The sequence below is a fragment of the Mycobacterium helveticum genome (assembly GCF_007714205.1).
GTDB lineage: Bacteria > Actinomycetota > Actinomycetes > Mycobacteriales > Mycobacteriaceae > Mycobacterium > Mycobacterium helveticum.
Map to the genome: position 1 here is coordinate 1 of NZ_VMQU01000036.1, position 44,312 is coordinate 44,312.

Sequence of the window (44,312 nt, forward strand, 5' to 3'; positions counted from 1 at the left end):
GGCAACGCCGCAGCTGGTGCACTCATCACACCAGAATACCGAACGACACGCTATCTATTTGCGAGACACACCACTAGGATTCCGCGGGTCTAGGACTCCGCCGGCTGCCGGACCACGCGTGCGGCCGCGGCGTGGGCGGCGATCCAGCACCGCAGCTCGTCGGCCGGCAGGGGCCGACTGTGCACGAAGCCCTGCGTGATCGTGCAGCCGTAGCGCCGCAGCGCGCCCAGCGTGATCTCGTCTTCGACTCCCTCGGCGACGAGGTCGGCGCCCAGGCTGTCGGCCAGGGCCACCGTGGACCGCACGATCGCCACCGATCGCGGGTCGTGGGCGAGGCGCGCCACGAACACCCGGTCGAGTTTGAGCTCGTCGACCGAGACGTCCTGCAGGCGCGCCAGCGACGACCATCCGGTGCCGTAGTCGTCCAGCGAGATGCGAATGCCCAGGCGTTGCAGCGAGGCGACGGTGTGGCGCGATCGCACGGAGTCGATCAGGGTGCTCTCGGTGATCTCGATGATCAGGGCCTCGGCGGGCACGCCGTGGGTGCGCAGCAGCCGTTCGATCGTGCCGAACAGGTCCAGGTCGAGCAGGTTCGTGGTGGACAGATTGACCGCGACCGTCAGCGCGAGGCCCTGCGCGCGCCAGGACCGCATCTGGTCGAGGACGAGGTTCAGCGTGCGGTCGGCGACCTTGCGCATCAGCCCGGCGCGTTCGGCCGCCGGTACGAATTCGGCCGGCAGCAGCAGACCGCGGTTGGGATGCTGCCAGCGCAGCAGCGCCTCGACGCTGTGAACGTTGCCGTCGAGGTTGATCTTGGGCTGGTAGTGACACGACAGTTCGTCACCGTCGTTCAGCGCGGCGCGCAGTTCCTCGATGAGGTTGGGGTCGTTGTCGCGATACAGCTCGAAGGCCGATTCGTAGACGGCGATCTTGCTGACAGCCGACCTGGCGTGGGGGATCGCCGCCTCGGCGAGGTTGAGGAGCTCCTGGGGACGCTCGCAGTGGTCGGGGCACAGCGCGATGGCGATGCGGGCGTCGACCCGCACGGTGATCGGGTCCAGCGCGAACGGCTCGCTCAAAGACTCGAGCAGGCGGCCGGACTGGGCGCGCGCGGCGATGAGGTCGGTGCCCTCGGCCAGCAGGATCGCGAATCGGCTGTCACCCACGCGCGCGAAAAGGTCGTCACGGCGGATGGTCTTCCCCAGTCGATTCGCGATGCGGCACAACAGCTCGTCGACGAACGCGGCGCCGATCGAGCCGTTGATCTCGTGAAACTCGTACAGTTCCAACAGCAGCAGCGCGCGACGCGATACGACCCGGGTCGCCGGCGCGGGCTGCGGGGCCGGTATCTCGGTCAGGACCGTGACCAGGGAGCGGCGATTGGGCAGCCCGGTCAGCCTGTCAGTCATGGCGCGATTGTGGTTCTCGGCCAGCACGCTGACGTCCCGGAATGTCACCGCGAAGCGGGCGGCGACCACCACCAGGCTCGACGCGGCCAGCGCCGTGGCCAGTTGTGACGCGTGACCCAACACGGCCACCGCCAGCGCCACGACGGTGCACGAGACGGGCACGGCGTAGGGGCCCAGCCCGCGCTTCCCGGCGGGGGCCTCCTTCGACGATCGCGCCCAGGCCGCCGCCGCCACCAGCAGCGACGACGCGGGCCAGCACGCATCGAGCGCCGTCCCGACGCGGTACGCCCGCGCGGAGGTCTCGAACAGATACACCGTGTCCGCCGCCGCGAACAGGACGACGCCGGCGACCAGCAGAGCCCAGCGGAACGCGTTTTTCCGGCCCAGGATCGGCAGCATGCTCGCCGCCAGCGCCAACAGCAGCAGATCGCCCCACGGATAGAGCAGGCCGACCAGCACGGTCGACGGTGCGCGGGCGGCGGCGGTGTGGACGGGGCCCGCCAGCAGCGCGGCGGCCACCGCGGCCATCGCCAATCCGCAGATCACGGCGTCGAGCCGGACCGCGACGGGCACCCGCTTGAGGCGCGCCCGCATGAGCAGCAGCAGCCCGGCGTAGACCAGCGGGTAGAACGCCAGGTATTCGGGGTCCGCCACCGACGGTGACTGGCCGTCGGGGACCCATGCCGAGTAGACGATGTCACCGATCGCCGACACCGCCATGCCCGCCGCGATCAACGTCCAGGCAAAACGGTTTGCCGTCACGCGAAAAGCGCGGGCGGCCACCAGCGCGGCCGCCGACAGGTTCAGCGCCGCGTAGAGGCCCGCGACGAAGGCGGCGTCGGGGCGGCCCGCGCGGTTGAGAGCGCTCAACGCGGTGAAGGCGACGACGCCGATCGCCAGGGCCCCGATGGCGATCCGGACCGCCGTCGGTGGCCACCGGATACCCTCGGGGGGGTCGTTCGGCTCTTCACGCGCCGACGCTGCCGCGGCTCCCGGGTCGGGGGTTGCTTCCGACAGCTCACGGGCCTGGCGGGGCCGGGGGACCTCGACGGCCGACACCATCGGTCCGACGGCCGCCGGCGATGCGGCCGTGAGGGGCAGATCGGGCACGAAGCTGTGGACGCGCTGGCCGCCTTGACGTTTGGCGGCGTACATGGCCAGGTCCGCGTGGCGGAGCAGGTCGTCGACGGTGCAACCCGACGAGGCGGGAGCCACGGTGAAGCCGATGCTCGGCCGAACGTCCAACGGAACCCCGTCGATGAGAATCTCGCGGCGGAAGGCGTCCAGGACCCGGTGCGCCGCGGCCTGCGACTCCTCGACGGACGCTTCGATGAGCACCGCGAATTCGTCACCGCCGAGCCGGGCAACGGTGGCCGATTCGTCCACCGCCGAGGTGAGCCGCTCGGCGACCCGGACGAGCAGCTCGTCGCCGGCCGGATGCCCCAAGGCGTCGTTGACCTGCTTGAAGTTGTCGAGGTCGAGGCACAGCACCGCGATCGGCGTCTCACCCGGCGCGCCGCGGGCGATGGCCTCGTCGAGTCGCTGGACGAACCGGGCGCGATTGGCCAGGCCGGTCAGGCTGTCCCGGAACGCTTCCCGGGCGACCTCGGCCAGCAGGCGCTGGTTCTCGACGAGCACCACGAACTGCCGCGCCAGCACGGCGGTGACGAGGATCGCCAGTGCGGCGAGCAGCGGTCCGTGTTCCATCTGGCCCAGGGCGCGACCCAGCTCGACCGCGGCGGCCAGCAGCAGCGGCAGGTACGGCAGCCACAACCGGGTGCGATAGACGGCGTCGTCCGGCGAGGGCGGCGCCGGGGCGTTGCGGACAGCGGCCAGCGCCGCCCACGTCAACAGACCCAGTCCGGCGACGCGCGCCACATCACCCACGTCGCCGGTGTGATAGGAGCCGGTCCCGGTGCCGAACATCACGGCGATGTCGGCGAGGCCGACCGTCCCGATACCGGCGGGGACCAGGATGCGCCGGGGCCCGTCGGTCGCGGTGACCCGCGACAAGGTCAAGATCGCGATCGTCACGAGGATGATGTCGCTGAACACCTCCGCGAGCGTGGCGAGCCGCGAGACCCGTTCCTCGCGGAGCTGTTGCTCGACGACGAACACCCAGGAGATCACGAACAGCGACGTCGCCAGGATGAGGCCGTCCAGCACGAGCCGTGGGGGCGTTTTGCGCGACAAGCGAGAGAACGCCAGCAGCGCCGCCGTGGCCCCGATCGGATACACCAGGAGCACCGCTTCGGCTGCCGCGGGGTGAGTGGCGTGGTCGAGATCCGGCCGCACGTCAAACGCTGGCCGCAGGACTTCCTCCGCCGCCCTGCCCAGCAGGGCCGCGACCAGGGCCAGCCACCCGAATCGGTTACGGCCCGTCGCGCGGCGGGCCGCGTTGGCGGCGCAGGCCACCGTGCACAACCGGCACGCCATCGTGACCATCTCGTCGACCGGCCGGGTCCCGTACGGGCCCCGCCATCCCCAGATCCACGAGGCCGCGATCAGCGCCTCGGCGCCGCCGTAGGCGGCCACGAGCAGCCAACCGACCCGCGCAGGCAGGACCAAACGCTCCCACGGCCTGCCGGTCCCCGGCTGCATCAGCTACGTCACCCCACTTCGTACCGCGAGGAAGCCCTGGCGGCGCTTGGCCGCGCGCTACACGACAATAGAACGTCGCGGCGGCTCACCGGGCGTTTCCGCAGTTATCGACCGGAGTTATCGACCGGTCAGAACGACGATCGGGATGGGCCCGGGGCCTTTGTTATCGGGCTGTCAGTTATAGGGCTCTCAGTCCTGCCGGCTCGCCTCGATGCGGGCCAGGGACTCCCGCAGGATCCGGCCGGTGGCTTCCCGGTCGGGATCGCGGCGCAGCAGCATCCCCCTGGCGACCGAGAACTTGTCGCCGTCGCGGCGGGGCAGGACGTGCAGGTGGATGTGGAACACGGTCTGGAAAGCGGCGCGCCCGTCGTTGATCGCCATGTTGGTCGCGTCCGCCAATGCGGTGGCGCGGGCCGCGCGCGCGATCCGCTGGCCCAGGGTGGCCATGCCGGCCAGGGTTTCCGGCGGCGTGTCGGTGAGGTCGACGCTGTGGCGTTTGGGCAGCACCAGCGTGTGGCCCCGGGTGAACGGGCGGATGTCGAGGATCGCCAGGTAGTCGTCGTCTTCGTGGATTCGGATGGCCGGGGATTCGCCGGCGACGATGGCACAGAACACGCAGGACATCTCGCCCACGCTACCGGCCGGCTCAGGCGCGCAGCGCGCCGGCGATGGCGTCGATGGCCCGGTCCAGGAGCGCGCGGGTGGTCGCGAAGTTCAGCCGGGCGAACCCGGAGCCCACCGAGGCGCCGAACGGGATGCCGGGGGACAGCGCCACTTTGGCCTCGGCGAGTAGGTATTCCGCCGGTTCCGACGGCAGGCCCAGCGCGCGGAAGTCCACCCACGAGAGGTAAGTGCCCTCCGGGGCGGTGACCGTCACCCCGGGAACCCGCTCCGGCAGCGTCTGAGCCAGATGGTCGCGGTTGGCGCGCAGGTAGGGCAGCAGGTCGTCCAGCCACGGCGCGCCGTCCCGGTATGCGGCGATGTTCGCGCGGATGCCGACGGTCGAGGCGCCCATCCGGTGCAGCATGTTGACCCGGTCCCAGTCGTCGGCGTCGCGGGGATCGGACAGGATCGCCTGCGCGCACATCAGGCCGGGCAGGTTCCATCCCTTGGAGGCCGACACCAGCGTGACCACGGTCCGCGCGGCCGCCTCCGACACCGAGGCCGCGGGAACGTGGCGCCGGCCGTAGACGAGGGGCCCCCAGATCTCGTCCGCGATCACCCGGGCGCCGTGCGCCGCCGCGATGTCGACGACCGCACGCAGCTCGTCTCCGGTGAAGGCGGTGCCGAGCGGGTTGTTCGGATTGCACAGGATCACCGATCCGGCACCGCGGACGAACGCGGCGTCGAGCGCCTCCAGGTCCGGCAGGTACCGTCCGGAATCCTGGCGCACCATGGGGATTTCGATCCGCTGGCGGCCGGTGACCTGCAGGACGTCGAAGAACGGCATGTAGGCCGGCACGGGCAGCACCACCGGGCTCTCGGGCCGGGTGAGGAAGTTGACGACGACCTCCATCCCCTTGAGGACATCGGGGACGACGCGCACCCAGTCGGGCCGCACCTGCCAGCCGTAACGCTGCCGGCACCAGTCGGCGGTCGCCCTCGGCAGTGTGTCCTCGGTGAACGGGGGGTAGCCGAACTCCTCGTTCTCCACACACCGCCGCACCCCGTCGCGCACCGCGGGTGCCGTGGGGTAGTCCATCTCGGCCACCCACAGCGGCAGCACGTCCGGCGCGAAATAGTTCCACTTGATCGTGTTGCGGCTCCGGAGTTGTTCCTCGGTCAACGAGTCGAAGAGTTGATCCTGCATGGGCCGAATATGCACCACGCCGCCGCGCCCGGCGCCGCGGGTCTCTCGGATCGGCCCGATATGCTGCCGCAATGGACGCTCGCGAGCTCGCCTTCGCCGGCGCGGCCGCTCAGGCGCGGATGCTGGCCGATGGCGACCTGACCGCCCCGGAGCTGCTCGAGGTCTACCTCGACCGGATCGCACGCCTGGACAGCGAGCTGCGCTGCTACCGCGTGGTGCTGGCCGACAGCGCGCGTGACGAGGCGGCCGTCGCGCAGGAGCGGCTCGACGCGGGCGAGCGGCTGCCGCTGCTGGGCGTGCCGATCGCGGTCAAGGACGACGTGGACGTCGCCGGGGAGGTGACGGCGTACGGCAGCGGCGGCCACGGCCCGGCCGTGACGAGCGACGCCGAGATGGTCCGTCGCCTGCGCGCCGCGGGCGCGGTCATCCTCGGCAAGACCAACGTGCCCGAGCTGATGATGTTTCCCTATACCGAGTCGCTGACCTTCGGGGCCACGCGGAACCCCTGGAACCTCATGCGCACGCCGGGGGGCAGCAGCGGCGGCAGCGCGGCGGCGGTGGCCGCCGGGCTGGCCCCGTTGGCGACGGGATCCGACGGCGGCGGCTCCGTCCGCATCCCGGCGATCTGGTGCGGCCTGTTCGGTCTCAAACCGCAACGGGACCGGATCTCCCTGGAACCGCACGACAACGCCTGGTACGGGTTGAGCGTCAACGGACCGCTGGCCCGCTCGGTGCTGGACGCGGCCGTGTTCCTCGATGCGACGGCCACCGAGTCCGCGGCGCCCGGGCCCGAGGGGGAGTTCGTGGCCGCGGCGGGGCGCGACCCCGGCAGGCTGCGAATCGCCCTGAGCACCAAGGTGCCGACGCCACTGCCCGTGCGGGTCGGGAAGGCGGAGCTGGCGGCGGTCGAGCAGGCCGGCGCGCTGCTGCGCGAGCTGGGCCACGAGGTCGTCCGGCGCGATCCCGAGTACCCGGCCTCGGCGATCCTGGCAAACTACCTGCCCCGCTATCTGCGCGGGATCAGCGACGACGCGGCCGCGCTCGCCCACCCGGAGCGCATGGAGGCCCGCACCCGCAACATCGCGCGCCTGGGGTCGTTTTTCTCCGACCGGCGGATGGTCGCCCTCGCCGCCGCGGAACCGGCACTGGGTGCCCGGATCCAGTCGATCTTCGACGACGTCGACGTCGTCGTGACGCCGGGCAACGCGGCGGGCCCGTCGCGCATCGGCGCCTACCAGCACCGGGGCGCGCTGTCGACGCTGCTGCTGGTGGCGCAGCGGGTTCCCTACCAGCAGATCTGGAATCTGACCGGGCAACCGGTGGCGGCCGTGCCGTGGGACTTCGACGGCGACCGGCTGCCACTCTCGGTGCAGCTCGTCGGCCGGCCCTACGCCGAGGCCACGCTGCTGTCGTTGTCCGCGCAGATCGAAACGGCACGGCCGTGGGCCCACCGGCGGCCGCCGCTGTCATGAAGGGGCGGCACGATGGCGCCGACCCGCTTCGCCCGGCTGCGCCGCACTCGCGATCGACGCGACAGCCCGATGGCGCCGACCCGCTTCGCCCGGCTGCGCCGCACTCGCGATCGACGCGACAGCCCGCCAGGCGGCCAGCTTGGCGTCCACCGGCACGGCGTGCGCCGGGCTGGTCGACGGCAGCCGGTGGTAAAGCACGTGTTGCGCGGTAGGCGCCAGCCTGCGGTAGAGCCCGGCCGCCTTGGCGCCGTTGAAGTACACCCGCTCCACGGTTGGGTGCTCGGCGAGGAACTCGCCGAAATCGTTGACCACCAAGCTTTGCGGATCGATCGCCGCGTCCGCGCTGCCGACGCGGCGGCACGCGTGCAGCACGTCCCACAGGGCGACCCCATGGGATCGCAGGACGGCCAGCCGTGCCTCGTACGGCGCCGCGGGGTCGAAGTTGAAAAGCCGACTCATGTTGGGCCAGAAGGAATTTCGTGGGTTGGTGTAGTACTGGCCCGCCGTCAGCGACAGCGCACTCGGGAACGAGCCCAGGATCAGGACGGCGGGTCGGTCGCCGACGACCGGGGGCAATCCGTGCAGAATTGGTGAGACCATTGTGGGCTGTATCTTTGTCGATAACAGCCGCCTTCGTCGGAAGACCAAGCAGTGCAGTCCGCAAAGTTCACTCGCCGTATCACGATTCCCGTATCGGTCCTGCCGTGACCGCGGGCCGGGGGGAACGGCTCGCGATTCGCGCCGGCGTGATGTTCGACGGTTACCGGTTTCACGATGGCTTTCACGGCGGCCCGGTGACCGTCGTGGTCGAGGACGGCCGGATCGGCGCGGTCGATTTCGCGGGCACCGGCTGCCCGCCGGACCTGCCGCTGGTCGACCTGGGCGGGGCGGCGTTGTTGCCGGGGCTGGTGGACGCGCATACGCACCTGTGCTGGGACCCCGACGGCGATCCCGAAGACCTGGCCCGCGAGCCCCGCGACGCGCTGGTGGAACGGGCGCGCCGGCACGCCGCGGCCGCGTTGAGCGCGGGGATCACCACGCTGCGCGACCTCGGTGACCGCGACTTCGCGACCCTCACGCTGCGCGAGGACTACACGCGGGGCGCGGAGGCGGGCCCGGAGCTGCTGGTTTCCGGGCCACCGTTGACCCGCCGCGGCGGGCACTGCTGGTACCTGGGCGGGGAGGCCGAGGACACCGAGGCGCTCGTCGACGCGGTGCGGGAGCGGGCCGCGCGCGGCGTGGACTGGGTCAAGATCATGGCGACCGGCGGCTTCACCACGGTCGGGACCGATCCGTGGCGGCCGCAGTACGACGACGGCCAACTGGCCGCCGTCGTCGAGGCGGCCCACCGTGTGGGTTTGCCGGTGACCGCGCACGCCCACGCTACCGCCGGCATCGCGGCCGCGGTCGCCGCGGGGGTCGACGGGATCGAGCACTGCACGTTCCTCACCGAGGCCGGTGTAGCCGCCAGCCCGCAAGTTGTCGAGGCGATCGTCGGCCGGGGCGTGTGGTGCGGGATCACGATCGGCCGCGTGCTGCCCGAGACACCGGAGGAGATCAGGGCGCTGATGGAGGGCGTGCGGCGAAGCATCCGCCGGCTCGTCGACGCCGGCGCGCACGTCGCTTTTTCGACCGACGCCGGTATCGAGCCCGCCAAACGCCATGACGTGCTGCCCGACGACCTGGCGGACCTGTCCCGCCACGGCTTCACCGGCACCGAGGTGCTGGCCGGCGCCACGTCCGCGGCCGCCGCCAGCTGCGGACTGGGGCACCGGAAAGGCCGTATCGCAACAGGTTACGACGCCGACCTGATCGCTGTCCCCGCCGCCGTGCGGCACGACCTCGCCGCGCTCCGCGACGTCGAAGCTGTCTGGCGTGGCGGACGGGGGGTGGCCCGGCGTGGGTGAGGACCACACCGCCGACGACCACACCGCCGACCAGGACATCGCCGACCTCCTCGACGGTCTGGAGGGCACCGCGCGCGCCGAGCGGGCGCAGCTGGTGCGGTGGCTGCTGGCGCAGGGCATCGGCGCCGACGAGATCCGCACCACCAACCCCCCGTTGCTGCTGGCCACCCGCCACCTGATCGGCGACGACGGCACCTACGTGTCCGCCCGGGAGATCAGCGAGCGCCATGGCATCGACTTGACGCTGCTGCAGCGTGTCCAGCGCGCCATCGGCCTGGCCCGGGTGGACGACCCGGATGCCGTCGTACACATGCGCGCCGACGGTGAAGCCGCCGCCACCGCGCAGCGGTTCGTCGAGTTGGGGCTGGATCCCGAGCACGTCGTGCTCGTCGTCCGCGTGCTCGCCGAGGGGCTTTCGCACGCCGCCGAGGTCATGCGTTACACCGCGTTGGCGGCGATCATGCGCCCCGGCATCACCGAGGTGGAGATCGCGACGGCGTCGAAGGAGCTGGTCGGCCGGATCGCACCGGTGCTCAGCCCCATGATCCAGGAGATGCTGTTCCTGCAGCTGCGCCACATGATGGAGACCGAGGCGGTCAGCGCCGGGGAGCGGGCCGCCGGGAAGCCCCTGCCGGGAGCGCGTCCGGTGGCCGTCGCGTTCGCCGACCTGGTCGGCTTCACCCGCCTCGGGGAGGTCATCTCTGCCGAGGAGCTGGGTCACCTCGCCAACCGGCTGGCCCACCTCGCGCGCGACGTGGCGGTCCCGCCGGTGCGGTTCGTCAAGTCGATCGGCGACGCGGTGATGTTCGTCTGTCCCGAACCCGCGCCTTTGCTCGATGTCGCCCTGAAGCTCGTCGAGGCCGTCGACACAGACGACGACTTCCCCCGGTTGCGGGCGGGGGTGGCCGCCGGGATGGCGGTGAGCCGCGCCGGCGACTGGTTCGGCAGTCCGGTCAACGTGGCGAGCCGGATCACGGGGGCGGCTCGCCCGGGCACGGTGCTCGCCGCGGACTCGGTCTGGGAGGCCGTCGGTGACACCGGCGAGTTCGACGGGTCTTTCGCCGGGGCGCGCCGCCTCAAAGGCGTCAGGAACGACGTGAAACTCTTCCGGATCCGCCGTGGGAGCGGCTGAACCGTCCCGCATGGGCAGGCCCGGGCGACGCTGGGGGCGTGCAACTCCGTCATGCGCGGGTGCTACGCGGCCGGCTGTATACCCCGACGTCCGGCTCTTTGATTTGGTCGCTTCCGGGCCTGCTTCACTCCCGAAAATACGCCGTCGCCGCGCCGAGATCAACGATTTTCCCAGGTCTGAGGCGCGGGTTCGCCGGAGTTCCGCCGACGGCGAACGTCGTTCCATCATCTCTGCAACGATGTAATCATGTAATCATGAGATCACAGCACACACACCACCGGCACGGTCGCGCGGGCGGCTGGCAGCAGTCCCGGCAGCCGGACGCGAGCGACGCCGCGGAATGGTTTGCCGGGCGCATGCCCGGCGGGTGGTTCGATGGCGATCCCACGGTCACCGTCGACCGCGAGGAAATCACGGTCGTCGGGAAGCTGCCCGAACCCGAGGGCTCCGGCAGCGAGGAGAGCGAGGCCCGCGCGGCCGGCCGGGCGTCGCGCTTCCGGGAGGAAACCCGTTCGGAGCGGATGCGTATCGCCGAGGAGGCGCAGGATCGCTACGGGCGCAAGGTTTCCTGGGGTGTCGAGGTCGTCTCCAAGGTAGGTACTGAGCGAATCCTGTTCACGCACATAGCCGTTCCGGTGATGACGCGTCTTAAGCAGCCCGAACGCCGGGTGCTCGACACGTTGGTGGACGCCGGGGTTGCCCGGTCGCGCGCCGATGCCCTCGCCTGGACGGTCAGGCTGGTGGGCGAGCACACCGAGGACTGGCTGGCCAAGCTGCGCGACGCGATGACGGCGGTCGACGACCTGCGCGCGCAGGGTCCGGACCTTCAGCCCTGAGCCCAAGCCAGCCCTGAGCCCAAGCCAGCCCTGAGCCCAAGCCAGCCCTGAGCCCAAGCCCGACCCACCCGGCCGCCGGCACGCGCGGAGGCGGGGAGGGTCAGGCCCGCGTCATCGCGTAGTAGGCCCCCCGCCGCGCTAGCAGTTCGGCGTGGTTGCCCTGCTCGACGATGCGGCCGGACTCGACCACCACGATCCGGTCCGCATCGCGGATCGTCGAAAGCCGGTGCGCGATGACGAAACTCGTTCTGTCCTGCCGAAGCTCGTGCAGGGCCCGCCGGACGAGGGCTTCGGTCCGGGTGTCGACGGAACTGGTCGCCTCGTCGAGGATCAACAACTGCGGGCGGGCCAGGAATGCGCGCGCGATCGTGATGAGTTGCTTCTCGCCGGCGCTGATGTTGCCGCCGTCGCCGCTGATCCGGGTCTGGTAGCCCGCGGGCAGCGTGTGCACGAACCGGTCGACGTAGGCCGCCCTGGCGGCCTGGATCACCTCGTCCTGGCCGGCCTCGGGCCGCCCGTAGGCGATGTTCTCCGCGATCGTCCCGTCGAAGAGCCAGGTGTCCTGCAGCACCATGCCGATTCGCGACCGCAGCGACTGGCGGCTCATCGTGGCGATATCGACCCCGTCGAAGAGGATCCGGCCGGAATCGGCGTCGTAGAACCGCATCAGCAGGTTCACCAGGGTGGTCTTGCCGGCGCCGGTCGGGCCGACGATGGCCACCGTGCTGCCCGGTTCGGCCACCATCGACAGGTCCTCGATCACCGGGACGCCGGGCCGGTAGGCGAAATTCACGTGCTGGAACTCCACGCGACCACCCGGCCGCGGGCCACGGCCGTCGTCGGTCCGCGGCCGGGGGTCCGGAGGTTCCTCGGTCTCGTCCAGCAGCTCGAAAACCCGTTCGGCGCTGGCCACCCCGGACTGCAGGGTGTTGTACATCCCGGCCACCTGGCTCAGCGGCGAATTGAACTGCCGGACATACTGAATGAACGCCTGGATGTTGCCGAGGGTGATCTGCCCGGTGGCCACCCGCAGGCCGCCCACGACGGCGACCGCGACGTAGCCGAGGTTGCCGACGAACGTCGTCGCCGGCGCGACCAGGCCCGAACTGAACTGGGCGCCGAAACCGGCGTGGTACACGTCGTCGTTGAGCCGGCGGAACTGCTCGCGCGCGGCGGCCCGGTGGCCGAACGTCTTGACCACCGTGAAGCCGCTGTAGGTCTCCTCGATGTGGGCATTGAGGCGTCCCGTGCTGGCCCACTGGGCCGCGAACAGGCGTTGCGAGCGCCGCGCGATCGCACGCGTCGCCAGCAGCGACAGCGGCACCGTCAGCACCGTGATCGCCGCCAGCAGCGGCGAGATCGACATCATCATCGCCAGGACCGTCACCACGGTCAGCACCGACGTCAGCAACTGGCTGAGAGTCATCGCCAGCGACGACTGGAGATTGTCGATGTCGTTGGTGACCCGGCTCAGCAGCTCACCGCGTTGCCGGCCGTCGAAGTAGGACAACGGCAGCCGGTGCAGCTTGTCCTCGGCGTCGGCGCGCAGGGCGACCATGGTGCGCTGCAGGGTGACGTTGAGCAGCCGGGCCTGCGCCCAGATCAGCAGTGCCGAAACGAGATAGAACGCCAGGGCCAGCGCCAGGGTTCGCCCCACCGCGTCGAAGTCCACGCCCCGGCCCGGCACCACGTTCGCCCCCGACAGCAGGTCGGCGAAGGTGGTGTCGCCGCGGGCCCGGGCCGCGGCGACGGCCTGGCCCTTCGTGATGCCCGCGGGCAGTTGCCGCCCGAGCACGCCGTTGAACAGCAGATCGGTCGCGTGCCCGAGGATCCGCGGAACGATCACCCCGATTCCCGTGCCGGTGACACCCAGCGCGATCACCGCGACGGCCGGCCCTCGTTGCGGCGCGAGCCGTTTGACCAGCCGGGTGGCCGAGCCCCAGAAGTGGCGGGACCGCGCAGCGGGGACGGGAGCCCGGCGCACGGCCGCCGTCACGGCGCGCCCCCCACCTGACCTGATTGCAGGGCGGCCACCGACTGGGAGTCGGCGAACTCCGCATAGGTCGGGCAGCCGGCCAGCAGCGAGTCGTGGGTGCCCGCACCGACCAGTCGCCCGTCCTCGACGACGATCACCTGGTTGGCCTGAGCCGCGGTCGAAATACGCTGTGTGACAACGATGATGGTGGCATCACCGGCGGTGTCCCGCAGCGCGGCCCGTACCCGCGCCTCGGTGTGCACGTCGAGCGCGGCGAACGCGTCGTCGAACAGGTAGACCGCGGGGCGGCGGATGACCGCGCGGGCGATGGCCAGCCGCAGCCGTTGTCCGCCCGACAGGTTGATCCCGCCCTGCGCGACCCGCATCTGCAGCCCGTCCGGGTGTGCCCGCACGAATCCGTCGGCGGCGGCCACCTCCAGCGCCTCCCACATCTGGGCCTCGGTCGCCCCGGCCCTGCCGTAGCGCAGGTTGTCGGCGACCGTGCCGGTGAACAGGTAGCCGCGTTGGGGGACCAGCCCGATCGCCGACCACAGCCGTTCGGTGTCGTAGTCGCGGACGTCGACGCCGTCGATGAGCACCGCGCCGTCGGTCACGTCGTAGAGCCGGCAGATCAGCGACACCAGCGTCGATTTGCCCGACCCGGTGCTGCCGACGATCGCGGTGGTGGTGCCGGGTGTCGCCGTCAGCGAGATGTCCTGCAGCACCGGGCGTTCGGCGCCCGGGTAGGTGAACGTCACGCCGGCCACGCGCACCACGCCGGTGATGCCCTCCCGCGGGAACTCGGGGCTGGGCGGGTTGCCGACGGCGGCGCGGGTGGACAGCACCTCGGTGATGCGTTCGGCGCACACCGATGCCCGCGGCAGCACCACCAGCGTCATGGTTGCCATCAGCACCGCCATCAGGATCTGGGTGAAGTAGGCCAGGAACGCGGTCAGCGCGCCCACCTGCATCTGGCCCCGGTCGATGCGCAGGCCGCCGAACCAGATGAGCGCGACGCTGGACGCGTTGATGGTCAGCGTGGTCACCGGCAGCATCAGCGCCTGCCAATTGCCCACGCTGAGCGCGGTGTGCGACAGCGCTCCGTTGGCGCGGGCGAACCGGTCGCGCTCGAATCGCTCGCGCGCGAACGCCCGCACCACCCGGACACCGGAGAGTTGGTCGCGCATCACCCGGTTGATGCCGTCGATCAGGCGCTGCATCCCGCGCAGCAGCGGCAGCATGTGCGACATGATCCAGTAGTTGGCCACAGCCATGACCGGGACGCTGATCAGCAGCAACCACGTCAGCGCGGCCTCCTGGTCGATCGCCATGGCGATCCCGCCGACGCACATGATCGGCGCGGTGACCAGCACGGTGCCCGAGATCTGCACCAGGTACTGGATCTGCCGGACGTCGTTGGTGCTGCGGGTCAGCAGCGTCGGCGCGCCGAAACGTGCGGTCTCGCGCTCGGAGAACGTGGTGACGTGCTCGAACAGCGCCGTGCGCAGGTCGCGCCCGAAGCCCATTCCCGTGCGGGAACCGACGTAGGTCGCCCCCACCGAGCACAGCACCTGCAAGCCGGTGACGGCGAGCATCACCAGGCCGAGCCGGACGATGGTCGCGGTGTCGCCCCTGGACACGCCGTCGTCGATGATCGCGGCGTTGACCGTCGGCAGGTACAGCGACGCCAGCGTGTTGGCGATCTGCAGCGTCATCAGCACCGCGACCAGCCGGCGGTACGGGCGGATGTACTGGCGCAGCAGTGCCAGGAGCATGGGGTAACTCTCGCATACGCGCCGCGGCGCGCCACTGAGCCCGGGCACCACCACGGGAATTGAAATGCCTGCTCAGGTGGCGCGCCGGTGGTTGACCCGCGGGGCTGCCGCTACAGTGCATCGTGTGGACGAGCAGCAGGCTGAGCAAGAGCAGAGTAGCGGTGCGGCGTAACCCGGCGACCCTGGCCATCGCCGCGGCGGCCTTGACGGTCCTGATCCTCGCGGCGGCGGCGTGCTCCGGTTCCGGCGGCAACAAACCGGGCGCGACGGCGCCGTCGGCCCCGGGAAGCGCCGAGGGCCACCACGGCCCGATGTTCCCGCAGTGCGGTGGCATCAGCGACCAGACGGTGGCGGACCTGACCAAGATGAGCGGGCTGGTGAACACCGCCCGCAACTCGGTGGGATGCCAGTGGCTGGCCGGTGGCGGCATCCTCGGCCCGCATTTCTCCTTCTCCTGGTATCGCGGCAGCCCCATCGGCCGGGAACGCAAGACCGAGGAACTCTCGCGCGCCAGCGTCGACGACATCAACATCAACGGCCACAGCGGCTTCATCGCCGTCGGCAACGAACCCAACCTCGGCGACTCGCTGTGCGAAATCGGTATCCAGTTCGGGGACGACTTCATCGAATGGTCGATCAGCTTCAGCCAGAAGCCGTTCCCGCCGCCCTGCGACATCGCCCGGGAGCTCACCCGTCAGTCGATTGCGAATTCCAAATGATGGCCACGACGCGCCCCGGATCTCGGGGCAGAAGAGGCGTGCGCGCCGGGTTGCCGGTCATGGTCGCCGCCTTGCTGGTAGTGACGGGGCTGGTGTTGAGCGGTTGTTCGAAGTCGGTGGGGGGCACCGCCGTCAAGGCCGGCTCGGGCGGCGTGCCGCGCAACAACAACTCCCAGCAGCAGTACCCGAACCTGCTCAAGGAGTGTGAGGTGCTGACCACCGACATCCTGGCCAAGACGGTGGGCGCCGATCCCCTCGACATCCAGAGCACGTTCGTCGGCGCGATCTGCCGGTGGCAGGCGGCCAACCCGGCCGGCCTGATCGACATCACCCGGTTCTGGTTCGAGCAGGGCAGCCTGAGCAACGAGCGCAAGGTCGCCGACTTCCTGAAGTACAGGGTCGAGAGCCGCAACATCGCGGGGATCGATTCGATCGTGATGCGACCGGACGATCCCAACGGCGCGTGCGGGGTGGCCAGCGACGCGGCGGGGGTGGTCGGCTGGTGGATCAACCCGCAGGCGCCGGGCATCGACGCGTGCGGGCAGGCCATCAAGCTCATGGAGCTGACGCTGGCCACCAACTCCTAACGCGGCGACGATGCGGCCCGCGTGAGCGGGCCGAGGAGGAGTCGCGCAATCGGGCTCAGCGCGGCGACGATGCGGCCCGCGTGAGCGGGCCGAGGAGGAGTCGCGCAATCGGGCTCAGCGCGGGACCTCGAAACCGACCAGCGCGGCGCGGCCCGGCTCCAGGTCCTCCCACGCGCAGGGCACGGCGAGCACCGCGATCCCCGACGTCGGGAATTTCGCCGCGATGCGCTCGGCGAGGGCGGCGTCGGTACCGTCGGCGCCGGCCAGCACCAGCGCCACGCCGGACATCGCCGGCTCGTGGCCGACGACGAGCAGGGTCTTCACCTCGTCGCCCACCGTGTTGATCTCCTCGATGACCGCGCCGGGGGCGGCGTCGTAGAGCCGTTCGGCGTATCGTGTCGGGGCCTGGATACCCGTGCGTGCCAGGGTCTGCCGCGTGCGGGTCGTCGTCGAACACAGCACGGCGTCGATGGCAGTCACGTTGGCCCGCAGCCAGTCACCCGCCAGCCCCGCTTCCCGGACGCCGCGCCGCGCCAGCGGCCGGTCATGGTCGGCGATGCCGTCCGGGTAATCGGATTTCGCGTGCCGCAGCAGCAGCAACGTGCGCGGGCCTTTCATCGGCTTCACGGTAACCAACGGGAACCCAGGGGCGCTACGCCGCGTCGTCGCCCTCGTCTTCGTGGTTGTTGCGCAGCAGTTTTTCGGGGTGCCAGTAGGTGTTGGTGCGGGGTCGGCCGCGCTCCAGGTGCGGGGGTGGGATCCATTCGGTGTCGCCCCGGTTGTTTTTTCGGGTCATCCAGCCTTGTTCGGCGATCGGGTGGTGGCCGCCGCAGGCGAAGGTGAGGTGGTTGATGTCAGTGACGCCGGATTTCGCGTAGGGGATGACGTGGTGGACTTCGCTGTAGTAGCCGCCCACGCTGCAGCCCGGCGCCGAGCAGCCGCGGTCCTTGGCGTACAGGACAATCCGCTGGGCCGGCGACGCCAATCGTTTGGTGTGATACAGGGCCAGAGCTTTGCCGTGGTCGAAGATGGCCAGGTAGTGGCGTGCGTGGCGGGCCAGGCGGATGACATCGCTCATCGGCAGGATCGTGCCGCCGCCGGTCAACCCGCACCCGGCGGCGGCCTCTAACTCGGCCAGGGTGGTGCTCACGATGATCGAGGCGGGTAAACCGTTGTGCTGGCCCAAATCGCCGCAGGCCAGCACGGCGCGCAGGGCGGCGTTGAGCGCGTCGTGCTGGCGCTGGGCCGGGCCGCGGCTGTCCTTGTCGATGGCCTCTTGGCTGGGTGTCCCGGCCACACACGGGGTCTCGTCGAGGCTGTTGCACATGCCCGGGGCGCCCAGTTTGGCCCACACCGCTTCCAGGGTGGCGCGCAACTCCGGGGTGATCCAGCCGCTGAGCCGGGACATCTTGTCAGGGCCCTGGGCGCCCATGATCAGGCCGCGCCGCCGGGCACGGTCTTCGTCGGTGTAGTTGCCGTCAGGGTTGATGGCATCGGCGAGCCTGTCGGCCAGCTTGGCCAGCTGGTCGGGCCGAAACTGGGCACCGTCGTGGGCGAGGTCGGCTTCGGCGGCGTCCCGGGTCGCTTGGTCGACCCAGCCGGGTAGTTGGTGATAGAAGCTGCGGATCACCGCAACATGTCCGGCGCCGAGCGTGCCGTCTTTTTGGCCGGCCGCGGTGGCCGCCAGCGCCGGCGGTATCGGCTCGCCGGGCAGCCCGCACCGGGGTCCCAGGTCGGCGGCCTCACGGACCCGCCGGGCGGCCTCTTGACGGCTGATGAGCGTGGCCTCGGCGATCGCCTGCGCCGGCTTGCCGCCCAACTCCTCAGGGGTGGCCTGACGCGCCAAGGTGTTGATCACCGGATGCTCCAGAGCCGGCAGCCGGCGACGCACCCTTTCCACCCGCGCCAGCCAGGCCAACAACTCCGGGGTGGTCAACCCCGCGCAGTCGAAGCCGAACAGCCTGTCCACGACAGCATCCAGGGCCTCGAAATCCGCCCTCAACGCCTCGCGATCAACACTCACACCGCCAAGCTATCCGCACCCACCGACAAAGACCGGCGCCCGGTGACCACTGAAACAAAAGTGACACAAGTTGTTTCAGCGGCCCTGGAGTCGGGGTGTGCACACAGCGCCGCGCCCCGCAACGTGGCCGGCATCCCCGAGACCTGCCGGGCGAGGTCCCCGTTCTTGTCGGTGGCCCGACATAAGCTCGCGGTGCCCTGACAGCCACGCAATCCGAAAGGGGGTCGCCGGCATGCGCTTCCTGCACACCGCCGACTGGCAGCTGGGTATGACCCGGCACTTTCTCGCCGGTGACGCCCAGCCGCGGTACTCGGCCGCGCGCCGCGACGCGGTGGCCGGCCTGGGCGCACTGGCGGCCGAGGTCGGCGCCGAGTTCGTCGTGGTGGCCGGTGACGTCTTCGAACACAACCAGCTCGCCCCCCAAGTGGTGAGCCAGTCGCTGGAAGCCATGCGCGGCATCGGCATTCCCGTCTACCTGCTGCCGGGCAACCACGACCCGCTGGACGCCGCGTCGGTCTACACCAGCGCGCTGTTCACCGCGGAATGCCCGGGCAACGTCACGGTGCTCGACCGGGCGGGTGTGCACCAGGTCCGGCCCGGGCTGGAGATCGTCGCCGCGCCGTGGCGGTCCAAGGTCCCGACCACCGACCTGGTCGCCGACGTCCTGGACGGCCTGTCCCCGGGTACGGCCACCCGGATCCTGCTCGCCCACGGCGGTGTCGACGAACTCGACCCCGATCCCGGCAAACCCTCGTTGATCCGGCTCGCCACGCTGCACGACGCGCTGGACCGGGGCGCGGTGCACTACGCGGCGCTGGGGGACAAGCATTCGCGCACCCGGGTCGGCGCCGGCGGCCGGGTCTGGTACTCCGGTTCCCCGGAGGTCACCAACTTCGACGACGTCGAACCCGACCCGGGGCATGTCCTGGTCGTCGACATCGACGACACCGACCCGCGACGGGCCGTCACCGTGGACTCCCGGCGGTTGGGCCACTGGCGGTTCGCCACCCTGCGCCGCCAGGTCGACAACAGCCGCGACATCGCCGATCTGGACCTCAACCTGGACCTGATGTCCGCGAAGGACCGGACGGTGGTGCGGCTGGCGCTGACCGGTTCGCTGACGGTGACCGACCGCGCCGCGCTGGACGCCTGCCTGGACAAATACGCGCGGCTGTTCGCCTGGCTGGGGCTGTGGGACCGGCACACCGACCTGGCCGTCATCCCCGCCGACGGCGAGTTCACCGATCTGGGCATCGGCGGGTTCGCCGCCGCGGCCGTCGAGGAACTCGTGGCGACGGCGCGCGAGGGCGACACCGACTCCGCCGCCGACGCCCAGGCGGCGCTGGCGCTGTTGCTGCGACTGGCCGACCGGGGGGCGGCATGAAGCTGCACCGGCTGGTCCTGACGAACTATCGCGGCATCGCGCACCGCGACATCGCTTTTCCCGACCACGGTGTGGTCGTGGTGTGCGGCGCCAACGAGATCGGCAAGTCGTCGATGATCGAGGCGCTGGACCTGCTGCTGGAATGCCGGGACCGTTCCACGAAAAAGGAAGTCAAGCAGGTCAAGCCCGCCAACAGCGACGTCGGCTCGGAGGTTAGCGCTGAGATCAGTTGCGGGCCTTACCGTTTCGTCTACCGCAAGCGGTTCCACAAGAAATGTGAGACGGAGCTGACGGTGCTGACGCCGCGCCGCGAGCAGCTGACCGGCGACGAAGCCCACGAGCGGGTCACGGCGATGCTGGCCGAGACGGTGGACCAGGGTCTGTGGCGTGCCCAGCGGGTGCTGCAGAGCGCGTCGACCGCCGCGGTGAACCTGTCCGGCTGCGACGCGCTGTCGCGTGCGCTGGACGTCGCGGCCGCTCAGTCGGGTGCCGATGCGGCGCTGTCCGGCACCGAGCCGTTGCTCGTCGAGCGGATCGACGCCGAGTACGGCCGCTATTTCACCCCGACCGGGCGCCCCACCGGGGACTGGGCCGCCGCGATCTTGCGGCGGGACCGGGCCCGGGCCGCGGTGGCCGAGTGCGCGGCGGCCGTCGCCGAGGTCGACGAGCGGGTGCGCCGCCACGCCGCCCTGACCGAGCAGGTCGCCGAGTTGTCCCAGCAGCGGATGGCCGCCGGGCCGCGCCTGGCCGCGGCCCGGGAAGCCGCCGACAAGGTCGCCGCGCTCACCGGCCAGGCGCGCGAAGCCGGGCTGGTGGCGGCCGCGGCGGGCGCGACGCGCGATGCCGCGGCCGCCGCCCACGAGGGGCGCGTGCGGCTGCTCAGCGACATCGCCGCCCGCACGGCAACCGTCACTGCCGCCGAGGTCGCGGCGCGGGAAGCCGCCGAGGCGCAGGCGGCGGCGCGGGAGGCCGCCGAGGCCGCTGATGCGGCGGCCGCGGCCGCAACGGAGGCCCTGCTGGACGTGCAGCGCCGCGTCGACGCCGCCCGGCGCGCCGTGCAGGGGCTCGCCGAGCGCGAGGAGGCTGACCGGCTGCGGGCCCGGCTGGCCAAGATCGAGGCCCTCCAGACCGAGCGCGACCGGATCTGCGCACAACTCTCCGCGGTCGCGGTCACCGAGCGGGTGCTCCGCCGGATCGAGGAGGCCGCGGCGGCGGTCGATCGCATCGGCGCGCAGCTGACGCTGATCTCGGCGGCGGTCGAGTTCACCGCGGCCACCGACGTCGTGCTGTGCACCGGCGACCAGCGCGTGTCGCTGGCGGCGGGCGAAAGCTGGTCGCTGATCGCCACCGGCCCCACCACGGTCGAGGTGCCCGGCGTGCTGAGCGCGCGGGTCACCCCGGGTGCGGCCGCGCTCGACGTGCAGGCCCAACATGCCGCCGCACAACAAGAGCTGACCGCCGCGCTGGCCGCCGCCGCGGTGGCAGACCTCGCCGAGGCCCGCGCGGAGGCTGCGCGGCGCCGCGAACTGCAGAACGGCCGCGACCGGTTGAGCGCCACGCTGGCCGGGCTGTGCGGCGACGACGACGCCGACCACCTGTGCGCGCGCCTGGCGCAGCTCGGTGCCGCCGGACGCGACGGGGCCGGCCTCCCGGCCATCGATGCCGGTGCCGCCGCTGCCGAACTCGACTCCGCCGAGGCGGCCCGCACGGCCGCGCACGCCGCATGCGAGACCGCCCGCGGCGCGGCCGCCGCCGCACACGCCGTTTTCGTCGAATCCTCAACGCAGGCAACGGTTTTGCAGAACAAGTCCGAGACCCAGCGCGCGGAGCTGGCCGCGGCCGCCGAGCGGCTGGCCCTAGAGCGTGCGTCATCCCGCGATGAGGACCTCGCCGCGGCGGCGCAGGCCACGCTGGCCGCGGCCCGGGCCGCCGAGCACCGCGTCGCCGAGCTGGCCGAACAACTGGCCGCCGCGGCGCCGGACGCGGTGACCGCCGAACTGCGGGAAGCGACCGACGAGGCCGCGTCCCTGCACGAGCGCTACGAGGACGCCGCCCGCGGGCTGCGCGAGGTCGGCATCGAACTCTCGGTCATCGGCAACGAGGGCCGCAAGGGCAAGCTGGACGCCGCCGAGACCGAACTCGAGCACGCCACGGGCGAACACGCGCGCATCGGCGGCCGGGCGCGGGCCGCGCAGCTGTTGCGCACGGTGATGACACGTCACCGCGACAACACCAGGCTGCGCTACGTCGATCCCTACCGGAGCGAACTGCAGCGGCTCGGTCGCCCGGTGTTCGGGCCGACCTTCGAGGTCGACATCGACCCCGACCTGTGCATCCGCAGCCGAACCCTGGACGGCGTGACGGTGCCCTACGAATCCCTCTCGGGCGGGGCCAAAGAGCAACTCGGCATCCTGGCGCGGCTCGCCGGCGCCGCGCTGGTCGCCAAGGAGGACACCGTACCGGTGGTGGTCGACGACGCCCTCGGGTTCACCGATCCCGACCGGCTGGCCACGATGGGCGAGGTGTTCGACACCGTGGGCGCGCACGGGCAGGTGATCGTGCTCACCTGCAGCCCCGGCCGCTACGACGGCGTCAAGGGCGCGCACCGCATCGACCTCACCGTCTAGCGGGCTCCGGAGCCGCGACCGGGCCGCCGCACTGCGAGCGCGGGCACCCCTCGGCAGAATGGGGGACCATGGTGGGCCGACAACGATGAGCATGAACGCCAAACGGCGTCGCACGCACGACAGGCTGGCCCGACTGCCCGGGGTGCGGCCGGTGCGCCGACCGGTCTCGCGGGAAAGCGCCGACGAGTTCGACCTGTACTACGTGCGGGCCGGCCTCAAGTCCACCCACCCGGTGGTGATCATCCCGGGAGGCCCGGGTGTGGCCTCGGTGCTGATGTATCAGGGTTTTCGGCGACGCGCCGCCGCGGCCGGCCTCGACGTCATCATGATCGAGCACCGCGGGGTGGGCATGTCGCGCCACGACGACTCCGGCGCCGACCTGCCGCCCGAGGCGATCACCGTCGACCAGGTCGTCGACGACGTCGCCGCCGTGCTCGACGACGCGCACGTGGACTCGGCGGTCCTCTACGGCAGCTCGTACGGCACCTACCTCGCGGCCGGGGTCGGCGTCCGCCACCCCGGCCGGGTGCGGGCGATGGTCCTGGATTCGCCGCTGCTGTCGCGCGACGACATCGCGATGGTGCGCGACGCCGTGCGCGGGCTGTTGCTGGCCGGCGACGGCCCGGAGACCGCGGCGCTGGCACCGAAGATGCGCAAGCTCGTCGACGCCGGGGTGATGACCGCCGCCGCCGGAGAGATGGCCGCCATGATGTACGGATACGGTGGCCCCGCCCTGCTCGACCGCCAGCTCGACCTGTTGCTGGACGGGCGAACGCTGCTGTGGCATGCGCTGTTCCGCTCCATCACCATGCTCAACCGCAAGGTGCCGTACCGTTTCGAACCCGATCTGGTGGGCCGCATCGCTTTCCGCGAACTCGACTATGCTGCCGAGCCCGACGGCCTGCCTCTCGACCCGGCAGTGGCGCTACGTGAAACCCTTTCCCCGACAATGCCTTTCGAGGCGGAGCCCTTCGACCTGGCGGTCGAGATGCCGAAATTCGACTGGCCCACGGTGCTGATCTCCGGCGGCCGCGACCTGGTCACGCCGCCGGCGGTGGCCCGGCGCATCGCGTCGCTGATCCCCGGTGCGGTGTTGCTGACGCTGCCGACGATGGCGCACAGCGCGCTGGACTTTCGCGAGCCCGCGGCCCTGGCCGTCATCGCCGCGGTATGGCGCGGGCAGCACGCCACGCTGGCCGGCCAGGGCTCGAGGCTGGACGCGCTCGCGCCGCGCCCGGGGGTGCGGCTGCTGTGGCATGCGGTTGCCGCGGCCGTGGCCGCAGAGGCCGCGCTGCCGTACCCGGCGCCGCTGCGCCGCCGCCTCAGGACCGCATGAAACCGATTGCGGTGTAATCCAAATCGGCCAGGCCCGGCGCGCCGAAATTGGCCAGCGTGCTGCGCACCGCCACGTCGCCCGGGGACTGGGTCAACGGCAGGCTGAATCCCTCCGCCCAGATGAGCTTGTCGAGGTCGTTGGCCAGCGCCCGCGCTTTGGCGGGATCGAGCTCTTCGAGCGTGCGCTCGATCGCGGCGTCGATCCGCGGGCTGCCGATCTTGCCGAAGTTGCTCGCCCCGTCGGACTGGTAGATCTGGGTCAGCGACGACAGGGGGAACGCGTCGCCCAGCCAGCCGAACTGCGCGATGTCGAAGTCCCCGACGTTGACGTAGTTGCTGAAGAAGCCGCTGCCGGAGCGGGCCACCAGGTCGAGCTTGACCCCGATCTGGGCCAGGCTGTGCTGGGCGATCTGGGCAAACGCCCGTGAGCCCTGCGCGTCGTAGAACAGGTCCCGGATGACGAGCGGGCGGCCGTCCTTCTCCCTGAACTGGCCGTCGAGCTTCCAGCCCAGCGCGTCGAGCTCCCGTCGCGCCTCGGCCGGGTCGTAGGGGACGATGGCGCTGTTGTCCTGGTAGCCCTCCTGTCCCGCGACGTAGATGTGGTTTCCCAGGGCCACCGGATCGGTGGTCAGGCCGTACTGGACGACCTTGGCGATGGTCTGCCGGTCGATGCCCTTGGACACCGCCAGCCGCAGCGCCCTGTCGGCCAGGATCGATCCGCGCGCGCCGTTGAAGGTGAAGTGCGACCAGCTGGGGGCGGGCGCACGGCGGATCGAGATGCCCTGGGTGTGCTGCGCGATCGCCAATTGGTCCACCGTCCCGATGCCGGTGGCGTCGATCGTGTTGTTCTGCAGCGCGGGCAACCGCGCGGCGTCGTCGAGCACCAGATAGGTGATGGCGTCCAGCCGTGGCCGCGGCCCCCACCATGTGGGGTTGCGGGTCAACACGATGCGCTGCGTGGTGCGGTCCAGCACGGAAACGACGAAGGGGCCGGCCGACGGGCCGGGTCCGGACAGCTGACCCTTGTTGAACGCCTCGGGGGTGGCGGTCATGCTGGCGGGCAGCAGCATGCCGTTGCCGGCGAACATGCCGCGCCACTCGGCGTAGGGCTTGGCGAAGGTCATGATCGCCTGCCGGTCGTCCACCCCGCGGGTCACCGACGCGACGCGGTCCGCCCCGCTGGGCCCGGCGATCTCGAACGCCTTGTCGGCCCCGGACAGGGCGTGGATCTGGCTGGCGATGTCGCGCCAGGTGACCGGCGTGCCATCGGACCACACCGCCCGCGGGTTGATCGTGTACGTGACCACCTGAGGCGAGGTGCCGGTGAGTTCGACGCTGGTGAAGTAGTCGGTGTCGACGGTCGTCGATCCGTCCGGACCGATGATGAACGCCCTCGGCAGCGTGGCCTTCATCATCGCGGCCACCTCGGCCGAATTGCCGTCGATGTGCAGGATGTTGAAGTTGGGCGGAAAGTCGCTCAGCGACAGCTTCAGGTTGCCGCCGTCGCGCAGTGTGGCGGGATTGCGCGGGTTGACGTCACTGCTCGAGCCGATCCGGGCCTTCGTGGCGGTCTCAGGCGCCAGGTTGATCGCCGAGCAGCCGGAGACCACCAGCGCGGCGACCAGCAGCACCGCGGCGATCAGCGCGCGCCGGCTAGCCACGTCTGCTCGGATCCGGTTGCGGCACCGCGCCGAGCAGCCGGCGCGTGTACTCGTGCTGCGGGTTGCCGAAGACCGCCACGCTGTCGCCCCGTTCGACGATCGTGCCGGCGTGCATCACGACCACGTCGTGGGCCAGGTGTTTGACCACCGAAAGGTCGTGGGAGACGAACAGATACGACAATCCGAACCGCTCCTGCAGGTCGAGCAGCAGGTTGATGATCCCCGCTTGGATGGAGACGTCGAGGGCCGACACCGGTTCGTCGAGCGCCAGGATCTTGGGCTGCAACGCCAGCGCCCGGGCGATGCCGATGCGCTGCTTCTGCCCGCCCGAGAACGCCGCGGGGTAGCGGGCCGCGTCGGCCCGGCGCAGTCCCACGATGTCCAAAAGCCCGGCCACCCGCGTGTTGGTGTCGGCCTTGTCGAACCCGTTGGCGCGCAACGGCTCGGCGATCAGTTCGAAGACCGGGAGCCGCGGGTCCAAGGAGGCGACCGGGTCCTGGAAAACGACCTGGATGTCGCGGCGCAGCGCCCGCCGGCTCGCGGGGCCCAGCGTGGCGACGTCGCTGCCGAGTACCTCGATCGACCCCGATTGCGGCGCTACCAGTTCCAGGATCTCGTGCAACGTGGTCGACTTGCCCGAGCCGGACTCGCCGACGATGCCCAGCGTGCGGCCCTGCCGCAACTCGAAGCTGACGCCGTCGACGGCGCGCACCTCGCCGATCCTGCGGCGCAACAGCACGCCCTTGGTCAGCGGGTAGGTCTTGACCAGGTCGCGCACCCGCACGACGACCGCCGAGACGCCGGGTTCCATAGCGAGGGAGGCGGTGTTGACCCCGTAGATGTCGGCGGCGCTGCGTCCGTCGACCCGCTCGGTACGGATGCAGGCGGCCAGGTGATCGACCCCGACCGGAATCAATCCCGGCTCCTGCGAACGGCATTCGTCGATGGCAAGCGGACAGCGCGGCGCGAACGGGCAGCCCGGCTCGAGGCCGACCAGCGACGGGGGAGCCCCGGGGATGGGCACCAGCCGGGTGCCCTGCGCGGCGTCCAGCCGGGGAACCGAGCCCAAAAGTCCTACGGTGTAGGGCATTTGGCGGTTGCGGTAGAGGTCGTGCACCCCGGCGGACTCGACGACCCGCCCCGCGTACATCACCAGCGCGCGGTCGGCGAATTCGGCCACCACGCCGAGGTCGTGGGTGATGATCAGCACCCCGGCGCCGGTGACGTCGCGAGCCTTCTTGAGCACCTCGAGGATTTGGGCCTGCACCGTGACATCCAGCGCGGTGGTCGGCTCGTCGCAGATCAGCAGGTCGGGATCGTTGGCGATCGCAATCGCGATCACCACCCGTTGCCGCTCGCCGCCGGACAGCTCGTGCGGGAAGGCGCGTGCCCGCCGCTCGGGCTGCGCGATGCCGACCAGGTCGAGCAGTTCCACCGCGCGGCGGCGGGCGGCCCCGCGACCGACGCGCGGCTGGTGCACCTCGATCGCCTCGGCGATCTGGTCGCCCACGGTGTAGACGGGGGTCAGCGCGGACATCGGATCCTGAAACACCATGCCGACCGACTTGCCGCGGACGCGCGACATCGGGCCGTCGCCGAGACCCAGCAGTTCGGTGTCGTGCAACCGCACCGAGCCGCGCACCCGGGCGTACTCCGGCAGCAGCCCCACCACGGCCATCGCCGACACCGATTTGCCCGAGCCCGATTCGCCCACCATGGCCACCACCTCGCCCGGGCCGACGCGGTAGCTGATGCCGCGCACCGCGGTCACCGGCCCGCCGTCGGCCGGGAACGTGACGGCCAGGTCGGTCACCTCCAGCAGCGGGCTCACCGGGCGCCGCCCCGCAACGTCGCGCTGCCGGGGTCCAGCGCGTCGCGCAGGCCGTCGCCGGTCAGGTTGGCGCACATCAGGATCAGCACCAAAACCCCCGCGGGGAACAGGAAGACCCACGGGAAGGTGGTCGCGGACGCGGTGCCGTTGGCGATCAGGCTCCCCAGCGAGACGTCCGGCGGCTGAATGCCGAAACCCAGATAGCTGAGCCCGGTTTCGGCCAGGATGGCCGATGCGATGTTGAGCGCGGCGTCGATGATCAGGATCGACGCCACGTTGGGTATCACGTGCCCGACGATGATCCGGCGGCTGGAAACGCCCATGTACCTTGCGGCCCTGATGAATTCGCGCTCGCGCAGACTCAGCGTCATGCCACGCACCATGCGCGAGCTGACCATCCAGCCGAAGCCGGCCAGCAGCAGCACCAGCATCAGGATGCCGGCCGAGTTCTTCGTCCGCGGGGTGACGATCGCGATGAGGATGAAGGCGGGCACCACCAGCATCAGGTCGACCACCCACATCAGCACCCGGTCCCGCCAGCCGCCGAAATAGCCCGCGATCGACCCCACGGTGGCCGCGATGCCGGTGGAGATGAACGCGACACACACGCCGATCAGCATCGACTTCTGCATTCCCCGCAAGATCTGCGCCAGCAGGTCCTGGCCCAGCGCGTTGGTGCCCAACCAGTGCCGCGCGTTGGGCGGCTGCAGCAGCGCGTTGAAATCGAGGTCCTGAAACGAATACGGCAGCAGCGGCGGCAGCGTGTAGCAGCCCACGAACAGCAGCGCCAGCAGCGTCAGCGAGACCACGGCGGCACGGTTGTGCGCGAACCGCCGCAGCACCAGGGTGCGCTGCGAGGTGAACTCCGGTGCGCCGGCGCTCGTCACGACACCCGCACCCGGGGATCGAGAGCCGCGTAGAAGACGTCGGAGAGCAGCCCGGCCAGCAACACCACCGTGCCGGAGAACAGGGTGATGGCCGCGATGATGTTGGTGTCCTGAGTCGCGATGCCCTGCACCAGCCACTCACCCATCCCGTGCCAGCCGAAGATCTTCTCGACGAACACCGCCCCGGTGACCAGCCCGGCGACCCCGTAGGCGAACAGCGTGGCCAGCGGTATCAGCGCGGTGCGCAGCCCGTGTTTGACCAGGGCGCGCCGGCGGGTGAGCCCCTTGGCGCGGGCGGTGCGGATGAAATCCTGGCCCAGCACGTCGAGCATCGCGTTGCGCTGGTACCGGCTGTAGCCCGCCGCGGCGCCCAGCGCCAGCGTCAGCGACGGCAGGATCAGATGCCGCAGCCGGTCGAGCAGGAGCGCCCAGGTTCCGCCCCGTACCCCCGGCGACGTCTCCCCGGTGTAGTCGAACAGGTGCATGTCCACCGCCCAGTTCACCCGCAGCGCCCCGAGGATCAGCAGGTTGGCGATGACGAAGGTCGGCGTGCTCAGCACCAGCAACGCCACGGCGGTGACGAGGCGGTCGCTGAGCCGGTATTGGCGGATGGCGCCCCACGCGCCGGCCACCACGCCCAGCACCGTGCCCACCACCGAGCCGATGACCAGCAGGCGCAGGGTGACGCCGACGCGGCGCCACAGCGTGGAGCCGACGGGCTGGCCGGTGATGGTGGTCCCGAAGTCACCCCGCACGGCGTGCGCGGCCCAGTCCGCGTAGCGGATCGGGACCGGCTTGTCCAGGCCGAGGGCGTGGGCCTTTGCGTCGATGACCGCCTGCGGCGGCCGGGGGTTTCGCTGCAGCAGGCTGTCCAGCGGCCGGAAGGCGTACGAGGTCAGGCAATAGGTGAGGAAGGACGCCAGCGCCAGCAGCACGACATAGTTGAGCAACCGGCGCGCCAGGAAGCGGATCATGCCCGACTGGTCCGCCCGTGTCGCATGGGAACAGGTTATCGAGCGGGGGCCCCGGCGACGCGACGGCAACGCCGGACCGGGGGCCGGTCACCCGGTTGTACGATGCGTCGCAGCGCTTCGAGCGCCACTCCGAGGAGGCTTGCGTGACGGTTACCGACGACTACCTGGCCCACAATGCCGACTACGCGAGCCGTTTTGAGGGCCCGCTGCCCATGCCGCCGAGCAAACACGTCGCGATCGTGGCGTGCATGGACGCCCGGCTCGACGTCTACCGCATGCTGGGCATCGGCGAGGGTGAGGCCCATGTCATCCGCAACGCCGGCGGCGTGGTCACCGACGACGCGATCCGCTCGCTGGCCATCAGCCAGCGGTTGCTGGGCACCCGCGAGGTCATCCTGATCCACCACACCGACTGCGGGATGCTGACGTTCACCGACGACGCGTTCCGGCGCGCCATCGCCGACGAGACGGGCGTCAAACCGCCGTGGGCGTCCGAGGCCTTCCCGGATGTCGCCGAGGACGTGCGGCAGTCGTTGCGCCGCATCCAGATCAGCCCGTTTGTCACCGCGCACGTGTCGCTGCGGGGTTTCGTCTTCGACGTCGCCACCGGGAGGCTCGACGAGGTCACGCCGTAGCGTCAGCCGCCCAAGCCGTAGGGGCGGGTCAGGATCTCCATGGTGTGCCCGGCGGGGTCCGGGAAGTAGACGCCGCGCCCGCCGTCGTTGTGGTTGATCTCGCCGGGCCGGCTCTGCCGCGGGTCGGCCCAGTGCTGCAGGCCGCGTGAGCGGACCTTGCCGTAGATCGCGTCGAAATCCTCCTCGGAGACCAAAAACGCGTAGTGCTGGCGCGTGATGTCCTCACCCGGGGCGACGTCGGCGTAGTCGAGGCTGACGCCGTGCTCGAGTGCGACAACCAGGAAGTGGCCGAACGGCTGCGGGCTGGGCAGGCCGAACAGTTCGGCGAGGAATTGCGCGGACGTGTGCTTGTCGCGGGCCCAGACGATGGTGTGGTTGAAGCTGATGGGCATGGTGGCTGCCTCCCTACCGCGTCCCGCGAGCGTGCGTCTCGGCACGGCGACACGCCGCCGCGGCTGTCAATTTGCGCACCCTCGCGACCCGCTCATTCGATCACTTCGGCGCGGTGAGTTCCAGGGCGATGTTGTCGGGGTCGCGGAATTGCAGGATGTAGGACGGCCCGATGTCCCGGATCGGTTCGTGGGCCACGCCCAGCTCGTCCAGACGTGCTGCCGCGGCGTCGATTTCGGACCTGCTGACGAGCCGGAACGCGATGTGGTCGAGGCCGGTGCGGTCCTCGTCGAAGCGGTCGGTGCCGACCGGCCGCAACCCGAGCAGCGTGCCGCCGAGGTCGTAGATGACACCCCCGAACAGAAAGCCCAGCCGGCTGCGGGTCGCCTCGTCGGCGTTGTCGGGAACCTCCAGCAAGACCGGCCACCCGAACACGCTCTCGTAGAACCGCCGCGATCGCTCGATGTCGGTGACGGTCAGCCGCACGTGCGCGATGGAGGTGCTGCTCGAACCCACCCGGATCATGCTGCCAGAATCGGCGCTGTGCAGATAGCGATGACGATGCCGGTGATGGAGCCCGACCTGGACGCGACGCTCTTGCGGGACTGGGCGCGCACGGTCGACGAGGGCCCGTTCTCGTCGCTGTGCTGGGGCGAGCGGATCGCCTTCGACAACCCGGACAACCTGACGCTGCTCGGCGCGCTGGCGGCCTGGACCGATCGGGTGCGGCTGCTGACGACCGTGATCGTGCCCCAGCTGCACGATCCCGTCATGCTGGCCAAGGGGCTGGCCACCGGCGACATGCTCAGCGGCGGGCGGCTGAGCGCGGGCCTCGGTGTCGGCGGCAGGCACGAGGACTATCAGGCCGTGGGGGCGGACCCGGCGACGCAGACGATGCGCGGCATGGCCGAGCGCGTGGCGGTGATGAAGCGGGTGTGGGCGGGGGAGAAGATCACCGACTCGGTGCTGCCGGTCGGGCCGGCGCCGGTGCAGCGGGGTGGCCCGCCGCTGCTCGTGGGCAGCATCGGCACCAAGACCATCCGCAGCGCCGCGGTCTGGGCCGACGGGCTGGCCGGCACCACCCTGGACCTCGACGCCGCCAAGCAGAACGAGCTGTTCGACGTGGCGCGGGAGGCGTGGGCGCAGGCCGGCAAGCCGAAACCCCACCTGATGACGTCGTTCTGGTTCGCATTCGGCTCGCCCGAGGAGTCCCGCGCGCAGGTGCACCGCCATCTGCGGCGCTACATGAACTGGATACCGGCCGAGTACGTCGATGCGATGGCGCCGACGACCGGCTGGGCCGGCACCGAGGACCAGCTCCTGGATGTGCTGCGCAGGTTCTCCGACATCGGCACAGACGAGGTCCAGCTCATTCCGACCAGTTCGAATCTCGACCAGGTCCGGCGCGCCGCCGACGTGGCGGGGCGGCTCTAGCTGGCCCGCTCGTTGACGCTGGCGGGGGCGGGCGGCTGGCCCTTGCGCAGCGTGGCCAGCAGCTCCCGGTAGGGCCCGACGAGATAGACGGTGTCGCCGGCGCGCAGCCAGGCGTCGCGGCGCGGGTGCAGGTTGACGGGCGCATCGTGGCGGGTGATCGCGATGACGCGGGTTCGGGTGGACAGTTCGAACATCCGCAGCCCGTCGAGTTCGCTGCCTGCCGCCACGTGCATGGCGCCGACCATGAAGGACCGCTGCCCGACCGAGAACGTGCCCAGCACCTGCAGGCCCATCGCGGCGCCGATGAACCACGGCACGGCGAGGTCGACGGTCGAGCGGACGTGGTCGAACCCGAACCGCTGCGCGACCGCGGTGCCCAGCGCCCGGTCGTAGATGCGCAGCACGATCGGTATGTGGGGCCGGTGGACTGCCGGCATCGTCCGCGGGCCCAGCATCTCGCGCAGCACGATCCCGGTCTCGATGTTGACCATGTCGTCCTGGGTGAGCACCGCGACCGCGCGGGCGTGGTCGACGCCGGCCGACTCGAGCGTCTGGCGCAGCGTCGCGTCCCCGAAGATCACCGGCACGTCGAGCTGGCCCGCCGACGACAGGAACCGGCTGTTCTCGTCGCGTTCGATGACGGCCACGTCGTAGCCGGCGGCGATCAGATCGCTCACGACGCGGATGCCGAACGAGCCGAGGCCGACGACGATGATGTGGTTGCGCAGATGGCGGGCCTGGCGGCGCCCGGCCGAGTGGGCGAAGCGGCGCGACAGCAGCAGGTCGGCGATGAACGCGACCAGCAGCGCGGTCGTGGTGACCCCGGCGAACATCAACATAATGCTGAACAGCCGCAGCCACGTCGGCTGGTGCAGGAAGCTGAAGTCGCCGTAGCCGACCGTCGCGATCGTCTCGGTGCTGAAGTACAGCGCGTCGATCCACGTCATGCCCGGCGGAGTCTGGTAGGTGAAGCGCAACAACATGGCCGACCCGAGCCACAGGGTCATCGCCGCGGCCAGCGCGCGGTAGAACATCGGGTTGACGTCGTTGCGCAGCGTGCGTATGGCGTCGAACGCCCGCCGCAGCCGCGGCGGGTGGGTCCGCGTGCCGATGGGCCGCGGCGTCATGATGCCGCAGCAGGCCAGCTCCTCGGCGGTGCCGATCATCACGGTCAGGTCGCCGGCCTGGACCCGCAGGTCCCGGCCCGGGCATGGCACGACCCTGCCGGGCGTCTCGGAGTTCTTGCCGTGGATCACCGCCACCGGTGCCAGGTCGCCGTAGATGTCGCGGAGTCTGCCGTCGCGCGGCGCCTCGGCGTCGGAGACGACGAACTCGATGCCCGCCGCTTCGATCGGGTGCGTGTTGTGGGCCAGGCACGCCTCCACGACCGACGGCGCCGCCAGGTCGGCGACGTCGAGGATCGCGCCCGGGCCGTTGTCGTCGGCCACCGCTTCGCGCAGCACGCCGTTGGCCAGCCGCGCCACCACGCGCACGGTCGGGTTGGCTTTGCGTGCCAGCAGTGCGATTTCGAGGTTGGTCGCGTCGTCGTCGCCGGCGCAGACGACCGCGGCGGCCCGGGCTATCCCGGCGGCGGGGAGGTCGGCCGGGCTGGCGAGTTTGACGATGCTCACGCCCGCGTTGTTGAGCTCCTCGACGATCGTCGTGGCCAGGGAGTCGTCACCGCTGACGATGATGTGTCGGCGCATGGTCAGGCGCGTCTCGCGGTCGGCTTGTCCGCCATGAACCCCCACCTCCGGCGATATCGGCGTTCGCTGGTTGTTATGACTATCGGGCACCGCGCCGATTTGTGCCAGCGCGGCATCCCGCCGGAACGGCCGCGATACTGGTCGGGTGTCCATCATCGAACGCCTCGATTCGCGCGAGATCTACCGGAACTCGTGGCTGTCGATCCGCGAGGACGACATCCGGTTCCCGGACGGCACCACCGGCATCTACAGCGTGGTGGACAAGCCGGACTACGCGCTGGTGATGCCCTACGACGGGGACCGCTTCCGGCTCGTCGAACAGTTCCGGTATCCGCTCGGTGTGCGGTGCTGGGAGTTCCCCCAGGGCACCGCGGCCGAGGACCTCGAGCCGGCCGTGCTGGCCGAGCGTGAGCTGCGGGAGGAGACCGGCCTGCGCGCGGCGTCGTTCGAGGCGCTCGGCCGGATCGACACGGTGCCCGGGATGACCAGTCAGCGCGGCTGGGTGTTCCTGGCCACCGGGATCGTCGAGGGCGAGCATGATCGCGAGCCCGAGGAGCAGGACATGCGCGATGCGTGGTTCTCCCGCGCCGACGTCGAGCAGATGATCCGCTCGGGGGTGATCGCCGACGCGCAGTCGCTGGCCGCCTACAGCCTGTTCCTGCTGAGCCGGCCATGAAGCGTCCCACGAGCAACCGGCTGTCGACGGGCGCCACGCACCTGCAGTTCCGCCGGCCGGTACACGTAACTCGCCGGCGCCGGGATCGCCGAGGTGGAATTCTTTCATTCCCCGGCCGATGCGCTGCACGGCTACCAGGCGTTGTTGCCGTGCGCGGTGGCCGGCCATGAGCGCACCGGAGGTGGTTGTCTACTGGCGGCCGGGTTGTCCGTTCTGTTGGCGCCTACGCGGCGCACTGCGCCGGCTGGGCCTTCCGACCCGGGAGGTGGACATCTGGGCCAACCCGGACGCCGCCGCGGTGGTCCGATCCATCGCCGACGGCAACGAGACCGTTCCGACGGTGGTCGTCGGCGACGTGGCCATGGTCAACCCGTCGCCGGGTCAGGTGCTCGAGGCCGTCCGCGCCCAGGCTCCCGAACTGCTCGACCAACTCAGCGGTGCCGGCCGATGGTGGTCGGCACTGCGGTCACGGCTGCGGCGCTGACGGGTCAACGCCCGCGCGGTGACCATCGCGGAAAGACATGACGATCCAGGAGAAAGCGGTGAGGAAAGCCAACCGGCCAGCAGCACGCCGGAACGGACCGTCGCGGCCATGGCGAAGCTGGTCCACCTGACGGTGCCCGGCAGCGGGGACGTGCTGGCGGCCCGGCTTTCGGGACTTGGGCGCTGACCGGATACACCGCGGGCATCGGCATCGGCGTGATTCTGGGGCTGGCGTACGGGCTCGGCTGGCCGCCCGGGCTCACGGTGGGCATCCTGGCCGCCGTGTTCGCGCTGATCGGCACCAACGGGCCGATGACCGTTCTGGGGGTGACCGACCCACGCACCTGGGGTCTCGTGGGCTGGGTCAGCGACCTGTTGCCCCACCTCGGTTACGGCGTCGTCACCGCCCTGGTGCAGCACTACGCGTTCACCCGCGGGCCCGAACCCGCGACGCGGTTGTCAGGCGTACTCGTCGACCGAGATCACGAGCGTGGCAGCGGGCGCCGAGATGTCGACGTAGTGGTGACCCGCGCCAGGATGCTGACTGATATCGGTGAGTAGCTCGATGATTTCGGCCGCCTTGGCGTGGTCGATCCGCCACACCGCCTTCCCGTCCTGGAACTGAACCTCGGCCGCGCCGGGTTCGACGAGGACCTGGTGAGTCATCTCGTCGACGTCGAGTCGAGACGACCCCTGCTGTTGTGCTTGGGTCAGCGCCGCGCGAAATGGGTTTACCCCTGCGTTGTCCATGGCGAACAGCACCGCGTCGCGGCCAAAGTAGAACTTCGGAGCCAGTCCGGGGCGAACGGTCATAGCCGTCATGCTTTCTCACGGGCCGAGCGGTTCTCGTTGTTCGGCGTCACTTTGTCAGGTACTCGATGAGCGCGCGGCGGACCGTCTCCCCTCTGGTCACACCGTCGATCTCGGAACGCTCGTCGGCGAGGGCCACCAGGTCATCAGGCAGGCGAACCGAATACGTGCGCGCCGCTTCGTCGCTAATCGCAGGACGCCCGCGACGCCGCAGTTTCTCGGCGGGAATCCCCTCCTGGGCTTCGGCGACCAAACGGGCGATGGTTTCCTCGTCCACCGACTCCGGCAATGATCGCTCGTCACGCGCCAGGTGTGATGCAGCGGGCGACTTGTCCCGTTTGTCCGTCCTGAACGTCGTGGCGGCGTGCGCCGCATCCTTCTTCGAAGTTGCCATGTCAGTACCTGCCTCCTCTAATGAGGAGGGCTTTGTCAAGTTCAGCCTTCCTGGCCTTCATGCAATGAATCACGAGGTCTTCCTTCGCCTTGTGCAGCACTATCAGTTCGATCAAAACTCCCTTGGCCGTGAACCCGAATGCCCAGCTCCGGGGCGGATCATCGTCGATCACGTCGTAGGAGATGTGTACGTGATCCAGAGCGTGTGGGATGTCGTCCTCGGTGTACTCGCGCTTCAGGGCGGAGTCGTGGACCTTCAGTGGCCGCACTGGATTAACGTAACACGAAATTTTACGGTCGCGCGTCTCTGTTGTTCAACCACGGCACGGCATGCGTTCTAGGGTCAAGCCACTTCTCGGGCAGCAGTCACGGCAGGGCATCCTCCGGTGTCAAGCCCAGGCCCGGGGGTAAAGAATGCTTCAGATGGTGCCCCCGGCAGGATTCGAACCTGCGGCCTTCTGCTCCGGAGGCGCATTCGACCCGTCCGAAGCGGTCCGAGATCGTCTGCGGCGTCCGACGGATGTGGGCTAGAAATGGCCATTGAGCTGCGGCAATCGTCCAAAGTCGTCCGAGTGAGTCCGGGGGCGTTCGCTGTAGAGTTTTCGATGAGTTGTGACACGCTCGTGACACTGAGACCACTCCTGAGGGGTTTGCTGGCGTCACGCTCCGTCGATTCGGCCGCCGGGGATGGGATATGCGCCATTTTTCGTTTACCCTTGAGGTGATCAACTACCAGGTAGGGAGGTGTCAGAAGATGACTAGCACAGAATTCCGTCTGCGCGTCGACGCTTGGCGCGCCCTACCAGCGGAGGAAAAGACACGCCGCCGCAGAGCCACCGTCGTTGACGAGGTTGTCGGCTCGATGCGCATGGAGCGCGAACCCGTCAGCGCAACATGGGAGCGCCGCGCCCGGGCGGCCATGCGCGCCCGTCTCGCGGTGTAGCCGGGCCACTGCTTCTTGATGGCTGAAGTCGACTCGACGGAGCCGAGGTATGAGACACCCAACGGTCTCAAAAACTACGCCGAGGTCAGCGACCTTATCGCCGAGCCGCTAAGCGCGTTGGTAGACGCCGTACAGGCGGGCTATTACGCGGCCCGGGAGTTGAGTGTGGGCCTGCTCCGCGAATTTCACACAGCCTTTCTCGCCGGCATCGTTCCAGGCATTGCGGGAAGATGGCGCGAAGAACCCGTCCAGGTAGGCAATCACCTGCCACCTGACCACTGGAACATCGACTACCTCATGCGCGTGCTCTTCGATGACCTGCGTGCGCGCGTTCACTATGCGGGTGACGATCCGGATTTGCAGGTGGAGGCACTAGCGTTCACCGAGGCCAAGGTCTTGCACATCCATCCGTTCGCCGATTTCAACGGCCGAGCTGTCCGCGTGCTGGCGCTTGAGCTGGTGCGCCGTTTCGACCTGCCGGTGATTCGTTCATGGGTGGAACTGGGTACTCCTCAAAGCTCCGCGTATAAGGACGCCCTTGTGGCCTTTGATCTCTACGGCGACGTAGGGCCTATGAAGCAATTCTGGCTCGACAACCGTTTCGGATAGCGGGCGCGCTCCTGCCACGTGCTACTACGACGCTCGCTGTCGCGGTTCCAGCGTGAAACGGAGCGGCGGAAGCGGCCTCGTTATAGGCTGCCGCTCTATGAGAGGGAAACTTGCCGCTCTGATGCTCGCCGCCCTGGCCGTGGCCGGCGCGCCGGTTAGTCACGCCCAGCCGGGCGATGCCGCCTTCGTCCAGCAGCTCAGCAGCGAGGGGATCAACATCAGCGATCCGCCGTCCACGGTGGGCGACGAGGCGCGGATGATCTGCCAGCTCTTGCAGGACCACTGGACAATCGACACGGTCAAATACTCGGTGAAGTCGTCGTATCCCGACTTCAGTGACGCCCAGGATCGCGAGTTCGCGATTCTCGCCCAGGAGACCTTCTGCCCCGACGCCTGAGCTGATCCGCAAGTGCGCCAGCGGCGCTCCCCCTACGATGGCGGCGTGGCTCTTATCGCGTGCCCTGAGTGCAAGAAGCAAGTCTCCGACAAGGCGCCCACATGCCCCGCCTGCGGCGTGCCGATCCTGCGGGAGTCCAAGGTTGTCGTCTACGGCTACACCCAGCAGTTCGCGATCAACCCCAAGGTGCAGGTGTTCTGGAACGGTGCCCCGGTCGGCTCGGTCAAGAAGGGCGACTGCATCTCGTTCGACATCAAGGCTGACGGCGAGATCTCCTTCAAGTCTTCGATGCGCAAGGCGTCGCTCCGCGTTCACACAGGGCGAGTGACCAACATCAAGATCTCGTGGGACCGGATTACCGGCAAGATGATCCCGCGGATCGTTGACGTGGTGACGCCGGGCGCATAGCTTCGAGCGATCTCCGCAGATCAGCCCAACCATCTCACTCTGAAAGTCTGCAACGAGATCCAATGAGCCGTAGGCGCGCACGTTCATCGAGTCGCCCTTCGCACTGCATCTTTTGCGGTGCCCAGCCGCCGCTCAGTGGCGAGCACATCTTCGGCGACTGGCTTCGGAAGCTCGGCAACACGGGTGAAGGTGTCCGCGAGATCATTCCGGGAGACGGCAGCGAGCCGATTATCCAGCGGGGCGGAATGTTCAGTAAGAAGCTGAAAATTGTCTGCTCCGCCTGCAACAGCGAGTGGATGAGTCAGCTTGAAGAAGCCGCAAAGCCGCTGCTGGTGCGGATGTTCAGCCTTCCTTTTCTGCCTTATCAACATCCGCAGATAGTGCTCGACACCAGCGACCAGGTCGCGTTGGCACGATGGGCATTCAAGACCGTAGTGATCGCAGCCTATGTTGGCCGACGTGAAACCTTTCCGGCTCCGCACTGCAAGGAGTTCTGCAGCACGAGCAGTCCACCGCAACACGTCCAGATCTGGACAGGTACCGCCTCCGTACCGAACCACCCTATCCACGGAGAACACCTCGCAGAGGCGCAATTTCAGCCGATGGAGTTAAACACTAGTAGCCCAGACGGATCGACGATCTTCCCAGGCTATAAGTCGCACCTGAGGCTATTTAATGTCGTCTTCGTCGTAATGGGTTACGTCGCCGACACCGATATCGCTCGGTTCGATCCGAGCAAGGATCTTCGTCGGATGCTCACTCCGCTATGGCCGCCCAACCAAGACGATGTTGTGTGGCCTCCTCCTGCAAACGTAGACAAAATCGGGGGGATGTCTGTACTTGAGCAGCTACCAGGGATCAGCGCCTAAACGGTCAGCGGCGGCCAGCAACTCGGCGGCCAGCTTGCGCGCCCTGTCGGCGTCGAGGTCCTCGGCCTGGACGTAAACACTGACCGGCCACCGCGTGCAGCCGTCGGGGGTGATGTCCACGTAAGGTACGGAGCCAGATGTACCGGCTCAGGTAGTGGTCGTGTATCGCGACGAGGCCGCCGTCGCTGGAGGGCATGAAGGCCAGCTCGTCGAACATGCCGGCGACGCTAACGCCAAAACTGTTGCCGCGCAACGCAGTAAATGCCCAGGGTCAGTGCATTGCACATTAGATGTGCAATGCACTGACCCTAATACAGCCGTCGGGGCGCGCCGCCACCCTTCGGCTTGGCCCCGTCAGCGATTGCGTCGAGTCGCGCCTGCCAGGACAGATTGCCCGCCATACAAGCGTCAAACTTGTTGATCTGCTGCCCATTCAACTTGCACAGCATCCAGAGCGGCTGACCCTCGTCATCGGTGATCTTCAGGTCTTTGCGGCCGGCGTGCCCGATGTGGCGCACCAGGTCGTCACGGTTGCCCTCCGTCCCGACGAACCGGATCGCTTCGCCGTCGATGGCTTCCTTGTACGCGCGAGCCATGTCCGCCGCCTGCCGCTGCCGCCCCGTGAACCACTCGACAACCTGATCGGGCCACTTGCCGGCCCACCGCGCCACCACCTCGGTCCAATACGGCGGATCGCAGTAGGCGCGCCACACCTGATAATCCTTGAACACCTGGTGCATCACGCCGTCAACATCAGCCTCGTCTACCTCCCACCCGGCAGCATCCTCGGGTCGCTCCCAGAGCGCGGCGATCTGCTGATAGCCAGTCGAGATGTCCGTGATCACGATGGCGGTGGCGTCCTTATAGCGGGCGCCGTCGAAGCCGACCGTAACGAAAGCGCCCTTCGGAATGACTTCGTCCAACACCAGGTCTCGCACCCTCGCCATGTCGTACGCGCCGGAATTGCTTTTGCGCCAACGGTTTAGGTGTACCCGCTCAAGGTACGACAGGTCCGCGCCGACGCGGAAGAATTCCCGTGCCGCACGCTCGAACTGGCCGACGCCCCACTCGCCCACAGCGGGGCCGGTCGCCTCGGCCACGGCGGCGACGATCTGCTCAACCGTCGACAGATCGGGATGTTTGTCCACATCAGCCCAGCGGGCGAAGAAGAACAACCCCGAGTTCGGCGCACGGCCGTCAGCGATCTGCTCCGCCTCCAGGCGCACATCCTCCTCGACGCTGCCCTGCCCCGGTGCCCCCGCCGTGGAAGTGTAAAGCGCCCATGGCGATTCGAGCTGCCGCTTAGGTAGGTTCTGGAGCATCGTCTCGACGGCGGCGCGGTCCCTCGGCAACGTCAAGCGGTGAGGCTCATCGAAGTGCTGGAAGGTGTTTCTCGCCCCGTCCCGAGAGTTCGGCGAGTTCGACACTGGCACAGCCATTCCGTCTAAGCCGCGCCGGGCGATACGATCCAAGTTCGGGTCGAAAAGGTGTGCATCCGGGCACTGCTCGCAGATGTAGCGCAGCACCCCGTAGGCCAGCTCCTCGGACTGCTCCTCAGCAGTCGCCATCATCGGAATGTACGGACTTTTCACTGGCCGACCACGACGCAGAGAGCCGTCGGGCTCAAAACCGTTGAACCGTACCGGGCCTTCGGGGTGGAGCTCGCAGAACGCGATCCAGGCCGCCAACTCCGTCTTGGCGACACCCTTGCGGAGTTCCACAGCGCAGCGGTCGAATACGCGCTGGCCTTCCTTCGGATGCCCCTGCGGATAGATCTCATAGAACCGTCGGATCAGCATCTGCTTTTCCCGGTCCAGGCGCGCCGGCTGGTCGTGCAGCGAGCCTGGCCCGAACACGGCGCGGGCCTCGATGAATTCAACAACGTGGTCGCCGAGAGTCGGGTAGCCGGCGGGGTCGGGAACATACAGAGTCGACATCAGTTGCCGGCCAGAAGCGGCTTGTTCCCGGCGGCCTCCCAGCCCTCGCGGGTGAAATACGTTGCGCCGCAGCCCTGCGACGTGGGCTCGATTTCGTCGTTCGGATGCAGCAGCACGACGTCGCCGCAGTCGCCGAGCCAGTCGACCCCGGCGGCCTCGGCAGCGAACGTCTGATAGCCGCGCAGAGCCCACACCGGCACCAGTGCGGGGTGGGCGGACTGCATCAGGCGGTACATCTTCCCGTGAAAGTGGAGGGCAAGGCGCCCCTCTTCGTCGCGCACCGGATCCTCGGGCAGGCCGGCCCACCGTGTCTTTTCCTTCGCGCGGTACTCGCGGACGATCTCGTAGGCGCCGGGGATCATCGCCCGCTGGCCGCCGCCGGCCGCCGTGCGGTCCATCCGTCTAGCCACGGCCGCGCTCCTGCCGCGCGGCCCAAGACGCTTTGCCGGCGCGGCTCTTGACCGGGTCGACACCCTTCTCGGTCTTGGCCTCCATCTGGATTCCCGTCAGGCATCGCGCGATCACAAGGGTCAGGTGGCGAGCCTCGGGCAGCATCGGCGACGGCTTCACCATCCGGGCCTTCTCGTCGTAGAAGGTCGATCCATGCTTGGCGATCATCTTCTCCAGCTCGGCCAACCGATCACTCGCCCACGCGGCACGGGCCAGTAACTCTGTCTCGCGCGAATCAGGCACCAGTCCTTCATTCTTCAGATCCTCTAACACGCGCTCGGTGAGCGCCTCACCTGCTGTTTTCATGCTCAAACTACCTTCCTGGGGCGTATTTCCTAGTACGCTTTCCGTTCGGACAGACGGCATTCCGCTGTCCTGGCCGGGCGACGCGAGGGTGCCGGGGTGCCTTCCCCACGGTGGGGTGGTGACCTGCGGCGATGGTCGATCAGTGTCGCCGGGTGCAGCGGCTCGAAGTGTTCCTACTCAGATGTGACGCAGTCATTACTCGTTGCCGGCGTTGGGTTTTAGTCCGATCCATATGGTGCGCGGCATCTGTTGTTGCTGCTTGTTCGGCTTGGGTGTGGGCGTCGCGCGTCGCGGGATCGGCTTCTCGACGGCGATGCTTGTTCGATGCCCTTGTGCTGCATTTCCGTCGGCTGATGCCTTTTTGAGATGGCATGGTTCGCAGGATGATTGCAAATTTTTCAGGGTATCCTCGGACCCGGCTTGTATGTGGTCGGCGATGATCGCTATGTGGCGGCAGATGTTCGGGTAGCGAAGCTGGCAGCGGTAGCGATCACGTTTTAAGCAGTTGGCCCGCAACGTCTGTCACGCTGCGGTGCCGGTTCTGTTGGCACCGGATGGCCGTAAGCCTTTACGGTCCCATGCTTTTCGGCGATGGTCTTCACATCCTCGGCCGCCGTCGTACACAAGGGCATGACATCCGTTGTGGCCGCAGATCTTGGGTGCTCTGGGCAATTTGCTCCTATCTTCATGTTTGGCAGGGTGTCAGCCCCGGCTCGACACAGCGAAGAGCCGAGCCGGGGCTGACTATTTGTCGCGCGCTGCTGGTCGCTTTCGGCGATCCCGATGAAAACCGAAAGCGGCGCGCTCGACGCCTACGGGCGGCCTTGGCGATACGGAGACCGGGCATCGCTGTCGGCTGCCTTGCAGGAGTCCACCTGGTTAGCCTGCGTCGGGATCGTAGGTGCCGCGTGGCAATTGAACGCCGAGTATGGCTGACGACGTGCGATGCTCCTTTCCGATTGCCCGCCGCAGGTGCTGGCCGTTCACTGTGATGATCGACTGGCCTTGCTGCGCTGTCGCGAGTTTCTTTGCAGCAGAAACGTAGTCGGGGGCGCGTTCGCGTATCGCCGGTTCGAGAACTTCCGCCGGTACGTCGTCGGGTAGCAGGTGTGGAAGCTCGGCAACTAATATGCCTACGTCCTGATCGGATGCGTCGCGGAGAATCTTGGCGGCTGCTTGACCTTTCCAGCCGTCCTCGACCTTCGCGAGGTCGCCTCGTGCGCGCTCGATGGCGCGCTGTTGGCGGATTTCACCTGCGGTGTCGAGCGGGGCGTCAGGGCGCGGCGCTCGTTCTCGACGTGTCGGGCCAGCTCGGCCACGCGCTGCCCGACTTCGGTTTCGGCGTCGATGGCCTGCTTCCAAATCGGTTCCGTTTCGAAGGCTTTGAGCAGCGGGGCGACCACCTCGCCGCGCGCGTCGTCGGAGTATTTGCGCCCGATCTCGCGGACGTGCTTCAGGTGCTCGCCGTATGCCTTGTTGGTCGCCGCCTGGATTTCGGCTGCACGGGAAACAACGGTGGTGGCCTTCGGGTGCGCTGTGACCGCGACGTGAACTGGCGCCGCGTTGGGGTCCGGCCCGGAGCCGTGGTTGTCGGCGGCGAGGATCCCCATCAGAGGGCCTTCCCGTAGGCGCCCATCGACGGGTCGTCGCCGCCGTCAGCGCGCGTTACGAGCGGCTCAGGAGCGCCGATGGTGTCACCGAGGGTGCCGTCGGGGATTGAGCCGGTGGCCGGTGAGCCGCTTGGGGCGACGCGGGCGCCGCCGGCACCCTGGTCGGCACCGATCATCCCGGCGGCGGCTTGCGCCGCCCGGAAGGCGTCTTGGAGGCCGGCGCGCTCGGCTGCGGTGCCGACGCCGCCCTGATCGGTGACCTGCGAGGTATCGCCATTGAATTGGCCTGTGCGGCGCGGCTGCTCGGCGAGTCCGCCGTCAACATCGTTGGCCTTGGGGCCGAGATCGGCCGGAGGGCCGAGGATCCCGCGATTACGGTTGATGGTCATGCTTGTATCTCCTCTAATTGATGGTCCCGACGGTTGCCGCCGTGACCCCTTACCCGGCTTGCTGACGCCGGACGTGTGCGGTGTTGCGCTGTTGCGATTCGATTCGGCTTCGATGGGCTCGAAGCACCCGAAGTTCATTACGGACTCTGGCGATGAACCGCCTCGGGCAGCTTGGTCTCCTCGATCCACCGGGCAACCGATTCGATGGCGCCGGCGTAGTCGAGCGCCGGGCGTTCATAGGTCACGATCGGCACGTGCTCAACGAGTTCGGCTCGATGCACGCGGTAGAAGTAGCCGCCTCGGTCGGCGAGCCCTTGTGTTTCCCAACGCTTCACGAGTTGCTTACGCCAGTGTTTCGAGGAGCCGGGGAAGATTGCTCGGAACACGGCGCGGCTGATAATGCCATCGGGCCAGGGGATCTCGGCCAAGACGTAGGCCGCCGTTTCACGGCTAGTCAACATGCCTGCCCCCAAGCAGCGCGATAGAGCGAATCGATCGAGCGGGTGTATGCGCGCCCGTCGCACATCAGGGTTATGACGGGACATCCTTTCGTCGTCGACGCCTTGCGGATCCGCTCCCTGACCCGCATAGGCGTACCGTCGCGCCGGATCGCCGTGCGGCCAATGGTCTTCACTCGCCGGTAATTCGAGATCTCGTAAATGCCTTCGAGCCCGACAACGTCGCGCCACTGCTCGCCGTGGAGATCCTCGACGGGATCCAGTGCTGTCGTCATGGCTCGTCGTCTCCTGCTGGATTCAGCGTTCATCGGGGGTCGTTCCTTCCGCTGGGCCATCGGGGTGGGGTGGCCGTGGTCCGATCGCCATCGGGCACGTGGTTGATCTAGGCCGAAGTTGCGACGGGTTCCCGCGCGGAATTGAGGTGTGACCTGAGGATACTGGTTGATCAGGTCACGAAAGTGTAG

At 69.2% G+C, this 44,312-nt stretch carries 45 protein-coding genes and 1 pseudogene; 19 read left to right on the top strand and 27 right to left on the bottom strand.

Annotation, left to right across the window (positions count from 1 at the left end; genetic code table 11):
- Positions 1-89: 89 nt before the first annotated feature.
- The 3 genes from FPZ47_RS10610 to FPZ47_RS10620 all read right to left on the bottom strand — a co-directional run bounded on the left by FPZ47_RS10610 (position 90) and on the right by FPZ47_RS10620 (position 5,820).
- On the bottom strand, positions 90-4,010 hold the full coding sequence (locus tag FPZ47_RS10610; RefSeq protein ID WP_144951149.1) for a bifunctional diguanylate cyclase/phosphodiesterase: 3,921 nt from the start codon (positions 4,008-4,010) through the stop codon (positions 90-92).
- Between the two features lie 189 nt (positions 4,011-4,199).
- Positions 4,200-4,634 carry an HIT family protein gene (locus FPZ47_RS10615; protein WP_144951147.1) on the bottom strand — a complete coding sequence of 145 codons (435 nt, stop codon included), beginning with the start codon at positions 4,632-4,634 and terminating at the stop codon, positions 4,200-4,202.
- A 22-nt stretch (positions 4,635-4,656) separates the two neighbouring features.
- The gene (locus FPZ47_RS10620) at positions 4,657-5,820 is read right to left on the bottom strand and encodes a MalY/PatB family protein (RefSeq protein WP_144951145.1); all 1,164 of its coding nucleotides are present in this window, start codon (positions 5,818-5,820) and stop codon (positions 4,657-4,659) included.
- A 71-nt stretch (positions 5,821-5,891) separates the two neighbouring features.
- Here FPZ47_RS10620 and FPZ47_RS10625 point away from each other — a divergent pair, with 71 nt between their 5' ends.
- Positions 5,892-7,292: an amidase gene (locus FPZ47_RS10625; protein WP_144951142.1), complete on the top strand. Its 1,401-nt coding sequence runs from the start codon at positions 5,892-5,894 to the stop codon at positions 7,290-7,292.
- Between the two features lie 105 nt (positions 7,293-7,397).
- Here FPZ47_RS10625 and FPZ47_RS10630 read toward each other — a convergent pair.
- Positions 7,398-7,892 (bottom strand): annotated as a pseudogene (locus FPZ47_RS10630) (DNA-deoxyinosine glycosylase); the annotation flags it as partial.
- A 104-nt stretch (positions 7,893-7,996) separates the two neighbouring features.
- Between FPZ47_RS10630 and FPZ47_RS10635 the strand changes: the two are divergent.
- The 3 genes from FPZ47_RS10635 to FPZ47_RS10645 all read left to right on the top strand — a co-directional run bounded on the left by FPZ47_RS10635 (position 7,997) and on the right by FPZ47_RS10645 (position 11,167).
- Positions 7,997-9,199, top strand: coding sequence for an amidohydrolase family protein (locus FPZ47_RS10635; RefSeq protein ID WP_342781071.1), 1,203 nt, complete (start codon positions 7,997-7,999; stop codon positions 9,197-9,199).
- On the top strand, positions 9,192-10,331 hold the full coding sequence (locus FPZ47_RS10640; protein WP_144951138.1) for an adenylate/guanylate cyclase domain-containing protein: 1,140 nt from the start codon (positions 9,192-9,194) through the stop codon (positions 10,329-10,331). Before FPZ47_RS10635 ends, FPZ47_RS10640 begins: the two co-directional genes overlap by 8 nt.
- 254 nt (positions 10,332-10,585) lie before the next feature.
- Positions 10,586-11,167: a hypothetical protein gene (locus FPZ47_RS10645; protein ID WP_144951136.1), complete on the top strand. Its 582-nt coding sequence runs from the start codon at positions 10,586-10,588 to the stop codon at positions 11,165-11,167.
- 100 nt (positions 11,168-11,267) lie between these two features.
- Here the strand turns inward: FPZ47_RS10645 and FPZ47_RS10650 are convergent, their stop codons facing one another.
- Both FPZ47_RS10650 and FPZ47_RS10655 read right to left on the bottom strand, forming a co-directional pair.
- Positions 11,268-13,163 (bottom strand): ABC transporter ATP-binding protein, encoded by a 1,896-nt coding sequence (locus tag FPZ47_RS10650; protein ID WP_144951134.1) that lies wholly within the window; start codon positions 13,161-13,163, stop codon positions 11,268-11,270.
- Positions 13,160-14,917, bottom strand: coding sequence for an ABC transporter ATP-binding protein (locus FPZ47_RS10655; protein WP_144951132.1), 1,758 nt, complete (start codon positions 14,915-14,917; stop codon positions 13,160-13,162). The genes FPZ47_RS10650 and FPZ47_RS10655 overlap by 4 nt, the downstream gene beginning before the upstream one ends.
- Positions 14,918-15,078: 161 nt before the next feature.
- Between FPZ47_RS10655 and FPZ47_RS10660 the strand changes: the two genes are divergently transcribed.
- Together FPZ47_RS10660 and FPZ47_RS10665 are read left to right on the top strand one after the other, a co-directional pair.
- Positions 15,079-15,636 (top strand): DUF3558 domain-containing protein, encoded by a 558-nt coding sequence (locus tag FPZ47_RS10660; protein ID WP_144951130.1) that lies wholly within the window; start codon positions 15,079-15,081, stop codon positions 15,634-15,636.
- Between the two features lie 59 nt (positions 15,637-15,695).
- Positions 15,696-16,223 carry a DUF3558 domain-containing protein gene (locus FPZ47_RS10665; RefSeq protein ID WP_246133382.1) on the top strand — a complete coding sequence of 176 codons (528 nt, stop codon included), beginning with the start codon at positions 15,696-15,698 and terminating at the stop codon, positions 16,221-16,223.
- Between the two features lie 114 nt (positions 16,224-16,337).
- Here the strand turns inward: FPZ47_RS10665 and FPZ47_RS10670 are convergent, their stop codons facing one another.
- Together FPZ47_RS10670 and FPZ47_RS10675 are read right to left on the bottom strand one after the other, a co-directional pair.
- Complete coding sequence (locus FPZ47_RS10670) at positions 16,338-16,841, bottom strand: SixA phosphatase family protein (protein WP_210419875.1); 504 nt, start codon at positions 16,839-16,841, stop codon at positions 16,338-16,340.
- Positions 16,842-16,875: 34 nt separating this feature from the next.
- Positions 16,876-18,246: an HNH endonuclease signature motif containing protein gene (locus FPZ47_RS10675; RefSeq protein ID WP_144951127.1), complete on the bottom strand. Its 1,371-nt coding sequence runs from the start codon at positions 18,244-18,246 to the stop codon at positions 16,876-16,878.
- 232 nt (positions 18,247-18,478) lie between these two features.
- On the opposite strand from FPZ47_RS10675, the gene FPZ47_RS10680 reads away from it, so the two are divergent.
- The 3 genes from FPZ47_RS10680 (at position 18,479) to FPZ47_RS10690 (ending at position 23,593) form a co-directional block, all read left to right on the top strand.
- The gene (locus tag FPZ47_RS10680; RefSeq protein ID WP_144951125.1) at positions 18,479-19,630 is read left to right on the top strand and encodes a metallophosphoesterase family protein; all 1,152 of its coding nucleotides are present in this window, start codon (positions 18,479-18,481) and stop codon (positions 19,628-19,630) included.
- Positions 19,627-22,257: an AAA family ATPase gene (locus FPZ47_RS10685; RefSeq protein ID WP_144951123.1), complete on the top strand. Its 2,631-nt coding sequence runs from the start codon at positions 19,627-19,629 to the stop codon at positions 22,255-22,257. Before FPZ47_RS10680 ends, FPZ47_RS10685 begins: the two co-directional genes overlap by 4 nt.
- Before the next feature lie 85 nt (positions 22,258-22,342).
- A complete protein-coding gene (locus FPZ47_RS10690) occupies positions 22,343-23,593 on the top strand; it encodes an alpha/beta hydrolase (RefSeq protein ID WP_144951121.1) in 1,251 nt (416 codons plus the stop codon).
- Here the strand turns inward: FPZ47_RS10690 and FPZ47_RS10695 are convergent.
- From FPZ47_RS10695 to FPZ47_RS10710, 4 genes are read right to left on the bottom strand one after another with little or no spacing between them, the layout of a single operon-like run.
- Positions 23,580-25,253, bottom strand: coding sequence for an ABC transporter family substrate-binding protein (locus FPZ47_RS10695; protein ID WP_246133381.1), 1,674 nt, complete (start codon positions 25,251-25,253; stop codon positions 23,580-23,582). The genes FPZ47_RS10690 and FPZ47_RS10695 overlap by 14 nt on opposite strands.
- On the bottom strand, positions 25,246-27,084 hold the full coding sequence (locus FPZ47_RS10700) for a dipeptide ABC transporter ATP-binding protein (protein WP_144951117.1): 1,839 nt from the start codon (positions 27,082-27,084) through the stop codon (positions 25,246-25,248). The genes FPZ47_RS10695 and FPZ47_RS10700 overlap by 8 nt, the downstream gene beginning before the upstream one ends.
- A complete protein-coding gene (locus FPZ47_RS10705; protein WP_144951115.1) occupies positions 27,081-27,971 on the bottom strand; it encodes an ABC transporter permease in 891 nt (296 codons plus the stop codon). Before FPZ47_RS10705 ends, FPZ47_RS10700 begins: the two co-directional genes overlap by 4 nt.
- Positions 27,968-28,945, bottom strand: coding sequence for an ABC transporter permease (locus FPZ47_RS10710; RefSeq protein ID WP_144951113.1), 978 nt, complete (start codon positions 28,943-28,945; stop codon positions 27,968-27,970). Before FPZ47_RS10710 ends, FPZ47_RS10705 begins: the two co-directional genes overlap by 4 nt.
- 143 nt (positions 28,946-29,088) lie before the next feature.
- Here FPZ47_RS10710 and FPZ47_RS10715 point away from each other — a divergent pair, with 143 nt between their 5' ends.
- On the top strand, positions 29,089-29,580 hold the full coding sequence (locus FPZ47_RS10715; RefSeq protein WP_144951111.1) for a beta-class carbonic anhydrase: 492 nt from the start codon (positions 29,089-29,091) through the stop codon (positions 29,578-29,580).
- 2 nt (positions 29,581-29,582) lie between these two features.
- Here FPZ47_RS10715 and FPZ47_RS10720 read toward each other — a convergent pair whose 3' ends face one another.
- Together FPZ47_RS10720 and FPZ47_RS10725 are read right to left on the bottom strand one after the other, a co-directional pair.
- Entirely contained in the window at positions 29,583-29,972 is a 390-nt protein-coding gene (locus FPZ47_RS10720) for a VOC family protein (protein WP_144951109.1), read from the bottom strand.
- Between the two features lie 100 nt (positions 29,973-30,072).
- Positions 30,073-30,486: a VOC family protein gene (locus FPZ47_RS10725; protein WP_144951107.1), complete on the bottom strand. Its 414-nt coding sequence runs from the start codon at positions 30,484-30,486 to the stop codon at positions 30,073-30,075.
- Positions 30,487-30,525: 39 nt separating this feature from the next.
- Here FPZ47_RS10725 and FPZ47_RS10730 point away from each other — a divergent pair, with 39 nt between their 5' ends.
- Positions 30,526-31,404, top strand: a complete 879-nt coding sequence (locus tag FPZ47_RS10730) for an LLM class flavin-dependent oxidoreductase (RefSeq protein ID WP_144951151.1) — start codon at positions 30,526-30,528, stop codon at positions 31,402-31,404.
- On the opposite strand, the gene FPZ47_RS10735 is transcribed toward FPZ47_RS10730, so the two are convergent.
- Positions 31,401-33,110 (bottom strand): NAD-binding protein, encoded by a 1,710-nt coding sequence (locus FPZ47_RS10735; RefSeq protein ID WP_144951105.1) that lies wholly within the window; start codon positions 33,108-33,110, stop codon positions 31,401-31,403. The genes FPZ47_RS10730 and FPZ47_RS10735 overlap by 4 nt on opposite strands.
- 145 nt (positions 33,111-33,255) lie before the next feature.
- Between FPZ47_RS10735 and FPZ47_RS10740 the strand changes: the two genes are divergently transcribed.
- The 3 genes from FPZ47_RS10740 to FPZ47_RS29365 all read left to right on the top strand — a co-directional run bounded on the left by FPZ47_RS10740 (position 33,256) and on the right by FPZ47_RS29365 (position 34,456).
- Complete coding sequence (locus FPZ47_RS10740; protein ID WP_144951103.1) at positions 33,256-33,786, top strand: NUDIX domain-containing protein; 531 nt, start codon at positions 33,256-33,258, stop codon at positions 33,784-33,786.
- Between the two features lie 166 nt (positions 33,787-33,952).
- On the top strand, positions 33,953-34,270 hold the full coding sequence (locus tag FPZ47_RS10745) for a glutaredoxin family protein (protein ID WP_144951101.1): 318 nt from the start codon (positions 33,953-33,955) through the stop codon (positions 34,268-34,270).
- Between the two features lie 18 nt (positions 34,271-34,288).
- The gene (locus tag FPZ47_RS29365) at positions 34,289-34,456 is read left to right on the top strand and encodes a hypothetical protein (RefSeq protein WP_246133380.1); all 168 of its coding nucleotides are present in this window, start codon (positions 34,289-34,291) and stop codon (positions 34,454-34,456) included.
- A gap of 272 nt (positions 34,457-34,728) precedes the next feature.
- Here FPZ47_RS29365 and FPZ47_RS10755 read toward each other — a convergent pair whose 3' ends face one another.
- Genes FPZ47_RS10755 through FPZ47_RS10765 form a run of 3 tightly spaced genes read right to left on the bottom strand, consistent with a single transcriptional unit; the run spans position 34,729 to position 35,741 of the window.
- A complete protein-coding gene (locus FPZ47_RS10755; RefSeq protein WP_144951099.1) occupies positions 34,729-35,082 on the bottom strand; it encodes a hypothetical protein in 354 nt (117 codons plus the stop codon).
- A gap of 46 nt (positions 35,083-35,128) precedes the next feature.
- Positions 35,129-35,473, bottom strand: a complete 345-nt coding sequence (locus FPZ47_RS10760) for a ribbon-helix-helix protein, CopG family (protein ID WP_144951098.1) — start codon at positions 35,471-35,473, stop codon at positions 35,129-35,131.
- A gap of 1 nt (position 35,474) precedes the next feature.
- Positions 35,475-35,741: a toxin gene (locus FPZ47_RS10765; RefSeq protein ID WP_144951096.1), complete on the bottom strand. Its 267-nt coding sequence runs from the start codon at positions 35,739-35,741 to the stop codon at positions 35,475-35,477.
- Positions 35,742-36,226: 485 nt separating this feature from the next.
- Here FPZ47_RS10765 and FPZ47_RS10770 point away from each other — a divergent pair, with 485 nt between their 5' ends.
- The 5 genes from FPZ47_RS10770 to FPZ47_RS10790 all read left to right on the top strand — a co-directional run bounded on the left by FPZ47_RS10770 (position 36,227) and on the right by FPZ47_RS10790 (position 38,698).
- A complete protein-coding gene (locus tag FPZ47_RS10770) occupies positions 36,227-36,415 on the top strand; it encodes a hypothetical protein (protein ID WP_144951094.1) in 189 nt (62 codons plus the stop codon).
- An 18-nt stretch (positions 36,416-36,433) separates the two neighbouring features.
- Positions 36,434-37,024, top strand: coding sequence for a Fic family protein (locus tag FPZ47_RS10775; protein WP_144951092.1), 591 nt, complete (start codon positions 36,434-36,436; stop codon positions 37,022-37,024).
- Positions 37,025-37,121: 97 nt separating this feature from the next.
- Positions 37,122-37,421: a DUF732 domain-containing protein gene (locus FPZ47_RS10780; protein WP_144951090.1), complete on the top strand. Its 300-nt coding sequence runs from the start codon at positions 37,122-37,124 to the stop codon at positions 37,419-37,421.
- Positions 37,422-37,466: 45 nt separating this feature from the next.
- On the top strand, positions 37,467-37,829 hold the full coding sequence (locus tag FPZ47_RS28900) for a zinc ribbon domain-containing protein (protein WP_210419876.1): 363 nt from the start codon (positions 37,467-37,469) through the stop codon (positions 37,827-37,829).
- Between the two features lie 62 nt (positions 37,830-37,891).
- The gene (locus FPZ47_RS10790; RefSeq protein ID WP_144951088.1) at positions 37,892-38,698 is read left to right on the top strand and encodes a hypothetical protein; all 807 of its coding nucleotides are present in this window, start codon (positions 37,892-37,894) and stop codon (positions 38,696-38,698) included.
- Here FPZ47_RS10790 and FPZ47_RS28345 read toward each other — a convergent pair.
- The 9 genes from FPZ47_RS28345 to FPZ47_RS28905 all read right to left on the bottom strand — a co-directional run.
- The gene (locus FPZ47_RS28345; protein WP_168209415.1) at positions 38,678-38,818 is read right to left on the bottom strand and encodes a hypothetical protein; all 141 of its coding nucleotides are present in this window, start codon (positions 38,816-38,818) and stop codon (positions 38,678-38,680) included. The genes FPZ47_RS10790 and FPZ47_RS28345 overlap by 21 nt on opposite strands.
- Positions 38,819-39,006: 188 nt before the next feature.
- Positions 39,007-40,635, bottom strand: a complete 1,629-nt coding sequence (locus tag FPZ47_RS10795) for a large terminase (protein ID WP_144951086.1) — start codon at positions 40,633-40,635, stop codon at positions 39,007-39,009.
- Entirely contained in the window at positions 40,635-41,045 is a 411-nt protein-coding gene (locus tag FPZ47_RS10800) for a hypothetical protein (protein WP_144951084.1), read from the bottom strand. Before FPZ47_RS10800 ends, FPZ47_RS10795 begins: the two co-directional genes overlap by 1 nt.
- On the bottom strand, positions 41,038-41,391 hold the full coding sequence (locus FPZ47_RS10805) for a P27 family phage terminase small subunit (protein ID WP_144951082.1): 354 nt from the start codon (positions 41,389-41,391) through the stop codon (positions 41,038-41,040). Before FPZ47_RS10805 ends, FPZ47_RS10800 begins: the two co-directional genes overlap by 8 nt.
- Positions 41,392-41,586: 195 nt before the next feature.
- Positions 41,587-41,907 (bottom strand): HNH endonuclease, encoded by a 321-nt coding sequence (locus FPZ47_RS10810; RefSeq protein ID WP_144951080.1) that lies wholly within the window; start codon positions 41,905-41,907, stop codon positions 41,587-41,589.
- 617 nt (positions 41,908-42,524) lie between these two features.
- Entirely contained in the window at positions 42,525-43,001 is a 477-nt protein-coding gene (locus FPZ47_RS10815; RefSeq protein ID WP_144951078.1) for a hypothetical protein, read from the bottom strand.
- Complete coding sequence (locus tag FPZ47_RS10820) at positions 43,001-43,390, bottom strand: hypothetical protein (protein ID WP_144951076.1); 390 nt, start codon at positions 43,388-43,390, stop codon at positions 43,001-43,003. Before FPZ47_RS10820 ends, FPZ47_RS10815 begins: the two co-directional genes overlap by 1 nt.
- Before the next feature lie 137 nt (positions 43,391-43,527).
- Positions 43,528-43,818 (bottom strand): hypothetical protein, encoded by a 291-nt coding sequence (locus FPZ47_RS10825; RefSeq protein ID WP_144951074.1) that lies wholly within the window; start codon positions 43,816-43,818, stop codon positions 43,528-43,530.
- A gap of 26 nt (positions 43,819-43,844) precedes the next feature.
- A partial coding sequence (locus FPZ47_RS28905) for an NUMOD4 domain-containing protein (RefSeq protein ID WP_210419877.1) occupies positions 43,845-44,312 on the bottom strand: 468 nt, incomplete at its 5' end.

Excerpts from the sequence above, each read along its gene's own strand:
- FPZ47_RS10610 (WP_144951149.1), bottom strand. The coding sequence starts at position 4,010 with ATGCAGCCGGGGACCGGCAGGCCGTGGGAGCGTTTGGTCCTGCCTGCG.
- FPZ47_RS10615 (WP_144951147.1), bottom strand. The coding sequence starts at position 4,634 with ATGTCCTGCGTGTTCTGTGCCATCGTCGCCGGCGAATCCCCGGCCATC.
- FPZ47_RS10620 (WP_144951145.1), bottom strand. The coding sequence starts at position 5,820 with ATGCAGGATCAACTCTTCGACTCGTTGACCGAGGAACAACTCCGGAGC.
- FPZ47_RS10625 (WP_144951142.1), top strand. The coding sequence starts at position 5,892 with ATGGACGCTCGCGAGCTCGCCTTCGCCGGCGCGGCCGCTCAGGCGCGG.
- FPZ47_RS10645 (WP_144951136.1), top strand. The coding sequence starts at position 10,586 with ATGAGATCACAGCACACACACCACCGGCACGGTCGCGCGGGCGGCTGG.
- FPZ47_RS10655 (WP_144951132.1), bottom strand. The coding sequence starts at position 14,917 with ATGCTCCTGGCACTGCTGCGCCAGTACATCCGCCCGTACCGCCGGCTG.
- FPZ47_RS10665 (WP_246133382.1), top strand. The coding sequence starts at position 15,696 with ATGGTCGCCGCCTTGCTGGTAGTGACGGGGCTGGTGTTGAGCGGTTGT.
- FPZ47_RS10670 (WP_210419875.1), bottom strand. The coding sequence starts at position 16,841 with ATGAAAGGCCCGCGCACGTTGCTGCTGCTGCGGCACGCGAAATCCGAT.
- FPZ47_RS10680 (WP_144951125.1), top strand. The coding sequence starts at position 18,479 with ATGCGCTTCCTGCACACCGCCGACTGGCAGCTGGGTATGACCCGGCAC.
- FPZ47_RS10685 (WP_144951123.1), top strand. The coding sequence starts at position 19,627 with ATGAAGCTGCACCGGCTGGTCCTGACGAACTATCGCGGCATCGCGCAC.
- FPZ47_RS10690 (WP_144951121.1), top strand. The coding sequence starts at position 22,343 with ATGAGCATGAACGCCAAACGGCGTCGCACGCACGACAGGCTGGCCCGA.
- FPZ47_RS10710 (WP_144951113.1), bottom strand. The coding sequence starts at position 28,945 with ATGATCCGCTTCCTGGCGCGCCGGTTGCTCAACTATGTCGTGCTGCTG.
- FPZ47_RS10720 (WP_144951109.1), bottom strand. The coding sequence starts at position 29,972 with ATGCCCATCAGCTTCAACCACACCATCGTCTGGGCCCGCGACAAGCAC.
- FPZ47_RS10730 (WP_144951151.1), top strand. The coding sequence starts at position 30,526 with ATGACGATGCCGGTGATGGAGCCCGACCTGGACGCGACGCTCTTGCGG.
- FPZ47_RS10735 (WP_144951105.1), bottom strand. The coding sequence starts at position 33,110 with ATGCGCCGACACATCATCGTCAGCGGTGACGACTCCCTGGCCACGACG.
- FPZ47_RS10745 (WP_144951101.1), top strand. The coding sequence starts at position 33,953 with ATGAGCGCACCGGAGGTGGTTGTCTACTGGCGGCCGGGTTGTCCGTTC.
- FPZ47_RS10755 (WP_144951099.1), bottom strand. The coding sequence starts at position 35,082 with ATGACCGTTCGCCCCGGACTGGCTCCGAAGTTCTACTTTGGCCGCGAC.
- FPZ47_RS10760 (WP_144951098.1), bottom strand. The coding sequence starts at position 35,473 with ATGGCAACTTCGAAGAAGGATGCGGCGCACGCCGCCACGACGTTCAGG.
- FPZ47_RS10770 (WP_144951094.1), top strand. The coding sequence starts at position 36,227 with ATGACTAGCACAGAATTCCGTCTGCGCGTCGACGCTTGGCGCGCCCTA.
- FPZ47_RS10775 (WP_144951092.1), top strand. The coding sequence starts at position 36,434 with ATGGCTGAAGTCGACTCGACGGAGCCGAGGTATGAGACACCCAACGGT.
- FPZ47_RS10780 (WP_144951090.1), top strand. The coding sequence starts at position 37,122 with ATGAGAGGGAAACTTGCCGCTCTGATGCTCGCCGCCCTGGCCGTGGCC.
- FPZ47_RS10790 (WP_144951088.1), top strand. The coding sequence starts at position 37,892 with ATGAGCCGTAGGCGCGCACGTTCATCGAGTCGCCCTTCGCACTGCATC.
- FPZ47_RS10795 (WP_144951086.1), bottom strand. The coding sequence starts at position 40,635 with ATGTCGACTCTGTATGTTCCCGACCCCGCCGGCTACCCGACTCTCGGC.
- FPZ47_RS10805 (WP_144951082.1), bottom strand. The coding sequence starts at position 41,391 with ATGAAAACAGCAGGTGAGGCGCTCACCGAGCGCGTGTTAGAGGATCTG.
- FPZ47_RS10815 (WP_144951078.1), bottom strand. The coding sequence starts at position 43,001 with ATGGGGATCCTCGCCGCCGACAACCACGGCTCCGGGCCGGACCCCAAC.
- FPZ47_RS10820 (WP_144951076.1), bottom strand. The coding sequence starts at position 43,390 with ATGACCATCAACCGTAATCGCGGGATCCTCGGCCCTCCGGCCGATCTC.